Origin of the sequence: Variovorax boronicumulans, from assembly GCF_019352895.1 — a bacterium.
GTDB classification, from domain to species: Bacteria; Pseudomonadota; Gammaproteobacteria; order Burkholderiales; family Burkholderiaceae_C; genus Variovorax; species Variovorax boronicumulans_A.
In genome coordinates, this window is the sequence record NZ_JAAAFX010000004.1 from 1,848,245 (window position 1) to 1,901,641 (window position 53,397).

The following is a 53,397-nucleotide window of genomic DNA, read 5'->3' on the forward strand; positions in this document are numbered from 1 at the left end:
AGTGAAGGTGGCGCTCAAGGACCCGGACTTCATCAAGAAGGAAGAGGGCCTGGGTGCGGTGGTGGTGACGGACAAGCGCGTGGAACCGGCCGAGCACAAGAAGTTCGTGCAGGCGGAAGTCGCGCGCTTCGGCCCGGTGATCAAGGCTGCAGGCGTGTACGCGGATTGAGGCGGGCATGCCCGGGACTGCGGTTGGTGGCGAGGGTAAGTCCGTGGCGCCGCGCGCCGGTGCGGTGACTAGGATCGACTCCCTTCGCCGCCGTCGCGCGGACCCTCGCTCCACGCTGCTCCCGTGTCACTGCTCCTGTCCGTCGGCCGTGCCGTGCTGAACATCTCCGTGCCCCGCCGGCCCGGCTTCGCGGGCGCGCCCGACGGTTTGCTGGCCGGCCTACAGGCCGACACCCCTGGTGCGTCCGAACGCCGGGGTGCGGTGCACCGATGGCGCTGGATCGCCATCGGCGCCTGGCTCTGCCTGATCGCCTCGGGGGGCATGCTGGCCTATACGCTCGGCGAGCGCGCCGGCATCCATTCGCTGCAGCAGGGCACGACGCATCGGCTCGACATCTACTCGGCGAGCCTGCGCAGCGAACTCAACCGCTACGAGTACCTGCCGCAGGTGCTGTCGCTGAGTCCGGACGTGCTGGACTTGCTGCGCAAGCCCTCCGACAGGAACCTGCAGCTCGACGCCAACGTCTACCTCGAAACGGTCAATGCGCACGCGCTGGCCTCGGCCATCTACGTGATGGACGCGCAGGGCCTCACGCTGGCCGCCAGCAACTGGAACCAGCGTGGCAGCTTCGTCGACATCAACTTTTCCTACCGGCCCTATTTCCAGGATGCTCTGCGCGGGCAGCCCGGGCGCTTCTACGGCATCGGAACGGTGAGTCGCGAGCCCGGCTACTACTTTTCCTTCGGCATTCCGGGCGAGGGTGACATGCTCGGCGTCGCCACCGTCAAGGTCAGCCTCGACAAGCTCGACGAGGCCTGGTCGCACTCCACCGAGAAGGTGCTGGCGGTCGATGGCAACGGCGTGGTCTTCCTGTCGTCCGATTCGGCCTGGAAATTCCGCGCGCTGCGCCCACTGTCCAGCGAGACGCTGATTGAGCTCGCGAAGACACGCCAGTACGCAGAGGCCGGCGAGCTGACGCCGATCGAGATGCGCGAGAAGAAGCGGCTCTCGGGCGGCGACAGCACGGTGGTGCAGCTGAGTGCGAACGAAGCCCGCCGCCAGACCGGCGGCGAACCCTTCGGCCCCGACTACCTGCTCGACAGCCGTCCCGTGGACGGCACCGACTGGAAGCTCATCATGCTGTCGGACATGAAGCCCGCGCATGCGCTGGCCCGCACCAGCGCGCTCGCGACCATGTTCGCGCTGGTCTTCCTCACCCTGCTGGTGCTGTTCTTCCAGCAGCGCCGGCGCATCGTCCACCAGCGGCTGGCGGCGCGCGAGGCGCTGCAGCAGGCCTACGACGAACTCGAGCACATGGTGGGGCTGCGTACCGAGGCGCTCAGCGCGGCCAACCATCACCTGCAGAGCGAGATCACCGAACGCAAGCGCGCTGAGGAGATACTGAAGACCACGCTCGACGACCTGGTGCAGACCGGCAAGATGGCCGTGCTGGGCCAGATGTCCGCAGGCATCACGCACGAGCTCAACCAGCCGCTGGCCGCCTTGCGCACGCTGTCGGCCAATGCGATGGTGTATCTGGAGCGCGGGCAGGGCGCTCAGGTCGACTTCAATCTGCGCACCATCTGCCAGCTTACTGACCGGATGGGCCAGATCACGGCGCAGCTCAAGAAGTTCGCGCGCCGTTCGGCCGTGGAACTGCAGCCGGTGGTCCTGGGCGACGTGATCGCCGACGCGCTGTTCCTGCTGAACCAGCGCATCCGCCACGACCAGATCCGGATCGAGCAGGCCATCGAGCCGGGCCTGCTGGCGCTGTGCGAGGGCAACCGGCTCGAGCAAGTGGTGGTCAACCTGCTGACCAATGCCTTCGACGCGACCCTGACCGCGACCGACGGCGCCCCGGCGATCCCGCGCCGAGTGCGCATCGTGGCACGCAGCGGCCCCGAGGGTGCGCGGCTGGAGATGCACGACAACGGCACGGGCATCGCGCCCGAGATCATGCCGCGCCTGTTCGAGCCCTTTTTCACCACCAAGGAGCAGGGCGTCGGCCTGGGCCTGGGCCTCGCCATATCGGCTGGCATCGTGCGCGACTTCGGCGGCCTGTTGCGCGCCGGCCAAAGCGAGCTCGGCGGTGCGGTCTTCATCGTCATCTTGCGCAACGGACAGCGCGCGGAAACCCCCTCTCATGCCTGAACAACTCGAAGTGCTGTTTGTCGAAGACGATCCATCGGTGCGCTTGGGCAGCACGCAGGCGCTGGAGCTCGCCGGGCTGCGCGTGTCGGGCTTCGTCTCGGCCGAGCAGGTGCGGCCGCACGTGGTGCCGGGCTTCGCCGGCGTGCTGGTCACCGACGTCAAGCTGCCGGGCGCCGACGGGTTGGCCTTGCTGGCCCATGCGCTGGAGGTCGACCCGACGCTGCCGGTGATCCTGGTGACCGGGCATGGCGACATCACGATGGCGGTACAGGCGATGCGCCTGGGCGCCTACGATTTCATCGAGAAGCCCTTCTCGCCGGAGCAACTCACCGAGGTGGTGGTGCGTGCGCTCGAGAAGCGGGCGCTGAGCCTCGAGGTGGAGCGGCTGCGCCGCAAGCTCGAGGGCTACGAGGCGATCGAGGCCAAGCTGATCGGGCGTTCGTCGGCGATGCAGCGCCTGCGCCGCATGGTGCTCGACCTGGCCGGCACCGATGCCGACGTGCTGATCCTGGGCGAAACCGGCACCGGCAAGGAGCTGGTCGCGCGCTGCCTGCACGACTATGGACGCCGCCGCGCCGGACACTTCGCCGCCATCAACTGCGGGGGCATGCCCGAGGCCCTGTTCGAGAGCGAGATGTTCGGCCACGAGGCGGGCGCCTTCACCGGGGCCTCGAAGCGGCGCATTGGCAAGGTCGAGCATGCGCGCGCGGGCACGCTGTTCCTCGACGAAATCGAGACCATGCCGATGAGCCTGCAGGTCAAGATGCTGCGCATGCTGCAGGAGCGCAAGTTCGAGCGCCTGGGCTCGAACGAGCTATTGCCCATGGATTCGCGCGTGATCGCCGCGACCAAGGCCGACCTGCTCGAGGCCGCGGGCGAGCAGAAATTCCGGGCCGACCTCTACTACCGCCTGAGCGTGGTGGTGCTGACACTTCCGCCCCTGCGCGAACGGCGCGAGGACATCCCGTTGCTGTTCACCCATTTTGCGATGCAGGCCGCGTTGCGCTACGAGCGCGAGCTGCCGAACGTGTCGCCGCGCCATCTTCAGGCCCTGATGACGCACGCCTGGCCCGGCAACGTGCGCGAGCTGTGCAACATGGCCGACCGCTTCGTGCTCGGGCTGTGGGACGGGGCGCCCGGCTTCAGCAGCGAGGCGCAGGGCACGCGGTCGCTGGACGAGCAGATGGTGCATTTCGAGCGCTACCTGATCCAGGAAGCCTTGGAGGCCTGCGGCGGCAGCGCGACTGCGGCGGCCGAGCGGCTGGGCGTGCCGCGCAAGACGCTCTACGACAAGATGCGTCGCCTCGGGCCGCTCGAGGCCGCAGCCGGCGACGCAGCCTCGCGCCGCGCGCTACGCAGCGCCTGAGTCCGCGGACGCCGGATGGCGGGCATCGTCCTACGCCGCCGTCGCCGCGAAACTGACACCATGGGCTTTTGCATCGCGGCCAGCATGGTGTCATGAACAGATCCTTCTCTCTTTGCCTTTTCCTGGGTGCCTGCGCATTCGGGGCCGGCGCCGGCGCCGAAGAGGTCAAGGTACCCATCGACAGCAACGACAAGCGCATCGTCTACGTCACGCCCAACGTGGTGTCGACTGAAAACACCGTGGTTACCAACGGTGCCACGGTCGGCGTGCAGAAGCCCGACGGCAGCACGGCCTATGGCGGCATGAACACCGCGGGCGAGCGGCCCACCTATTCGGTGGGCGCGAGCACGGGCGGCGACGTGTCCTTCTCCGCGGGCGTGCAGTCCGACGGGCGCAAGGAAAGCGCCGCGGTCAAGGCGGGCGTGACGATCAAGTACTGATCGCCTGCTGCCGCATCCTCAGGCCGGCACGCCCGATGTCGGCCTGCGCATGGCTTCCACGCGGCGGCGTACCGTCGCGATGTTGCGCCGCAGGGCATAGAGCTCGTCTGCATAGGACAGCGGTACCGCCACCTTGTTGACGCGGTCGTCGAGGTCGTCGAGCTCCTTGAGCAGCTTGTCCTTCGCATCGGTGCCGCCTTCGAGCCGGCTCTCGACATCGCGCAGCCGCGCATACCAGCGGAACACCCGCGAGCGCACGCGGAACTGGTAGAGCGGCGGCACCACGCGCGACAGCGGCAGCATCAGCACCACCAGGCCGCCGAGCACCAGCCACATCCGTTCGACCAGGTTGCTGGCCCAGAAGGGCAGGTAGCGCTGCCAGAAGGGCGGCGTGCCGTTGATGGCGCGGTCGCCTTCGGGGCTGACCGGCAGTTCGCTGGTGCGCGTGTTGGGGAAGTCGCGTGCGCGGTTGAACCAGCCGGCCTCGCCGTGCAGCGTCTGCGCGCTCTGCGCGAACAGCTGCTGCAGCGCCGGGTGGGTCTGCTCGCGCGACAGCAGCGAGGTGGTGGCGGCGAGCATCGACACGTCGGCGGGCGGCAGGTCCTTGGCGAGGTCCACCACGCCGCGCGGCAACGACACGGCCGACAGGAAGGCGAAGCGGCGCGAGTAGGCGTCGCTCTGGCCGAAGTCCATCAGCGCGATACCGGGGGTGCGCAGGAGGTGCTGCACCTGCGGCGATTGCGGTGCCGAGGCCAGCACGATCACGTCGAGCAGGCCGGCCTGCAACGCTTCGGAGGCCGACTTCTGCTCCAGGTGCGACAGCTGCATCTGCGCCGGGTCGAGGTGGTTGGCGCGGAACATCTTGTCCATGATCTCGGGCACGCCGCTGCCCAGCTTGTCGACGTTGACGCGCAGGCCGTGCAGTTGGGCCAGCGATGTCAGCGTGCCGGTCTTGCGGTCGATGCGCCGCGCGGTGTCGCTGCGGTAGAAGACCCACAGCGGTTCGTAGAACAGGCTGCCCAGCGAGCGCAGGCCGGCTTCCTCGTCGGCCACCACGTCGGCGCTGCCGCCGCGCACGAAGGCCACGTCGACGTCGCCGTTGCGCAGCATTTGCAGGTTGTCGGAGGAGCCGTCGCTGGGCCGAAGCTCGACCTGGATGCCGCTGGTGGCCAGCGCCTGTGCGTAGCGCTTGCCGAATTCGGCGTAGGCGCTGCCGGCCGGGCCGGTGGCCAGCGTCACGCGCTGGGGCGGCTGTGGCTGCAGCCACCAGTAGGCTGCGACCAGCATCGCGATGACCAGGAACACCACCGGCCCGGCCGAGGCGATCAGGTCGCGGATCGAGAGCAGGAAGAGCTTGAGGGGTTTGGGCATCGACATGGCGGGTCTCGTGATCAGCGGGGGGCGGGCGCCGCGCCGGCCAGTTCGGCCGCGCAGGGGAAGTGCTGGCCGTCGACGTCGAGCGAGCGCGCGGCCTGCACCGCGCGCAGCGTGGCGCGCGCCACCACTTCGGCGGCCATCGCGCTGAGCACCGTCATGCCGGGGGCATCGCCTTCGAGCGGCACGCGGCAGGTGGCGAGCGCGAACAGCGTGTCGCCGTCGCTCATGGTGTGGACCGGGTTGATGCTGCGCGCCAGCCCGTCGTGCGAGACCATGGCCAGGCGGTTGGCCTGTACCTTGGTCAGCACCGCGTCGGTGGCGATCACGCCGATGGTGGTGTTGGTGCCGGCCAGGAGCGGCCTGGGCGCCTCGCCGCGCATCAGCGCGCGCCGGATGTCGAGCAGCGCGCGGCCGTCGACCGTGCGCGCGCCGGCCACCACCTGTGCGGTGTCGGGGTCGATCACGTCGCCCAGCGCGTTGCAGGCGATCAGTGCGCCCACGGTGACGCCGCCGACCGTGACCGAGGCGCAGCCGATGCCGCCCTTCATCGCGCGGTCGACGCCGAACAGCTTGCCGACCAGCGCGCCGCTGCCCGCGCCCACGTTGCCTTCGGCCGGCGGCTGCGTCGACGCGGCCTCGCAGGCTGCATAGCCCGCGGCCGCGTCGGGGCGGATGCGCGCATCGCCCACGGGCAGGTCGAACAGCACGGCCGAGGGAATGATGGGCAGCGTGCCGAAGCGCACGTCCATGCCGACGCCGCGTTCCTCGAGCCAGCGCATCGCGCCGTCGGTGGCGGCCAGGCCCCAGGCGCTGCCGCCGGCCAGCATCACGCCATGCACCTGCTGCACCAGGTTGCCGGGCGAGAGCAGGTCGGTCTCGCGCGTGCCGGGCGCGGCGCCGCGCACGTCGACGCCACCGACCGCGCCCTCGCGCGTGAGGATGATGGTGCAGCCGGTGGGCCGGCGCGGGTCGCTGAAATGGCCGACTTCGATGCCGGCGACATCGGTGATCGACCCTGCAGAGGGAGGAAGAAGAGAAGAGGGTGCGGACATGGCGGCCGATTATGGGACTGTGCCTCTACGATAGGCCCATGACAGTTGAAGCAAATGGTGTCGCCCAGCGCGGCGACGCAAGGCGCCACGTGGTGGTGATCGGCGCGGGCGCGGTGGGCAGTGCGACCGCGATCGAGGCCCTGCGCGCCGGGCTGCGCGTGACCGTGGTCGAGCCTGAGGTGCCTGGCAGCCCGCATGGTGCGAGCTACGGCAATGCGGGCTGGTTGTCTTCGCACTCGGTGGTGCCGCCCGCGTTGCCGGGTGCCTGGCGCAAGGTGCCGGGCTGGCTGGCCGATCCGCTGGGGCCGCTCGCGCTGCGCTGGCGCTACCTGCCGCGCGCGCTGCCCTGGCTGCTGCGCTACCTGGCCTCGGGCTGGACCGAGGCGCGCGTGCAGCGCACGGCCGAGGCGTTGCGCAGCCTGCTCGCGGATGCGCCCGCGCTGCATGCGCAGCTCGCGGCCGAGGCCGGCGTGCCGCAGCTCATCGCGCAACGCGGCCTGCTGCATGCCTACCGTTCGCGTGACGAGTTCGAGGGCGATGCACTGGGCTGGCGCGTGCGCGCGCGGGTGGGCGTGCGCTGGGAGGAATGGTCGGCCGAGGAACTGCATCGCCGCGAACCGGACCTCGATGCGCGCTACACGCTGGGTGTCTTCGTGCCCGAGGCCGGCCATTGCCGCAACCCGGGCGCCTATGTGGCGGCGCTGGCGCAGCATGCGGCGGCCCAGGGCGCGCGCTGGGTGGCGTCGCGCGCCACGGGCTTCCGCATCGAAGCCGGCCGCCTGCGCGCGGTGCACACCGAGGGCGGCGACATCGCCTGCGATGCGGCCGTGATCTGCGCGGGCGCCTATTCGCGCCCGCTGGCCGCGGCCGCGGGCTCGCCGGTGCCGCTCGACACCGAGCGTGGCTACCACGTGGTGGTCGAAGGCGCGCGTGTCGGGCCGCGCACGCCGGTGATGGTGGCCGACGGCAAGCTGATCGCGCACTGGATGGACGGCGGCCTGCGCGCCGCCGGGCAGGTCGAGATCGGCGGGCTCGATGCCGCGCCCGACTGGCGCCGCGCGGACATCCTGCTGCGCCACCTGCGCTCGATGTTCCCGGCCCTGGCCGAGGACGATGCAGCGACGGTCAGGCACTGGCTGGGCCGCCGCCCCAGCATGCCCGACGGTCTGCCCTGCATCGGCCCGTCGGCGGCCAGCAAGGATGTGGTGCTGGCCTTCGGCCATGGCCATGTGGGCCTGGGCGGCTCGGCCCGCACGGGCCGATGGGTGGCGCAACTGCTCACGGGCGTCGCGCCCGAGAATTCGCTCGCGCCCTTCGATCCGAAGCGCTTCGGCTGAGAACGCCTGCGTTCAGCGCAGCGGCTCGATCGACAGCACGGTGAGCGCGCCGTCGACCTTGTCGGCGGTGAAGCGCACCTTGTCGCCTTCCTTGAGCTGCGCCAGCAGCGCGGGGTCGCGCACGCGGAACACCATGGTCATCGGGCTCATCTCGATGTTCGGGATCTCCTGGTGCCGCAGCGTGATCTTCTGGGCCTGGGGATCGACCTTGCGCACCTCGCCCTCGACCGAGGGCAGGGCGCCTTGCGCGAAGACGTGGACCGTCACGGCGGCCAGCATGGCAGCCAGCGCTGCATTCCATTGCTTTTTCATGGGTGTTCCTTGGGGTGGTTTCAACGATAGCTTTGGTAGACACGCGTGCTGCCGTCGGCCAGCACCAGCAGCACGTCGTAGGCGTCGCGCTGGTTGCCATAGGCGGGGCCGTCCATGCCGGGCGAGCCGATCGGCATGCCGGGCACCGCGAGGCCGACGGCCTTGGGCTTTTCTTTGAGCAGCCGGTGCACCTCGCGTGCCGGCACATGGCCTTCGATGGCATAGCCGCCGACCAGGCCGGTGTGGCAGGAGCCCAGCTTGGCCGGGATGCCCAGCCGCGCGCGGGCGGCGTTGTTGCCTTCGTCGTGCACGCGCGTGGCCAGGCCGTTCTTGTGGAGGTGCAGCACCCAGTCCTGGCAGCAGCCGCAGTTCGGGTCCTTCCATATCTCGACCATGGGCGCGGCCGCCAGGGCGGCCAGCGGCAGGGTGCCGGAGGCCAATGCCAGCAGCGGGCCCGCGCGTTGGAGCAATGTGCGTCGTTGCATCGTTTTCTTTCCTTTCGTGTCGCGAAGCTTCAAGGTTTGGCGGTAGCGGCCAGCACGCGGATGCGGCCGGCCATGCCCAGTTCGTAGTGGTCGTCGACCAGGCAGGCGAAGTCGAAATCGCCGGCGCGGTTGAAGGTCCAGACCATGGCGCCGGTCTTGCCCGCGGGCACGTGGGCCATCCAGGGATCGTCGTGTTCCATGCCCGGGAACTTCCGCATCATGGCGGCATGGGCCTCGATCTCGGCCTTGGTGCCGAGCACGAGCTCGTGCAGTTCCTGGCCGCGGTTCTTCAACTGGAGCCGGACCGTCTCGCCTTCGCGCACCTCGATCATCGAGGGGGTGAAGCTCATGTCGTCGGCCATCGCGATGTCGATGGTGCGGGTCACGGCGCGGGCCTCGCCGGCGATGCCCCAGGGCTTCTGCTCGGGCGCGAGCGTGGCCGCGCCCTGGGGCTTGGCACCGTGGTTCTCGTGCGCCAGCGTGGTGCCGGTGGCCGCCACAAGCACGAGGCCGGCGGCGAGGGATGCGAGTGTCTTGTGCATGGTGATGTGAATGTCGTGAAGGGGTTCAGTGGTCGTGTGCGCCGTGGCCCGAGGGCTTGCGCACGGTGGCGTCGGGCGTGCCTGCCGCCGGGGCGGCCTGCGTCGGTGGCGGCGCATCGACGTTCGGCACCTCGCGGGCCACGGTGCCGGCGGGGTGCCTGAACCAGCCCGGGTCGCTGTAGTCGCCGGGCTTCTGGTCGCGCCGCACCTTGAGCAAGGTGAACATGCCGCCCATCTCGGCCGCGCCGAAGGGGCCGCTGCCGGTCATCATCGGCACCGTGTTGTCGGGAATGGGCATCTCCATGCTGCCCATGTCGGCCATGCCCTTGTCGCCCATCACCATGTAGTCGGGCACCAGCTTGCGGATCTTCTCGGCCACGCCCCGGTGGTCGACGCCGATCATGGTCGGCACCTCGTGGCCCATGGGTCCCATCGTGTGGTGGCTCTTGTGGCAGTGCAGGGCCCAGTCGCCTTCCTCGTCGGCGATGAATTCCATCTGCCGCATCTGGCCCACCGCCACGTCGACCGACACCTCGGGCCAGCGCGCGCTCTTGGGCACCGGGCCGCCGTCGGTGCCCGTGACCTCGAACTCGTGGCCGTGGATGTGCACCGGGTGGTTGGTCATCGTGAGGTTGCCGACACGGATGCGCACCCTGTCGCCCTGGCGCACGTTGAGCGTGTCGATGGCCGGGAACACGCGGCTGTTGAAGCTCCAGATGTTGAAGTCGGTCATGGTGTTGACCTTGGGCGTGGCCGCGCCGGGCTCGACGTCGAAGCTGCCCAGCAGGAAGCAGAAGTCGCGCTGCACCGGCGCGATCAGCGGATGCCGCGCCTTCGGGTGCGTGACCCAGAAGCCCATCATCCCCATCGCCATCTGCACCATCTCGTCGGCATGCGGGTGGTACATGAAGGTGCCGGGCCGGCGCGCGGTGAACTCGTAGACGAAGGTCTTGCCCGGCGGGATGTGCGGCTGCGTGATGCCGCCGATGCCGTCCATGCCGTTGGGCAGGCGCTGGCCATGCCAGTGCACGGTGGTGTGCTCGGGCAGGCGGTTGGTGACGAAGATGCGCACGCGGTCGCCCTCGACCACCTCAAGGGTCGGGCCCGGCGACTGGCCGTTGTAGCCCCACATGTTGACCTTGAAGCCGGGCGCCATCTCGCGCACCACGGGCTCGGCCACCAGGTGGAATTCCTTGACGCCCTGGTTCATGCGCCAGGGCAGCGTCCAGCCGTTGAGGGTGACGACCGGGTCGTAGGGGCGGCCGTCGGGCGGCAGCAGCGGCGCGGCGGTGTCGGTCGAGGCCTGGGTGTGGGCCTCGGGCAGCGCGGCCAGCGCGGCGCGGCCCACGCCGGCCGCGGCGATGGCGGTGGCGGCGCCGGTGAAGAAGTGGCGGCGGTCCATCAGTGGGCTCCTGCGGTGGAAGGGAGGGCGGCGCTGTCGCCCGGTGATTGCAGCGCGTTCACGCCGGCCGGCGAGCTGCCGGTGAGCGCGAACTGCAGGTCGGTGTCGGCCAGCCAGAAGTCGCGCTGCGCGTCCATCGCGGCATTGACGGCCAGCATGCTGGCGCGGGTCTCGGCCAGCAGCTCCCACACGCTGGCCAGCATGCCGTTGTAGCGCAGCACCATCTGCTCGTTGACCTGCTGGCGCAGCGGCAGCACCTCGGTCTGGTAGCGCTGCGCGATGTCCCAGGCGCTGCGCCAGCCGCCGTAGGCTTCGCGCGCCTCGCTCGCGGCCAGCAGGCCGGTGGCACGCACGCGGGCCGCCGACTGGCGATAGAGCGCCTCGGCCCGCGCGCTGCGGGCCTGGCCCCAGTCGAACAGCGGGATCGGCAGCGAGAGTTCGAAACCTTGCTGCGTGCGGCGGCTGCCGTCTGCGTCGTTCTCGAATTTGGTGTTGCGCACGCCGCCGATCTCCAGCGCATCGACGAAGCGGGTCGCATGGGTGAGGCCCAGCGAATCGGCGGTGGCCGCGGTCTGGGCCTGGGCGGCGCGCACGTCGAGCCGGTCGCGCAGCGCGCTGGCCTGCACATCGGCGAGCGCGGGCATCGACACGGGCAGCGGTGGCAGGCGATCGGGCAGCCGGTAGCCGGCCTGCGCCGCGCTCAAGCCCAGCAGGCGCGTGAGCTGCTCGCGCGCGGACAGCGCAGCCTGCTCGGCGCGCGCCAGCTGGGCTGCGGCATCGGCATGCAGCAACTGCTCGCGCGTGCGCTGCAGCGCGCTCCAGTTGCCGACCTTGGCCATGCGCTCGGCCAGTTCGGCACCGGCCTCGGTGGCCGACTTCGCGTCACGCAGGTAGACCACGGCCTGCTGCGCGGCCACCGCGCGCACCCAGGCGCGGCGCGTGTCGGCCGCCAACTGCAGCACGCTCTGCGCGGCCTGCAGCTTGGCGACCTCGTGGCGCTGGCCGGCCCAGCGCGCCTGCCAGGGCAGGGTGAGCAGGCCCAGCACGTTGAAGTTGATCGCGCGCTCGAGTTCGAGCTCGCGGCCTTCGCGCAGCCGGCCGAAGGCGAACACGGGGTTGGGCAGCGAAGCGGCCTGCACGCGGTCGGCATCGCTGAGCTGCAGGGTGGCGAAGGCCTCCTGCATGCGCGGGCTGTTGGCCAGCGCGATGCGCACCGCAGCCTGTGCGTCGAGCGGTTGTGCGAGCAGCGCGTCGACGGCCTCGCGGCTGGCCGCGTCGGAGGTGGCGCGCGGCGTGGCGTCGCCGAGGATGGCGTTGCCACCGACCAGCGACTGCACGTCGTGCTCGCCGCCGTCGGGCGCGAGGCTGGCACAGCCGGCCAATGCGAGCGCGGCGGCCAGGGTCAGGGCACGGGGAACAAGGGAGGGGGGCGTCGCGCCGCGCTCAGGCACGCGCGGCGCAGCCCTCGAAGGGCGATGAAGAAAAAGGAACACAGTGGATCTCCACGAGCGAGGAAGCGGCCGCCTGGACCCCTCAAAAGGGACACGGCGGACGGACTGCGGGCAGGGAGATCAGGAAATGGGCGGCTTGAAGCCCTGGCCGGCGTCGGCGCTGGCGAACAGCACGGGCTCGGCGGCCGGCGCGTGGCGTGGCGCCTCGGCTGGCAGGGGGACCTCGGGCCAGGCCGTCACGGCGACGGAATGGCAGAACTGGCAGGTGTCGCAGGTGGCGTGGCCGGCATGGGCCGTGGGGGCATCGCCGCGATCCATGGCGTGGCCCGCATCGGCGGAGGCATGCGCCATGTGCATCGCGTGCCCCTCGCCGGGCATCTCGTGCGACATCCCGTGCATCGCCTGTGCCGCGGCCACCGGCTGCGCCGGCGCCATCATCATGGCGTCGCCCATCCAGCCGCGCAGGGGCAGCAGGACGATGGCCAGGAGGAGCACGAGGATGCGCATGGGGCCCGATTCTAAAGTCGGGCGCGCAGCAGCCTCAAGCCATTCCCCACCACCAGCAGGCTCGCCCCCATGTCGGCGAACACCGCCATCCACATGGTCGCGCTGCCGAATACCGCCAGCGCGAAGAACACGAGCTTGATGCCCAGGGCCAGCGCGATGTTCTGCCAGAGCACCGCGTGCGTGCGGCGCGACAGCCGGATGGTTTCGGCGATGCGGCCCAGGTCGTCGTTCATGATCACCACGTCGGCGGTTTCCATCGCGATGTCGGTGCCGGCGGCGCCCATGGCAAAGCCGATGTCGGCCTGGGCCAGCGCGGGCGCGTCGTTGATGCCGTCGCCGGTCATGCCGGTCGCGCCGTAGCGCTGCTGCATCTCTCGTATCGCGCCCAGCTTGTCTTCGGGCAGCAGGCTGCCGCGGGCATCGGCGATGCCGGCTTCGCGGGCCACGGCCTGCGCGGTGGTCTCGTTGTCGCCGGTGAGCATCACGGGCGTGACGCCCAGCGCGAGCAGCGCGGCCACGGCCGCGCGCGAGCCGGGCTTGACGGTGTCGGCCACCGCGAAGAGGCCGAGCACGGCGCGCGCGTCGGCCAGCAGCGTGACGGTGCGGCCCTGCTGCTCGTGCACCGCGAGCGCGGCCTCGAGCTCGGGACTGCACAGGCCGCGCTCCTCGATGAGCCGGTGGTTGCCCAGCACCAGGGCGCGGTCGGCGATGCGGCCCTCGGTGCCGCGGCCGACCAGCGCGCGGAAGTCCTCGACCGGCGCGTGCGCGCCGTCGAGTCCCGCGGCCAGTGCCTTCGACACCGGATGGTCGGAGCGCCCGGCCAGGCTGGCGGCGGCCTCGCGCACCAGCGCCTTGTCGGCCGCGCCCCAGACCTGCCAGTCGACCAGCTTCGGCTTGCCTTCGGTCAGCGTGCCGGTCTTGTCGAGCGCCACGGCGCGCAGCTTGCGCGCGGCCTCGAGGTGGGTGCCGCCCTTGATCAGAATGCCGCGCCGCGCGGCCGCCGTGAGGCCGCTCACCACCGTGACCGGCGTCGAGATCACCAGCGCGCAGGGGCAGGCGATGACCAGCAGCACCAGGGCCTTGTAGATCGCATCGAGCCACAGCCAGTCGAGCAGCAGCGGCGGCAGCACGGCCACCGCGATGGCGAGCACGAACACGGTGGGCGTGTAGACCGCGGCGAAGCGTTCGACGAAACGCTGGGTCGGGGCGCGCGAGGCCTGCGCCTGCTCGACCGACTCGATGATGCGGTCGAGCGTGGTCTGGCCGGCGATGGCCGTCACGCGCACCTGCAGTTCGCCGCTCTGGTTGACGGTGGCGGCGAAGACCGTGTCGCCCACGGCCTTGTCGACCGGGATGCTCTCGCCCGTGACGCTGGCTTGGTCGATGGCGCTGTTGCCGGCCGTGACCACGCCGTCGAGCGGCACGCGCTCGCCAGGGCGGATGCGCACCACCGCGTCGAGCGCGACCTCGCGCGCGGCCACGCGGCGCCAGCTGCCGTCGGCCTCGCGCACCTCGGCCTCGTCGGGCGCCAGCGCCATCAGGCCGCCGATGGCGTTGCGTGCGCGGTCGGCCGCCTTGTGCTCGATGAATTCGGCCAGCGCATAAAGCGCCATCACCATCGCGGCCTCGGGCCATTGGCCGATCAGGAAGGCGCCGGTCACGGCGACCGCCATCAGCGCATCGATGCCCAGCTTGCCGCGCAGCAGCGACTTCATGCCGCTGCGGTAGATGCCGGTGCCGGCCAGCGCGATCGCCACGGCCGCCAGCGCCATGCCGGCGATGCGCCAGGCGGTGGTCTCGGGCAGCAGCAGGTGGCTCAGCTCGGCCACCACGGCCACGACCAGCGCCCCGGCGATGCGGGGCCAGCCGGGCAGGGGGCCATGGTCGTGGCCGTCGCCTACTTCTGCGTGCTCATGGTCGTGATCGTGGGCATGGCCTTCGTGGCCGGCATGGGGCGCATGGGCATGGGCCGCACGCGGCTTGTCGCGCAAGCGCATGGGCGCGCCGCAGCAGCCGTCGCTGGCGCAGCCGGAGGCGCTGTCCGGCTGGATCAGCGGCGTCACCGGCGTAGCGGTGGAAGAAGTGCGGTCTGGGGACATCGGTCGTCGCTTCCTGTGTTTTTCGAAGATGTGCCACGATTGGAAAGGTTGAAGTCACTTTAAGGTCAAGCCATGTCCCTTCCAAAGCCGCACGCCACCCAGGGTTACCGCATCGGAGAAGCCGCCGCGGCCAGCGGCGTGAGCGCCGCGAACATCCGCTATTACGAGAAGCAGGGCCTGATCGCGCCGCCGGGCCGGGGCGACAACAGCTACCGTTTCTACAGCGACGCCGACGTGCACGCCTTGCGCTTCGTCAGGCTGTGCCGCGCGATGGACATGTCACTGGACGAGGTGCGCACCCTGCTGGGCCTGGACCTGCGCAGCAAGGCCGATTGCGACGCGGCCTGCGTCGCGCTCGACGCCCACCTGGGCCATGTGCGCGAGCGGCTGGACGAACTGCGGACGCTCGAAAAGGACCTGCTCGCGTTGCGCAACAGTTGCGACGGCAGCGACGCGCAGTGCCACATCATCGAGTCGCTGCACGAGCGCGCCGACGCGCAGGCCTTGCAGGGCGACGAGCGTGGCACCTCGGCCACGCGGCACGTCTAGACGATCAGTTCACGGGTCCCGTGGGCAGCGGCATCGGCAGCCCCTGCGCCCGCACCGCCGTGCGCAGCCGGTCGGGGTAGTCGCTGATCAGGCCGTCGACGCCCATGTCCAGCAGGGACTTGATGTCGGCCGGCTTGTTGACGGTCCAGGGCACGACCTTGAGGCCGAGCGCCTGCGCTTCCTTGACCGCCGCGGGCGTCACGTCGTTGCCGGCGGGCGACCACAGCACCGGCGCCGCGCCGTCGCCGGCCGCGGCCTTGACCAGCTTGGGCGTCGAGCTGAAATCGGCCGCGTTCAGGCCGGCGGTCCAGCGCGGGTCCTTCAGGGTGCGTGCGGTCGTGAGGTAGGCCCGCGGCATCGACGGCGCGAGTGTCCCCACGAGCTCGAGCGTGCGCCAGTCGAAGCTCTGGAGGGTCACGCGAGCGGCCATGCCGGCCCGGTCGATCTCGGCCAGCAGCGCGCGCACCATCGCCTCGGGCGCGGCGCTGCTGCCGGGCTGCGTGGGGTCGATCTTGGTCTCGATGTTGAAGCGCACCGCATGCGCGCGGCGCGCCTGCACCAGCGCGAACACCGAGGCCAGCGTCGGGATGCGCTCGCCGTCATGGGCGGTCTGGCTGGCGAACTGCTCGGCGTACTTGCTGCCGGGCTGCAGCCGGCCCACGTCGTAGGCCTGCAGCTGCGCCAGCGTGAGCGCGTGGATCAACGGCCCGGCCGCGGGCAGCCACTGGCCCTGCGCATCGCGCGTGTGCGCCGGGTTGAGCGCCATGTCGTGCGAGACCACGACCACGCCGTCGGCCGTGAGCCCGATGTCGAGCTCGAGCGTGCTCACGCCCATGGTCACGGCCTGGTCGAAGGCATGCAGCGTGTTCTCGGGCCAGAGCCCGCGGCCGCCGCGGTGGGCCTGGATGTCGAAGGCCTGGGCGGCGAAGGTCGCGAGCGCCAGCAGCGCGGTGGCGATCAAGGGGCGTGCACGTGGCATTTCAGATCTCCAGGGTGTAGGCGCCCGCAGCGCATGAAACCGACGCGACCCGAGGACAGGGCACCCGCGGAACTGGCTCCGCCAGGCCGCTGGGTGCGCCCCCTGGGGGGAGGCGCCGCAGGCGCTTCGGGGGGGTCATATCAACGCCACTTTGATGTCGTCCTGTTGCACCGTGATGTCGCCGATCTGGTAGGTCTTGCGGCCCACGGTCAGCTCCTCGGGCTTGAAGGTGCGCAGCGGGTAATCGCGCAGCAGCTCCTGCGCCACCAGCCCGCCGATCTTCTGCAGCCGCTCGGCGTCGCGGCCGTCCAGGCCCTGCAGCTCGATGCGCTCGGCGCGCGGTTCGTGCAGCCGCAGCGCGAGCGCGGCGACGTCGTACTTCAGCGCGCTGCTGACCGACACGATGCCCTCGACGCTCGAGGGCTGCAGCAGCGGGCTGCCGATGGTCATGTTCGCCGTGATGCTGGCGCGGTTGGTGGCCGGGTCGAGCGTGAGCTGCGGGTCGCGCAGGCTCACCGAGAACAGCTCGGCATAGCGCTGGCGCACCGGGAAGCGCTTGGCGATCTGCGCCTGCAGCTCGTCGCGGCCGATGGTGTATTCGCTGGTGAAGAAGTTGAAGCCGGCCAGCGCGGCCAGGGGCGTGCCGGCCGCCGCGGCACCGAGCAGGCGCAGCAGCTGGCGGCGTGGATGCAGATCGGACAAGGGGGGCGTGCGGTGGCGTGAAGGCATGGTGGTGTGAGCTTGCCACGCTTCGTCGCGTTCCCCGAACGACGGCCCGCAGCTCAATCTTTCAGCAGCGCCTCGGGCAGGCCGCTCACGAACTCCGCGAAGTCGCGCCCGCCGATCGAGATGTGGTCGAGCATCGCGGCCTGGGCCTCGGCCGGGTCGCCGCGCTGCAGCGCCTCGGCGATGCGTGTGTGCTCCACCACCGACAGCTGCATGCGGCCCGGCGATTCGAAGCGGTCGGCGGTGTAGCCGGCGCTGCGGGTGCGCAGGTTGCGGATCTGGGCCACCAGCGCTTCGTTGCGCGCCGCGGCGTAGATCAGCTCGTGGAAGCGGTCGTTGGCCACCTGGTAGGCCGCAGGGTCGTCGGCCTGCGCCGCGGTGCCGCACAGCGCCAGGCTGGCCGCGAGCTCCTGCTTCTCGGCCGGGCGCAGCCGCTTGGCCGCGAACTTGGCGGCGGTGGCCTCCAGCTCGCCCAGCAGTTCCAGCAGCTCGCGCAGCATGTGGATCGAGAGCTTGGGCACCGAGGCGCCGGTGCGCGGGCCCACCACCACGAAGCCCTGCGCGGCGAGCTGCAGGATCGCCTCGCGGATGGGGGTGCGCGAGACGTTGAAGCGCTCGCTCAGCGCGCGCTCGTCGATCGGTTGCCCGGGGCGCATCGCGCCGCTCGACAGGTCCCGAATGATCGTGAGACGGATGGATTCGGCGAGCGTCGTGCCCACCTCAGGGTTTTGACTGGGTTGCATACTGAGATTGACTGAAAGTATATTTATAACTCTTATAAATATTTAAACGGAGACTTTCCATGCGCAGAGCCGGCGGTTTACGAGGCGTTCTAGGTGCCTTCCTCATTTTGACGGGGGTTGGCGCATCCTCCCATGCCCAGGAACCCTGGTCGCCCACGCGGCCGATCCGGCTGGTGCTGGGCTACACGCCCGGCGGCGCGGCCGATGCCGTGGCCCGCGACCTGGCGCCGTTGATGGAGAAGTCGCTGGGCCAGCCGGTGATCGTCGACTACAAGCCCGGCGCGGGCGGCGCCATCGCCGCGGAGATGGTGGCCACGGCCGCGCCGGACGGCTACACGATCGGCCTGGTCGACGGGGCGCCGCTGAGCATCATTCCGCATGCGCGCAAGGTGAGCTACGACCCGACGACCAGCTTCAGCTACCTGGGGGTGGTGTCGAAGGCGCCGCTTGTGGTGCTGGTCCACCCCTCGGTCCAGGCGAACAACCTGCAGGAGCTGCTGGCGCTGGCGCGCGCCCAGCCCGGCGCCGTGAGCTACAGCACCTCGGGCCTGGGATCGATCCACCAGATGGCCGCCGAACTGCTGTCGGCCAACACGCAGACCTCGCTGCTGCACGTGCCGTACAAGGGCGCGGCACCGGCGCTGAACGACCTGATGGCGGGCTCGGTCAAGGTGTCTTTCGCCACCATCGCCCCGGCGGTGCCGCTGGTGCAGTCGGGCCGGGTCCGGGCCATCGCCGTGACCTCGGCGCGGCCGGTGCCGGCCTTCCCGGGCGTCAAGCCGATCGGCGAGCAGGGCGTGGCGGGCTACGACGCGCAAGGCTGGTTCGTGCTGGCCGGCCCGAAGGGCATGCCGGCGGAAATCACCCGAAAGATCAATGCGGCGCTGAACACCGCGCTGCAGACGCCCGCCTTGCGCGACAAGTTCATCTCGCAGGGCAACGACGTGGCGCCGGGCACACCCGAAGCGGCCACGGAACTGGTCAACGTCGACTTCAGGAAATGGGGCCGCGTGATCCGCGACCAGAACCTGCGCTTCGACTGAGTCCTCTCTTCCATTCTTTCCTTCACTTTCATCCATTGCCATGAGCCTCTCTCTCGAACCCACCGCCGCGGCCAGCGCCGAAGCCCCCGCCGCCGCCGCCGCGCCGCCCCTGCTGTCGATCGACGGCGCGATCGCCACCATCACCTTGCGCCGCCCGGCCACCCACAACCGCATCGAGCCCGACGACGTCGGCGTGCTGCGCGGCTACCTGCAGCAGCTGAATGCCGATGCCAGCGTGCGCGTGATCGTGTTCGCCAGCAGCGGCAAGAGCTTCAGCTCCGGCTTCGACCTCACGCGCCTGGGCGGCGCGGCCAGCGCCCACGAGAACACCTTCGAGATGCTCACCGACGAGATCGAGAACGCGCGCGCCATCACCATCGCGCGGCTGCATGCGCCGGTCTACGGCGGCTCGACCGACCTGGTGCTGGCCTGCGATTTCCGCCTCGGTGTGCGCGGCATGCGCATGTTCATGCCGGCCGCGCGGCTCGGCCTGCACTACTACCCGCACGGCATCCGCCGCTGGGTGTCGCGGCTGGGGCTGGGCGCGGCCAAGCGGCTGTTCCTCACCTCGCGGCCGATCCAGGACGAGGAGATGCTGCGCATCGGCTACCTCGATGCGCTGGTCGAGCCGGCGCAGCTCGATGGCGAACTCGCGCAATGGACCGCCGAACTGCTGGCGCAGGCGCCGGTGCCGCTGGTGTCGATGAAGAAGACGCTCAACGAGGTGGCGCGCGGCCAGTACGACGAGGCCACGGCAACGGCCGCCTACGGCGCGAGCCTGGGCACGCGCGACATCCAGGAGGCGCTGGCGGCCTTCGCCGAGAACCGCAAGCCCGTCTTCGCGGGCCACTGAGCAGCGCATGACGACGAACCCCAAGGACCTGCCGCTGGCTGGCGTGCGCGTGCTCGAACTCTCGCAGATCATGGCCGGCCCGATCTGCGGCCTGATGCTCGCCGACATGGGCGCCGAGGTGATCAAGATCGAGAAGTTTCCCGCGGGCGACGACTCGCGCGGCTATGCGCGGCCCGGCGATCCGGGCCTGGCGCCCAGCTTCCTGATGCTCAACCGCGGCAAGCGCTCGGTGGCGGTCGACATCCGGCAGCCCGCCGGACAGGCCGTGATCCGCCGCCTGGTCGGCAACTGCGACATCGTGACCGAGAACTACCGGCGCGGAAAGCTCGAGGCGCTGGGCCTGGGCTACGAGCAGCTGCGCGCCATCAACCCGCAGCTGGTGTATTGCTCGATCACCGGTTACGGCCCCAACGGCCCGCTGAGCGACAAGGGCGGTTTCGACCTGGTGCTGCAGGCCTTCTCCGGCCTGATCAGCGTGACCGGCTCGATCGACGGCGAACTGGCCAAGCCCGGCAACTCGGTGGCCGACATCAATGCCGGCATCCTGGCCGCGATGGGTTGTCTGGCGGCCTACATCAAGCGCTTGCGCACGGGGCAGGGCGCCAAGGTCGAGACCTCGCTGCTGCAGGCCTCGCTGCAGCAGATGTACTGGTTCGCGGCCGCCTACTTCTCCGACGGCTCGATCGCCAAGCCGATGGGCACGGCGCATCCGCTGATTGCGCCCTACCAGACCTTCCGCTGCGGCGAAGGCGCGATCGCGCTGGGCGGCGGCAACCAGGCCAACTGGCAGCGCATCACCGAGGTGCTGGGCCATCCCGAATGGCTGCAGGAGGCGCGCTTTCGCACCGGCCGCGACCGCCTGGGCGCGCAGCGTGCGCTCGAGGCGATGATCACCGAGGCGCTGGCCGCACATTCGGCGGCCTACTGGATCGAGCGCTTCGACCAGGCCGGCGTGCCGGTCGGCCCGGTGCACGACGTGGGGCAGGCGCTCGAGCATGCGCAGTCGCGCGCCATCGGCATGGTGGTCGAGGTCGACCATGCGGAAGGCGGCCGCACGCGCTCGCTGGGCCTGCCGATCCACTTCGACGGCGAGGCGCCATTCGCGCGCTCGGCCGCGCCGCGCATCGGCGAGCAGACACGCGAGGTGCTGGCCGAGTTCGGCTTCGATGCCGGCGAGATCGCCGCGCTCGAGGCGGCCAGGGCGGTCTGCCAGTACCAGCCCGAGGCGGGCTGAGCGATGACCGTCAGTCGTGCAGCGAGGACAGGAACTGCTGGAGTTCCGGCGTCTGCGGATTGGCGAACAGCTCGGCCGGCGGCCCCATCTCGTGCACGCGGCCCTGGTGCATGAAGATCACGCGGTCGCCGACCTTGCGCGCGAAGCTCATCTCGTGCGTGACCATCAGCAAGGTCATGCCCTCGTCGGCCAGCGACTCGACCACGCGCAGCACCTCGCCCACCAGTTCGGGGTCGAGGGCCGAGGTGATCTCGTCGCACAGCAGCACGGCCGGCTCCATCGCCAGCGCGCGGGCGATGGCCACGCGCTGCTGCTGGCCGCCCGAGAGCTGGTCGGGCATGGCGTCGAACTTCTCGGCCAGGCCCACGCGCGTGAGCAGCTTGCGCGCCTGCGAAGCGGTCTCGAGCGTGCTGCGCTTCTTCACCAGCGTGGGCGCGAGCATCACGTTCTTTCCCACCGTGAGGTGCGGGAACAGGTTGAAGCCCTGGAAGATCATGCCCACGCGCTGGCGCAGCTCGCGCATCGCCATCGCGCTCTCATGGAGCAGCGGCTTGCCGTCAACGCTCAGCGAACCCTGCTGGAACACCTCGAGCCCGTTGATGCAACGCAGCAGCGTGCTCTTGCCCGAGCCGCTCTTGCCGATGATGGCGATCACCTCGCCGCGCTTGACCGTGAGGTCGATGCCCTTGAGCACTTCGTTGCTGCCGTAGGACTTGCGCAGCGCCGTGATCTGCACGATGGGCGCGCCGGCCGCCACATGGGCGGCGTGCACGGGGGCTTCAGCGACGATGGACATGGATCTTCCTTTCGAGGTGCCGCGCATAGAGGCTGATCGGGAAACAGAGGGCGAAGTACATCAGCGCCACGCAGCTGAACACCACGAAGGGCTGGAAGGTGGCGTTGGAAATCATGCTGCCGGCCTTGGTGAGTTCGACGAAGCCGATCACCGAGGCCAGCGCCGTGCCCTTGACCACCTGCACCAGGAAGCCGACCGTCGGCGCGGTCGCGATCTTCATGGCCTGCGGCAGGATCACGTGGCGCATCTGCTCGCCAAAGCCGAGCGCGAGGCTGCCCGAGGCTTCCCACTGGCCCTTGGGGATCGAGGCCACGCAGCCGCGCCAGATCTCGGTGAGGTAAGCGCTGGTGTAGAGCGTGAGCGCGACCGTGGCCGCGGTCCAGGCCGAGACGTCGACGCCCATCAGTGCAATGCCGAAGTAGGCCAGGAACAGCTGCATCAGCAGCGGCGTGCCCTGGAACAGCTGCACATAGGTGCCGATCGCGCGGTCGAGCGCCTTGCCGGCGCGCAGCCGCAGGAACAGCAGCAGTGCACCCACCACGCCGCCGCCCACGAAGGCGATCACCGACAGCGCGACGGTCCAGCGCAGCGCCATCAGCAGGTTGCGCAGGATGTCCCAGAGGGAGAAGTCGTTCATGGTCTTTCTCCTGCGTTCAGCGGCCGAAGAAGTACTTCGGGCCGGCCCAGTTGAGCAGGCGGCGCAGGCCGACCGACAGCGCCAGGTACAGCACGGTGGCGATGATGAAGGCCTCGAAGGCGCGGAAGTTGCGGCTCTGGATCAGGTTGGCGGCGTAGCTCAGGTCCTCGACCGAGATCTGGCTGCACACGGCCGAGCCCAGCATCACGATGATGATCTGGCTCACCATCGCGGGCCACACCTTCTTCAACGCCGGTGGCAGCACCACGCGCGTGAACACCTGCACCTTGTTGAGCGCCAGGCTCACGGCCGCCTCGATCTGCCCGCGCGGCGTGGCCTCGATGCCGGCGCGGATGATCTCGGTGGCGTAGGCGCCGAGGTTGGCAACCATCGCGATGACCGCGGCCGTCTCGGGCGTGAGCTTCACCCCCGCGGCCGGCAGCCCGAAGAAGATGAAGAACAGCTGCACGATGAAGGGCGTGTTGCGGATCAGCTCCACGTAGGTGCCCACCCCCCAGCGCAGCCAGGCCGGCCCGCTGGACCGCGCCCAGGCGCAGGCCACGCCCACCACCATGCCGATCAGCGTGGCGATGGCCGTCAGGCCCACGGTCCAGCCGATGCCCTTGGCCAGCAGCCGCCAGTCGACGAGGACGGCGCCGAAGTCGAATTCCATATCAAAGGCTCCTTGGTGCCAGGCACATCAACAGCAATCGCACTTGTTCTTCAGTCGTGGGACACCGCGGAACCGGCTTCGCCGGGCCGCTGGTGTCGCCCCCTGGAGGGGGAGGCGGCTACACGAAGTGAGCCGCGTCGGGGGGTGGCCTACACAGGAAGGTCGCCGGCGGCCTTGCCGAGCCACTTCTTCGACATGGCGTCGAGGGTGCCGTCCTTCTTCGCGGCCGCGATGATCTCGTTGACCCTGGCCTTGAGCGCGGTCTCGTTCTTGGCGATGCCCACGAAGCAGGGGCTGTCCTTGAGCAGCAGCTTGAACTCGGCGCTGACCTTGGGGTTCTTGGCCAGCATGTCGCCCGCCACCGCGGCGCTGGTGGCGAGGGTCTGGGTCTGGCCGGCCACGAAGGCGGCGATGGTCGCGTTGTTGTCCTCGAAGCGGCGGTAGTCGACGTTGGGCGGCGCCACCTTGTTGAGCTCCTGGTCCTCCATCGCGCCGCGCGTCACGGCCACGGTCTTGCCGGCCATGTCGGCGAAGCTCGCGAGCTTCATGCTCTTGGCCGCGTACACGGCCTGGAAGAAGGGCGCATAGGCGGAGGAGAAGTCGATCACCTTCTCGCGCTCGGCGTTCTTGCCCAAGGTCGAGATCACCAGGTCGGCCTTCTTTGTCTGCAGGTAGGGGATGCGGTTGGCGCTGGTCACGGGCACCAGCTCGACCTTCACGCCCAGCTTGGACGCGATGAGCTGCGCCATCTCGACGTCGAGGCCGATCGGCGTCATGGTGCGGTCGACCGAGCCGTAGGGCGGGTAGTCGGTGGGCACCGCGACCTTGAGCGTCTTCGACTTGAGGATGTTGTCCAGCGCGGCCTGGGCCTGCGCGGCACCGGCGGCGAACAGGGCGGAGGAAGCCAGCGCGAGCAGGGCGACGCGGCGCGTCGAGAGGGTGGCGGAGAGGAAGGACTTCACAGCAGGGCTCCTAGGTAGGTCGATGAATCGTCGGGAGAGGAAGAAGGGGGCGCCGACTTGCGCGTCGCCTTCGTCTTGCGGGGACTTGTATGCAAGACGTGTGCCTTGTTCTTGTCGTTCAGTTCGCCGCCCCGAACCGGTGCGAGCGCATCGCGCAGGTGCGCCAGCGGGTCGCTGCGGGCCTGCAGGCGCAGGGCCGACTGCACCGTTCCGATGTGTTCGGCCATCAAGGCCTCGGCCTGTGCCGCGTCGCCCCGCGCCAGTGCATCGACGATGCGCACGTGGTCGCCGCACGATTGCGCGGCATCGTGCGTGGATTGGTAGAGCATCGCGATCAGGGTGGTGCGCGCGGTGAAGTCGCGCAGCGTGTCGGCCAGCAGGCTGTTGCCCAGGCATTCGGCCAGGCAGACGTGGAAGTCGCCCAGGAGGAAGCTGCGCGTGCCCACGTCGGTGCCCTGCACGGCGGCCTGCTCGCGCTGCAGGTGCAGCTTGAGCCGGCGCAGCGCGGGTTTCTCGATGCGGCCGGCGCTGCGGATCAGGCCGACCTCGATCACGCGGCGGGCCTCGAAGGCCTCGCGCGCCTCGTCCTCGGAGGGCTCGATGACAAACCAGCCGCGGCGCGAGGACACGGTCACGATGCCGCGGGCGGCCAGGCGCGTGAGCGCCTCCCGCACGATGGTGCGGCTGCAGTCGAAGAGCATCGCGAGCTGCTGCTCGCCCAGGCGCGAACCTGGTGCGAGCTTGCCCGCCATCACCGCTTCGACGATGCGGGCACTGATTTCGGAGGCGGAGATGGACATGGCAAAGGCATCAGCAGGTTCCGTGCCTGCTGGTATGCAAGCGCTGTGCGCACGGCCGTCGCAGCACCTTCGCGCCGGGAGCGCCGGCTTCGCAGGCAGAATCCACCGCAAAACAAAGACTGCACCAGCCCAGAACACCGCGAGGAGACCTTCAGATGAGCGCTCAAGAGTTGCCGGTTCACGGCGGCCCGGAGGCCGCCGCCCTGCTGAGGCCGGTGGCGGACGCGCTCGACGGGCTGGGGGTCGCGGTCTGCCTGTTCGACGAGGGCGACACCGTGCTGCTCTGGAACCGCAGCTTCCTGCGCTTCTTTCCCCAGCATGCGGGCCATGTCCAGGTCGGCGAGCCCTATGCCGCCAATCTGCGCCGCTTCTACGAAGGGCGGCTCGACGCCCGCGAGATGCCGGCCATCGAGCGCTACATCGCCGAAGGCCTGGCGCGGCACCATGCGCAGCAACGCCCCTTCGTCTTCGAGCACGAGGGCCGCTCGCTGTGCGTCGCGTCGCTGCCCTTGCCCGGCGTGGGGCGGATCCGGCTCTGGAAGGAGCAGGAGACGGCCGAGCGCGGCGGCGAGGTGATCTCGGCCTTCGGCAGCCTCTCGGGCGGGCCCGAGTTCGACGGCACGGTGCTGTTCGACCACGTGGCCGACGGCGTCATGGTGACCGGCAGCGACGACCGCATCCTCTGGGTCAACGAGCCCTTCGTCGCGATGTACGGCCTGCCGCACCGGCGCGCCGCGCACGGGCTGCGCTTCGAGCAGGCCTATCGCCAGGCCTGGGCCGAGCACCGCGGCGACGAGCGGGCGCTGTTCGACGAGGGCATCGCCATCCTCGAGGAGAACATGCGCTTTGCCGGCGCCCCCTTCGAGCTGCCGCTGCCAGGTGCCCGCTGGAGCCGCGTGATCGCGCAGCGCAGCCCGGACGGCAAGGGCTTCCACGCGCATGTCGACATCACGATGCTCAAGCGCCAGCAGCAACTGCTGCGGGCCGCCGAGCGGCGCGCGCGCGCGAGCGAGGCGCTGCTGCGCCAGAAGTCGGCGGTGTTGGAGGCCACGCTCGAGCGCATGGAGCAGGGCATCATGATGGTGAATGCCGAGCGGGTGGTCGAGGTGTGCAACCGGCGCGCCATGCAGCTGCTCGATCTGCCCGAGGCCCTGATGGCCTCGCGCCCCAGCTTCCAGCAGGTGCTGGACCACCAGATGGCCAAAGGCGAGTTCTCCAGCACGCCCGCGGACGTGATGGACTTCATCCGTTCCGGCGGCATCCTCGACACCGTGCAGCGCTACGAGCGGCAACGCCCCGACGGCAGCGTGATCGAGATCTTCAGCGTGCCGATCGAGGGCGGCGGCGTGGTCCGGACCTACACCGACATCACCGAGCGGCGCCGCAGCGAAGAGCGCATCCGCCACCTGGCGCGCCATGACGGCCTGACCTCGCTGGTCAACCGCGAGGTGTTCCTCGAGCACCTGCGCACGGCGAGCACTGCGGCCGCGCAGGGCGGCGAGGCCTTCGCGGTGCACTACATCGACATCGACCATTTCAAGCCGATCAACGACCGCTTCGGCCATGCCGTGGGCGACCAGGTGCTGATCGCGGTGGCCCAGCGGATGCGGCAGGTGAGCGGCCCGGGCGAGGTGCTGGCCCGGCTCGGCGGCGACGAGTTCGCGGTGCTGCAGCACCAGGTGCGCGATGCCGCCCCTGCGCGGCGCCTGGCCGAGCGCATCCTGTCGGCGCTGGCCGAGCCGTTGCGGGTCGAGGGCCACGCCCTGACCGTGGCGGCCTCGATCGGCATCGCCCTCTACCCGCACGCCGGGCGCGACCCGGACCTGCTGCTGCGCCATGCCGACAGCGCCATGTATGCCGCCAAGGCGCAGGGCGTGGCGGGCGTCCGGGTCTTCGGCGAATGCCTGAACGGCGCCGACCCGGACCCTGCCGCGTGGATCAGCCCTTGAGCACGGCCTTGAGCGTGACTTCGGGCACGCCGGTCAGGGCCTTCGACAGCGGGCAACCTGCCTTGGCGGCCGCCGCGATGGCCTGGAACTTCGCCTCGTCGAGGCCGGGCACGGTGGCGTCGAGTTCCAGCGCGATGCGGTCGATCTTGAAGCCCGCGCCATCCTTGGCCAGCCGCACCGCCGCGCGCGTGTCGATGGTCGTCGCGGCCAGGCCTTCGGCTTCGAGCGCGAAGGCGAAGGCCATGGTGAAGCAGGCCGCATGCGCCGCGCCCACGATCTCCTCGGGATTGGTGCCCTTGCGGTCGTCGCCGAAGCGGCTCGCGAAGCCGTAGGGGTAGTCCTTGAGGGCGCCGGTCTCGGTGCTGACCTGGCCCTGGCCGGTCTTGCCGGCGCCTTCCCAGTGAACGCTTGCCTTCTTGTCTGCTGCCATGGGAGTTCCTCGGGTGGTGAATGAAGAATCCCTTTTAGAACCCTGGGCCGCGGCCGTCTGTCGGCGCGCAGGCCATCGTCGCGCGCTTTTCCGGAACGAAGTCGCTGCCGATGCGTCGCACAGGTGACCCGCGTCGGGGCTTCCCCGATGCAAACGCGACGCGCCGCGTCGTAGGCTCTTGCCCTCAAATGGGAGACTTCATGGACCGTCCGCATCACAAGTTCTGGCCGCAGCGCCTTCCCCACGCCATCACCGTGCCCGCCACCTCGCTGTGGCACAACCTCGCCGTCTCGGCCGCGCGCTATCCCGACAAGGCGGCGCTGGTCTTCTTCGGCCGCGAGCTCAGCTACCGCGAACTGGTGGACCAGGCCGAGCGCCTGGCGGGCACCCTGCACGCGCTGGGTGTGCGGCGCGGCGACCGCGTGGTGCTCGACATGCAGAACTGCCCGCAACTCGTGATCGCGCATTTCGCGATCCTGCGCGCCAATGCGGTGGTGGTGCCGGTCAACCCGATGAACCGGGCCGAGGAGCTCAAGCACTACATCACCGACCCCGACGCCAAGGTGGCGATCACCACCGGCGACCTGGCGCCCGAACTGGCCAAGGCCAGCGACGCGCTCGAGCCCGCGCAGCGCCTGGCGCATCTCATCGTCACGCAGTTCACCGACGCCTTCGATGCCGATGTCAGCGGCGACGAGGCCCCCGCGCCGGCCTGGCGCGACTGGCTGCTGGCGCGCCATCCGCTGCCCGCGCTGGCCGGCGGCAGCGCGATGCACTGGCAGGACGCGCTCGAAGCGGGCCATCCGGTGCCTGAACACGTGGTCGGCGCCAACGACATGGCGCTGCTGCCCTACACCAGCGGCACCACCGGCCTGCCCAAGGGCTGTGTGCACCACCATTCGAGCCTGATGCACAACGCGGTCGCCAGCCAGCTCTGGGGCTCGGTGTCGGGAGAGGCGACGGTGCTGGCCGTGATCCCGATGTTTCACATCACGGGCGTGGTGAGCATGCTGCACACCGCCATCTTCTCGGGTGGCACGCTGGTCATCATGCCGCGCTGGGACCGTGAGGTGGCGGGCCGGCTGATCTCGTTGCGCAAGATCACCAGCTGGACCAACATCCCGACCATGGTCATCGACCTGATGGGCAGTCCCAACTTCGCGAGCTTCGACCTGCGAAGCCTGAACTACATCGGCGGCGGCGGCGCGGCGATGCCGCAGGCGGTGGCGCAGCGACTGTTCGAGCAGTACGGGCTCAAGTACCAGGAGGGCTACGGCCTGACGGAGACCGCGGCGCCCTCGCACGCTCAGCCGGCCGACAACCCCAAGCAGCAGTGCCTGGGCATCCCCTTCATGAGCAGCGATTCGCGCGTGGTCGACCCGGACACCTTCAAGGAACTGCCGGTCGGCGAGTCCGGCGAGATCATCACCTGCGGCCCCGAGGTGTTCCAGGGCTACTGGAAGCGGCCCGACGCGACGGCCGCGGCCTTCATCGAGTTCGAGGGCAAGCGCTACTTCCGCACGGGCGACATGGGCCGGGTCGACGAGGACGGCTACTTCTTCATCACCGACCGGCTCAAGCGGATGATCAACGCCAGCGGCTTCAAGGTCTGGCCGGCCGAGGTCGAACTGCTGATGTTCAAGCATCCGGCGATCCAGGAAGCCTGCGTGATCGCCATGAAGGACGCCTACCGCGGCGAGTCGGTCAAGGCCGTGGTGGTGCTGCGCGCCACCCACAAGGACACGACCGAGCAGCAGATCATCGACTGGTGCCGCGAGAACATGGCGGTCTACAAGATCCCGCGCCGGGTGGAATTCGTCGACGCGCTGCCCAAGAGCGGCGCGGGCAAGGTCATGTGGCGGCTGCTGCAGGAGAAGGAGCCGGCCGCGGCGACCTGATCGCCTGGCTTGGCTGCGCCTGTTTCCACTCGCGCGGCGACAGCCCGCACTGCGCCTTGAAGGCGCGTGACAGCGCGGCCTCGCTGCCGTAGCCGACCTCGCCGGCGATCAGCTTGAGCGATCGCCCCTGGCGCAACGCCTGCTGCGCCAGGCCCACGCGCCAGCGCTGCAGGTAGGCGCCCGGCGTGCACCCCACCGTGTCCCGGAACTGCGTGGCGAACACGCTGCGCGACATGCCGGCGCGCTCGGCCAGCGTGTCGAGCGTCCACTCGCGGTCGGCCCCTTCGTGCATCGCCACGATCGCGTTGCGCAGCCGCGCGTGCGACAGCCCCGACAGCATGCCGGCGCGCGTCTCGCCCTTTTCCATCAGGTGCCGCAGCACCTGGATCAGCACCACTTCGAACAGGCGGTCGAGCAGGGCCCGCCGGCCGCAGCGCTGTTCGAAGGCCTCCTCGAACAGCAGCGTCAGGACCTGCTGCGCGCCGCCGATCTCGGCCAGCGGCACGCACACGAAGGGCGGCAGCGCGGCGCAGATCGGGTTGTTCGCACCGCCCTCGAACGCCAGTTGCGCGCAGACGAAATCGGCCCCGCGCGTGGGGTCGGTGAGGAAGCGGTGCGCCATCGGCTGCGGATAGAGCAGCAGGCTGGGCTGCGTGATGCGCAGCACCTCCGCGCCGCCATGGCTCACGCCGACCTCGCCGCTGCGCACCAGGTGCAGATGGCCGCAGCTTCCCCGGTCCGAGAGGTCGCTGATGCCGCACAGCGCGCCGGTCTGGAAGACGTTCGCCGTCACGCTGAAGTGCGCGAGCAGTGCCTCGAGTCGATCGACCATGAATACTCCAAGTCAAGTTATCAGGACGTTTTATCACCAATCGTTTTTCGAGGCGCCTAAAGTTGCTGCTGTCGCTTCAACACACCCCCGTCAAAGGAAAACGCCATGAAAACCATCCCCCGTCTTGCCGTCCTCGCCGCCGTGGCCCTCGCATGCGGCGCCGCGCTGGCGGCCGAGCCGACGCCGGCACGCCCCGTGGCGGGCGTTGTGCAGAGCACCAGCTACATCACCACGAAGGACGGCGTCCAGCTCTACTACAAGGACTGGGGCCCGCGCAGCGGGCCTGTCGTGACCTTCAGCCACGGCTGGCCGCTGGACTCGGACAGCTGGGAGTCGCAGATGCTGTTCCTGGCCTCGAAAGGCTACCGCGTCGTCGCGCACGACCGCCGCGGCCATGGCCGCTCGAGCCAGCCCTGGGACGGCAACGACATGGACCACTACGCCGATGACCTGGCCGCGGTGATCGACGGGCTCCAGCTCAAGGACGTCACGCTGGTGGGCTTCTCCACCGGCGGCGGCGAGGTGGCGCGCTACATCGGCCGCCACGGCACGGCCAAGGTGAAGAAGGCGGTGCTCGTGAGTTCGGTGCCGCCGCTGATGCTGAAGACCGCGGCCAACCCGGGCGGCCTGCCGATCGAGGTGTTCGACGGCCTGCGCCAGGCTTCGCTGGCCGACCGTTCGCAGCTGTACCTGGACATCGCCTCGGGCCCGTTCTTCGGCTTCAACCGGCCCGGTGCCAAGCCCTCGCAAGGCGCGATCCAGTCCTTCCGGGCGCAGGGCATGCTGGGCGGCCACAAGAACACCTACGACTCGATCGCGGCCTTCTCGGCCACCGACTTCACCGAGGACCTCAAGCGCTTCGACGTGCCCACCCTGGTGATCCACGGCGACGACGACCAGATCGTGCCGATCGACGCCGCGGGCCGTGCCTCGGCCCGGCTGATCAAGAACGCCAAGCTGATCGTCTACGAAGGCGCGCCGCACGGGTTGACCGACACCCACAAGGACCGCCTCAACAACGACCTGCTGAACTTCCTCCAGCAGTAAGGCCCGCCGCGCCGCCGGCCGGTGGCGCCTCTCTTTTTTTGTTAACCCAAGGAATATCCATCATGAAGACCACCCAAGTTCTAGGCGCCATCGTTCTTTCCATCCTGGGCGTCGCCACCGGCGCACAGGCGGAGAGCTACCCGGGCGTGCAGCGCATCGACGCGGTCCGTTCGCGTGCCGACGTCGCTGTCGATGCGCGCGCCGCAGCCCGCGTGCCGGTGTTCGGCGAAGCCTCGGTGGCGCAGACCCGCGCCGTGGCGGTGAACCAGGCCGACCGTGGCGCCGTGCGCAGCGGCGCCGTGGCCGCGAGCCGGGCCGGCAACCTCTATGGCGACGCGGCCTCGGCCGGCGTGTTGAGCCTGGGGCAGGGCGCCATCCCACGCGATACGGTGCGTGCGCAGGCGCGGCAGGCCGCGCGCGACGGCAACGCCACGCTCTGAAGCAAGCGCGCGGCGGTCGGGCTACGACTCGCCCTTGCCCGCCACGTCCACGTCGGCCACCACGCGCGCATAGCGCCGGAAGCTCCAGTAGGCGCTGGCCCAGTCCATCAGCACGACCAGGCGGTTGCGGAAACCGATCAGGAAGTAGACGTGCGCGAACAGCCAGAACAGCCAGGCGAGCTTGCCGCTGAAGCGCAGCGGGCCGAAGGGCGTCCCGAGGTCGACCACGGCCGAGTTGCGGCCGATGGTTGCGAGGTTGCCGTAGTCGCGGTAGCGGAAGGCCTCGGTCGGCTCGCCGGCCAGCCGGTGCAGCACGTTGGCCGCGGCGGTGCGGCCCATCTGCTTGGCGCCGGGCGAGACGCCGGGCACGGGCTTCGGGTCCTTGCCCGGTGCGTGGCTCATGGCGGCCGCGAGGTCACCGACCACGCTGATCTCCGGATGGCCTGCCAGGCTCAGGTCGGGCTCGACGCGGATGCGGCCCGCGCGGTCGACCTCGGCGCCGACCGCCGTCGCCAGCAGCCGGCCCAGCGGCGAGGCCGCCACGCCCGCGGCCCAGACCACGCAGTGGGTGTCGATGCGCTCGGTGGCGCCTTCGGCGCCTACGGCGATGTCGAGGCCGGTGGCGTCGATCGAGGTGACCCGTGCGTTCAACCGCACCTTCACGCCCAACCGCTCGAGCTGCTCCCTGGCCTTCTGGCTCAGGCCCTCGGGCATGGCCTGCAGCACCCGCGGCCCGCCCTCGATCAGCAGCACCTCGGCGCTGGCCGGGTCGATGCGGCGGAACTCGCCGGCCAGCGTGTGGCGCGCGATCTCGGCCAGCGTGCCGGCCATCTCGACACCGGTCGGGCCGGCGCCGATGACGGCGAAGGTCAGCAGCGCGCGCTGGCGCACCGGGTCGCTTTCCTTCTCCGCCGCCTCGAAGGACATCAGCACATGGCGCCGGATCTCGAAGGCATCGGCCAGTGTCTTGAGGCCCGGCGCGAAGCGGGCCCAGTGGTCGTTGCCGAAGTAGCTGTGGGTGGCACCGGCCGCGACGATCAGGTGGTCGTAGCCGATGCGCTGGCCGTCGCGCAGTTGCACGCTGCGCTCGGCGGGCCGGATGTCGATCACCTCGCCCAGCAGGGTGGTGATGCTCGGCTGCCCGCGGAACAGCAGGCGGGTCGGCGCCGCGATCGAGGGCGCTGCCAGGCCGGCGGTGGCGACCTGGTAGAGCAGGGGCTGGAACAGGTGGTGGTTGGTTTTTTCGATCACCGTCACGTCGACCGCTTCGCGCTGCAACCGGCGCGCGGCCTCGAGTCCGCCGAAACCACAGCCGACGATGAGGACATGGGGGCGGCGCGCAGGGGCAATGGAATTCATGCAGGCATTATGGGCAACGGAAAGCTGCTGTTACGTCGGGTCGCACGAGCGCGTGCTTGTCCTACGGACGCACGTCACCGTCATCGACTACAACGCCCGATGCGATATCTGGAGTTCTTCCCATGAAGCTTTCCCGGCCGAGCACGCAGGCGCCCGACGCCCTGCGTGAGATCTTCCGTTCGGTGCGAACCGCCAGCCTCGACCTGGCGGCCCCCTTGTCCGCAGAGGACCAGTGCATCCAGTCGATGCCCGACGCCAGCCCGACCAAATGGCACCTGGCCCACACCACCTGGTTCTTCGAGACGGTGCTGCTGCAGCCGCAGGCGAGCGGCTACCGGCCCTTCGACCCGCGCTTCCAGTATCTGTTCAATTCCTACTACGAAGCCCTGGGGCCGCGGCACCCGCGCCCACAGCGCGGCCTGCTCACGCGGCCCTCGGTCGACGAGGTCCATGCCTACCGGGCGCATGTCGATGCCGGTGTCGAGCGGCTGCTCGACACGGTCGATGCGGCGGCCTGGGACACGGTGGCGTCGGTCCTCACGCTGGGCCTGCACCACGAGCAGCAGCACCAGGAGCTGCTGCTCACCGACATCCTGCATGCGCTGTCCTGCAACCCCTTGTTGCCGGCCTACCGTGCCGCGGGCGGTCCGGCCCTGCGCCTGGCCACCGTCGCACCCGAGATGCATTGGCGCGCCCAGCCCGGCGGCCACCTCGAGATCGGGCACGAGGGCCAGGACTTCGCCTTCGACAACGAGACGCCGCGCCACCGCGTGCTGCTGCGGCCCTACGCCATTGCCGACCGGCTGGTGAACTGCGGCGACTACGCGCAGTTCATCGCCGACGGCGGCTACCAGCGGCCCGAGCTGTGGCTGTCCGATGGCTGGGCTGCAGTGCAGTCGCAGGGTTGGCGCGCGCCGGCCTATTGGCTCGCGCCCGACGATCCACGGCTGGGCCTGGCCGGCGGCGCGCCCGCGGCCGTGGGCTGGCAGATCTTCGGCCTGCACGGCGTGCGGCCCCTGGCGCACGAGGCGCCGGTGTCGCAGCTGAGTTTCTACGAGGCCGCCGCTTATGCCGAATGGGCCGGCGCGCGCCTGCCCACCGAGTTCGAGTGGGAGGCTGCCTGCGCCGACGCCGGCATGAACGAGATGACCGGCCATGTCTGGCAATGGACGCGCTCTTCCTACGACCCTTACCCGGGCTTTCGCCCGCTGCCCGGCGTGGCGGCCGAATACAACGGCAAGTTCATGGTCGGCCAACTGGTGCTGCGCGGCGGCAGCGTGGCGACGCCGGCGGGCCATACGCGGCCCAGCTACCGCAATTTCTTCCCGCCGGCCGCGCGCTGGCAGTTCTCGGGCCTGCGGCTCGCAAAGGATCTCTGATGCGCAATCCCGCTTCGCTTCCCGTCGATGTGCCGCGCAGCCCGTCCCCCGGCCCTGCGCCCTTGTCCGAATTCGGCCGCGAGATGCAGGCCGGCCTGTCGCGCCGCGCGCGCAGCGTGTCGCCCAAGTTCTTCTACGACGTCGAGGGTTCGGCGCTGTTCGACCGCATCTGCGACCTGCCGGAGTACTACCCGACGCGCACCGAGCTGGGCATCCTGACCGACCGCGCGGCCGAGATCGCACAGCAGATCGGGCCGAACGCCGAGATCATCGAATTCGGTGCCGGCTCGCTGACCAAGGTGCGCCTGCTGCTCGATGCGCTGGAGACGCCGCGGCGCTACCTGCCCATCGACATCTCGGGCGAGCACCTCGAAGCCGCGGCCGAGCGCCTGCGCGCGGACTACCCGCAGCTCGTGGTGCAGCCCGTGGCGGCCGACTACACGATGCCGCTGGTGCTGCCTGCGCCGGGCGAAGGGGCAGGGCGGCGCGTGGGCTTCTTCCCGGGGTCGACCCTGGGGAACTTCACGCCGGACGAGGCGCTGAGCTTCCTGCAGCTGGCGGCCCGGTTGCTGCGCGGTGGCGGCCTGCTGCTGGGCGTGGACCTGGTCAAGGACCCGGCGCTTCTGCACGCGGCCTACAACGATGCGCAAGGCGTGACGGCGGCCTTCAACCTGAACCTGCTGCGGCGCGCGAATGCCGAGCTGGGCGCCGACTTCGACCTCGAGGCCTTCGGTCATGCGGCCTTTTACAACGCGCCCTTGCAGCGGATCGAGATGCATCTCGTCAGCCGGTGTGCGCAGAGCGTTGTGTTGAACGGTGAGACCTTCGAGTTTGCTGAAGGGGAGACCTTGCATACCGAGCATTCGCACAAGTTCACGGTGGAAGGGTTGCGTGCCCTGGCTGTGCGGGCGGGGTTTCGGCCGGTGGCGGTTTGGACGGATCCGGAGAGGTTGTTCAGCGTGCATTGGCTTGCTGCCTAGCTAGGGGTAGGGGCGAGACCCGGCCCCAGCCTCCGCAAAGGCTGAGCCGTCGAAAAGGGTTGATCCGTCGAACAAGCAAGACCCCGGCGCCACAGCGTCACAATATCAACCGCCCCGTACGCAGCGCAACGGCCAGCGCCCGCAACCCCTCCCATAGAGACCAAGACCATGAAAGCAACCTGGAACGGCGTCACCATCGCCGAGAGCGACGACACCGTGCTCGTCGAAGGCAACCACTATTTCCCGATGAGCGCGCTCAATCGCGACTACGTGACCTTCAGCAACCACAAGACCACCTGCCCCTGGAAGGGCTCGGCGAGCTATCTTTCGCTGCTGGTCAATGGCGAACTGCATGCCGATGCCGCCTGGTACTACGCCGATCCCAAGCCCGAAGCCGAAGAGATCAAGGACCGTGTCGCCTTCTGGAAGGGCGTGAAGGTCGAAGCATGAAGACGACGACGGTGCGCAGCAGCGCGGAGACCGTTCGGTGAGCGCCGCCAGTTTCCGCCCCCTCGCCACCCCGCCCGCCGAACTCGCCACCGCCCTGCGCACGCAGGGCTATGGAGTGCTGAGCCCTGAAGGCGTGGCCGAATGGCTGGGCCTGCCATTGTCGGCACTCGATGCACTGCAGGCCGACTGGAACGCGTTGCCGCCCGACGAGTACCTCAAGGACGGCGGCCGCTACCGTCAGCGGCGTCATGCCTGCTTCGCGGTGGAGGGCCGGTCGCTGACCCCGGTGCCGCACCGCGCCCACTGGCAGCCAGTCGAATACAACGCGCTGCATGGCGGCATGCAGCGCTGGTTCGCGCCTATGGTGGCCGAGACCGTCGAGAGCCCGACCTGGCAGCGACTGATGCTGCGCATCGCCGCTGCCGCGAGCGACCTGCGCGGTGCGCAGCGCTGGTTCGTCGAGGCGCACCAGTTCCGCATCGACACCGCCGACGGCATCGGCCGGCCCACGCCCGAAGGTGCGCACCGCGACGGTGTCGACCTGGTGGCCGTGATGCTGGTCGGGCGCGAGGGCATCAAGGGCGGCGAGACCCGCGTGTTCGAGGCCGACGGCCGGCGCGGCGAACGCTTCACCATGACCGAGCCCTGGACCCTGCTGCTGCTCGACGACGCGCGTGTGATCCACGAATCGACGCCGATCCAGCCGCTGGCCGAAGGCGAGGGCGGGCATCGCGACACGCTGGTCGTGACCTGCCGCGCGGGCGCCTTCCAGGGCGACTGAGCGCGACACGGGCAGGGCGCGGCCGGTCGCCGCGCCCGTCCTACAAGCCCGACCACCGCACTCGGGTTAAATTGCAACCCCGGCTCCGCGCGAGCCAAGAACGCAGCGAGGGCATGCCATGTTCAATCACATCCTGGTTCCGATCGACGGTTCCGAAACATCGATGTACGCGGTCAGCAAGGCCAGCGGACTGGCGCTCGCCTTCGGCAGTCGCATCACGCTGATCCATGTGATCGACAACTACCCCTTCATCGGCGTCGGCGCGGACTATGCGCTGGGCCAGAACGAATACCTGGCCGCCGCCACTTCCAGTGCCAATGCGGCGCTGGCCCGCGGCGTGGCCGCGCTCGCGGCCGAAGGCCTGCACAGCGACCAGCGCGTGATCGACGGCCATGTGGTGCACGAAGGCATCGTCGACACCGCCAACGCCCTGGGCGTCGACCTGATCGTGATGGGCTCGCACGGCCGCACCGGCATCGAGAAGCTGCTGCTGGGCAGCGTGACGCAGCGCGTGCTGCAGGATTCGCGCGTGCCGGTGCTGGTGGTCAAGGGCACCTGACCACCAGGCCCGGGCCGTCAAAAAGGCGCCGGGCTCTCGAAACGCAGCGCCTGCCCGTCCACCGGGTGGCGAAACTGCAGCACGCTGGCGTGCAGCATCAGCCGTGAGGCGCGGGCCTGCACCGCCGCGTCGGCATACAACGCATCCCCCAGGATCGGATGGCCGATCGACGCCAGGTGCACGCGCAGCTGGTGCGTGCGGCCGGTGCGGGGCTCGAGCAGCAGCCGGCTGGCACCCAGCGCAGGCAGCGCTTCCAGCACCCTCCACCGCGTGACGCTGGGCTTGCCTTCGGGGTCGATCTTCTGCAACGGGCGCCGCGGCCAGTCGGCCATCAGCGGGGCGTCGATCACCGACCAGTGCGGGTCCTCGGCCAGCACGCCGTCGACGACGGCCTCGTAGCGCTTCCAGACCGCCTGCTCGGCAAACGCATCGCTCAACGCGCGCTGCACGGCCGGGCTGCGCGCCATCAGCACCAGGCCGCTGGTCGCCATGTCGAGCCGGTGCACCACCAGCGCCTCGGGCCAGCGCGCCTGGACGCGTGCGCTCAGGCAGTCCTGCTTGTCCTCGCCGCGGCCGGGCACGCACAGCAGGCCCGACGGCTTGTCGAGCACCAGCAGGTGCGGGTCTTCATGGACCGGCGTCAGATCGGAGGGCAGGTTGAGCGGCAGCGAAGGTTTCATGGGCTGGGCTATTCTCGAACGAATGTCCGCCACCGCTCCCGCCGCTGATTCAGCCTCCGATCCCGCGATTTCCCCGACCTTTTCCGACCTGACGCGCGAGCGGCCCTTCATGCGGCTGTGGGTGGCACGGCTGTTCGGCACCGCCGCCAGCCAGATGCTGCTGGTCGCGATCGGCTGGCACATGTACGACCTGACCGGCAGCGCCTGGGACCTGGGGCTGGTCGGCCTCTACCAGTTCGTGCCCGCGCTGGTGCTGGCGCTCTATGCCGGCCATGTGGTCGATCGCCACCACCGGGGCCGCATCGTCGCGGCCTGTTTCGCGCTGCAGGGCCTGGTCGGCGCATCGCTGCTGGGCGCGCACCTGTGGCACCACGATTCACGCGCGCTGCTGCTGGGCCTGTCGGTGGTGCTGGGGGCGGTGCGCGCCTTCCAGATGCCGGCCCAGCAGGCGCTCACGCCGATGCTGGTGCCGCCGCTGATGCTGCCGCGCGCCATGGCCTTCAGCTCGGCCGGCATGCAGGGCGCGATCATCGGCGGCCCGGCGCTGGGCGGCCTGCTGTTCGCGGCCGGCACCGGCGTGGTCTACGGCGCGAGCGTGCTGCTGTTTGCGGTCGGCTGCGTGCTGGTGGCGCGTTTGCGCTATGTACAGCCGGTGCGGGTGCGCGAACCGGTCACGCTGGCCACCGTGTTCGCGGGTGTCGACTTTATCTGGCGCCGCAAGCCGGTGCTGGGCGCGATCTCGCTCGACCTGTTCGCCGTGCTGCTGGGCGGCGCGGTGGCGCTGCTGCCGATCTACGCCAAGGACATCCTGCACACGGGGCCCTGGGGCATGGGCCTGCTGCGCAGCGCGCCCGCGGTCGGCGCCTTGCTGACCTCGATCGTGCTCACGCGCCGGCCGATCGAGCGCCACATCGGCCGCACGCTGCTGATCGCCGTGGCCGCGTTCGGCCTGTGCATGGTGGTGTTCGGCCTGTCGCGCAGCTTCACCCTCTCGCTGATCGCGCTGGCGATCTCCGGCGGTGCCGACATGGTGAATGTGGTGATCCGCCAGACGCTGGTGCAGCTGGAGACGCCCGACGACATGCGCGGGCGCGTGAGCGCCGTGAGCTCGATCTTCATCGGCGCGAGCAACCAGCTGGGCGAGTTCGAATCGGGCGCCACGGCCGCGCTGCTCGGGCCGGTGGGCTCGGTGGTGCTGGGCGGGGCCGGCACGATGGTGGTGGCGCTGGCCTGGTTCCGGCTGTTCCCGTCGCTGGCGAAGCGGGACCGGATGGTGGCCGCACCCGTGCCCTGATCTTCGGGCAACGGTGAGGTCGCGGTGGCCAGAAGCGCAGGCCGGCACAGGCCGATGAGGCGGCACACGGGGCAGGTTTGATCTGTTTGAGCTGAAGGCGTAAAATCTCATCAATCAGATCAAAGGAGCCGACGCCATGGCCAAAGCCGCATCCGCCACGCTGCAGGGCGATCTGCTCTCCGTGGAACCCTACCGCGACGCCTCGGGCCGGCGCACGCCGGGCCGGACCTTCCTGCTCGAGGTCAAGGACGCCGCCAGTTCCAGCATGTTGCTGGCCTCGCTGTCGATGCTCGATCGGCTGCTGGTCGAGAAGATGACGACGGTGCGCGAGCGCCAGATGGCGGAGGTCGTCGACTTCATGGCCGAGCGCATGCTGGTGCCCAGCGGGGTCGAGCTCGACATGGCCCGGCGGCTCGCGACCCGCCACGCGCGGGTGCTCAACGAGTTCGGCCACTTCACGGCCGAGCAGCTCGCGGATGCCAACGGCTCCCAGGCCGGCAACCGCTCCGCGCTGGCCGACAACTGGCGCAAGCGCCGGCAGGTGTTCACGGTGCCGCATCCGGACAAGACGGCGCGCGAGCGCGATGTCTACCCGGCCTTCCAGTTCGAGGCGCACAAGCCGATCAAGGCGGTGCACGAGGTGCTCGAGGCCTTCGGCGCGCACAAGGCGGGCTGGAAGCTGGCGCTGTGGTTCACCTCGAACAACGGCGGCCTGCCCGGCAGCGCGCGGCCGGTCGACCTGCTGGGCACCAATCCGCAGGCCGTGGTCGCCGCGGCGAAGCGCGACGCCGAGGAGAGCGCGGCTTGAGCTGCCGCGCGCCGGTCGCACCGCTGGCGCCCCTGTTCGAGGACTGGCCCGCGGGCGAGGTGATCCACGTCATCCACGACACGGCTTTCGCGCCCGAGAGCTTCAACCCGGGCGCCGACGCCGCCGGGGTGCCGCGCAAGCCGACGCGCTTCGCACCGATCCGCGACAGCAGGGGCAAGCGGGTGCCCTACCTGTATGGCGGGGCGACGCTGGACTGCGCCATCTTCGAGACCGTGTTCCACGACGTGCCCGTCGATGCGCCCGACAAGTATGTCGACCTCGACTTCTTCGCGGCGCGTGGGCACGGCGAGCTGGTACCGGACCGGGCGCTGCGGCTGGTGGACCTCACGAGCGAAGGGCTGCACCGCCTGAAGGTGCCGAAGGACGAACTCATCGCCAGCCCCTCGCGTGACTACCTCGCCACGGCCGCCTGGGCGCAGGCGCTGCACCACCAGTTCGCGGACATCGATGGATTGGTGTGGATGTCGCGCCAGCGGGACCGCGACCGTTCGGTGATGCTGTTCGGCGACCGCGTCAAGGGCGTGTTGGCGGGCACGCGCATCGGCGGGCCGCTCGCGCGCAACGATGCTTTGCGTCAGGCGATCCTGGCCGCGGGCCTGCGCGCGGGCATCGACGCCTCCTGAACCGCGCAGGCGGTCAGGCGTCGCCGAACACCGAGAAGGCCTGCGGCACCTCGAGCGTCACGTCCGACAGCGGCTGCGCCACGCAGGGCAGGATCCAGCCTTCGGTCTTTTCCTCGGCGCTCAGGCCGGGCCAGTCGATGGTGTGACGCACCTGGCCTTCGCGCAGCAGGCAGATGCAGGTGCGGCAGGTGCCGTTGCGGCAGGAACTGGGCAGCTCGATGCCGGCGGCATCGGCGGCGCGCAGCAAGGTCTGCTCGGGCGCCGTGTCGAAGGCGAAGCCGCCGGGCGCGATGCGCACTTTCATGGAATTCAGCGCGGCGCCGCGCCTTGCTGCTGCCGGCGCTGGTCGCGCAGCATGAACAGGTACAGGCTCTCGACCTTCTCGCGCGCCCAGGGGGTCTTGCGCAGGAACTTGAGGCTGGAGGAGACGCTGGGGTCGCTCTCGAAGCAGCGCAGCGGAATGCGCTCGTTCAGGCCGGGCCACCCGTATTCCGCCTGCAGCGCCAGCACGATGGCCTCGAGCGTGAGGCCGTGCAAGGGGTTGCGCGGCTGGGCTGCCGGCGCCGGCGGTACGGCGTCGTCGCTCACTTGTTCTTGAGCTTGCCGCGCGGGATGACCGCGGTGGTCACGGTGCGGATGGGCTCGCTGGTGGCCGAGGAGATCGGCTTCGGTGGCGAGGTGTCTTTCTTGGGCTTCTTGGCTTCTTTGTTGGCGCGTTGCTGACCTTTGGCCATGGTGGACTCTCCGAGATGAATGGTGGATATGGCGGGGAGTTTAGCGGCGCGGCGACAATAGGCGGTTCCATCGAAGAACTCTGCATTCATGTCCCACTACGAAGTCCGCCCCGCCACGATGCGCGATGCCAAAGCCATCGCCGAAGTCCACGCTGCCGCCGCCAAGGTCGCCTACACGGACATCCTGCCCGAAGACGAGTTGCGCGCGCTCGCGCCAGCCACCCGCGAAGCCAAATGGCGCGAAGCCATCGAGTTCGCCGAGCCGCAGGTGCAGGTCGCGGTGCTGGGCGACCAGGTCGTCGGCTTCGTCGGCTACGACCGCTCGCGCGACCCCAAGACGCCGTCGACCACCGGTGAGATCTGGGCCATCTACGTGCTGCCCGAACACTGGGACAAGGGCGTCGGCGTCGCGCTGTGGGACGCCGCCCGTGAAGGCCTCGAGGAAGAGGGCTGCACCGTCGTCACCATCTGGGTGCCGCTGCGCAACGAGCGCGCCATGCGCTTCCATGAACTGGCCGGCTTCAAGCGCGAGATGAAGACCGCCAAGACCACCGCGCTCGGCACGGTGAAGATCGAAGAAATCCGCCTCAAGCGCTCGGTCGCCTGATGCATCCCCTGTCCGCCCCCGGCTTGCCGGACGGGCGCGACAGCGCGTAGGCCGGCGACGTCTTTTCGCGGGCCCGCCGCGGCGGCAGGCTAAGCTCCGGCGCTTCATCCGCTCCGTCCCTCCGCCATGGCCGCCAGTCTCTTCCTGCTGCTCGACGATATCGCCACGGTGCTCGACGACGTGGCCCTGCTCACCAAGGTGGCGGCCAAGAAGACGGCCGGCGTGCTGGGCGATGACCTGGCGCTCAACGCGCAGCAGGTGGCCGGCGTCAAGGCCGACCGCGAACTGCCCGTGGTGTGGGCCGTGTGCAAGGGCTCCTTCGTCAACAAGGCGATCCTGGTGCCGGCCGCGCTGCTCATCGGCAGCTTCCTGCCCTGGGCCATCACGCCGCTGCTGATGATCGGCGGCGCCTTCCTGTGCTTCGAGGGCGTCGAGAAGCTGGCCCACAAGTTCCTGCACAAGGACGACCATGCCGACGAGGCTGCAAGCCCCGCGCAGGGCACGGCCGATCCCGCGGTCGACGTGGCGGCGGCCGAGAAGGCCAAGGTCAAGGGCGCGATCCGCACCGACTTCATCCTGTCGGCCGAGATCATCGTGATCACGCTGGGCACGGTGGCGGGCCAGCCCTTCGGCACCCAACTCAGCGTGCTGGTCGGCATAGCGCTGCTGATGACCGTCGGCGTCTACGGCCTGGTCGCGGGCATCGTCAAGCTCGACGACGCGGGCCTCTACCTGAGCCGGCGCGCGGGCGCGGCCTCGCAGGCGCTGGGCCGCGGCATCCTGGCCTTCGCGCCCTGGCTCATGCGCGCGCTGTCGGTGGCCGGCACGGCCGCGATGTTCCTGGTCGGGGGCGGCATCCTGGTGCACGGCGTGCCCGCGCTCGGCCATGCGGTCGAGGCCTGGGCTGCCGCCCACGGGACCCTGGGCACGGTCGGCGGCATGCTGGCCAACGCGGGCGTCGGCATCGTCATCGGCGCGCTGGTGCTGGCGGTGGTCGAGGGCGCGAAGAAGGTCTTCGCGCGACGCTGAAAAGGCTCAGCCGCCGCGACCCTTGGCGCGTTGCACCAGCGCGACCACGGTGAGCGCCGCACCCAGCACGACGGCGAACCAGCCGACCACGACGGCCCCGGCGATCATGTCGCGCGTGCCCGAGGGCGGAAGAAAATAGGGAGCGACGATCACGGCCACGCCGATCAGCAGGCAGAGGATGCCGCGTTCGACCATGCGGGGTTGACGGGAGGGTTTGGAAGCCATGGGGCGAGTGTAGGCGGCGCTCGGCCGCCCACGCCGCCGCTCCGTTTCAACGGGTCTGCTTCGGCAGTTGCAGCAGGTCCTCGAGCACCAGGCCCTTTTCCTTCAGGATGGCTTCCAGCAGCGGCTGCAGCTTGCCCAGGCTTTCCTGCACTGCTTCGCGCACCGTGTCGACCACCACCTGCGTGCCGCGCTCGATCTCGATGTTGAGGCGGTCGCCGGCCTGCTTCTGCTCGAACACCGTCATACGGCGCGTTTCGGGGATCAGCCACACCTCGAACCAGCCCTCCGCGCGGTTCACCTCGGCCACCGTCAGGCTGGCGCCGTTGATCGCGATGTAGCCCTTGGCGAAGACGTACTTGCGGAAGTCGCTCGGGATGGCGACACGCATCACGCGGTTGGTGTCGGAGCTGCGCACCGCTTCGATGGCCGCGGAGAAATCGATGTGGCCCGACAGCGGGTGCCCGCCGATCTCGGCGCCGTCCTTGGCGGCCCGCTCGACGTTGACGACGGCGCCGACCGCGTACGCGCTCAGGGTCGTCACGTTGAGGCTCTGGAGGATCACGTCGAAGGAGGCCGTGTCGGTCGACAGCAGCGCGGTCACCGTGAGGCAGACCCCGTCGACCGAGACGCTGGCGCCGATGGCCAGGTCGGTGCAGAAGCCGGGCGGAAAGGCCAGCGTGAAGGTGCGCATGCCCTCGTGATCGAGGATGTGCGTGAGGGTGGCGGTGCCTTGGATGATGCCGGTGAACATGGGTCTCGCTGCAGGTCAAAGGCTACAGCGTAGCCGCGCGCGCGGCATGGCTTCGTGCGGCGCCGATTTCCCCTTGTTCGGCAGGCGAGAATCAACGCCATGACACGAGCCGATACGCCCCTGATCCGACCCCTTGCGCGGCTGATGCTGGCCCTCTCGACCGCGCTGGCCTGTGCCGGCGCCGCGGCCCAGTCGGATCCCGCGCAGTACCCGGCGGCCGCGACGGGTTTCCTCGACGAGGAGCTTCCGAAGATGGCGACCGCGGTGGCCGAGCGCGACCGCGACTACTTCGAGGCGGCCATGGGCCGCATCGTCGCGTTCTCCGAGGACTGGGGTTTCAAGTCGCACGCCAATCCGGCGCTGGCCGGCTACCGGATGTGCACCGACGCGGTGTCCGACTTCGTGATCGTCGGGCTCTGCAAGCTGATGCCCAACGGCAGCGAATGCGAGCCCGGGCTGGCGCCGCGCTTCGAGGCCAACCGGCAGCAGTGCCGGCAGGCCGCGCGCCGCTGAACCTCAGGCCTTCTGCAGACCTTGCAGGCTCTGCAGCATGACCGCGCGGGCCTGGCCCAGCACCATGCCCTTCCACTCGTCGTTGTCGCAGTAGAAGGCGTCGCGCACGTCGCGCCGGATCGCGCGCTGCTGCGCTTCGGGCGCCTCGGGATGGCGGCGCAGCCAGGTGTCGGCGCGCAGGCGGTCCAGCACCTCCAGGTCGGGCAGGGTGCCGAACTCCAGGCCCATCAGCGCGGTGTTGGCCTGCGGGCATTCGTCGTAGACGATCGAGACCACCGGGCCGGTCACGTCGGCCGAGGCCGAGGTGCCGTCGAAGGGCGCGAACACGTCCGCGCCCCACCAGGCCAGGGCCCGCGGCAGGCCGGCCGGACGGCCCGGGTAGATCTTCTCGCCGTGGCCGTAGGGGCCCAGGCCGGTGTGCACGTCGATCCAGGCGATGTGCCCGGCCGCGGCGCCGTGCTTGCGCAGGATCGCGCGCATGGTGCGGTTGCTCCACGAGGGGCCGGTGCCGCCGTAGAACACGCCGTCGGGCGAGGTGTACTGGCCGGTGGTCACGGCGGCGCGGTAGGCGCGGATGCCGTGCTTCTCGATGTAGGCCGCGACGGCGGCTTCGTCGGCGGCGGTCGGCGGCCATTGGGCCGGCAGGATCAGCGGCTCGACCTCGGCATAGGCCGCGTTCACCGGCAGCGGCTGCGTGAAGTCGATGTGGTTGCGGTTGAGGTCGATGTTGTCCTCGTTGGTGCGGTGCAGGTGCGAGAAGCCGTGCGGGTTCACCGCATGCACCAGCAGCAGCGCCACGCCGGCGCGTTCCAACCGGCCCAGCAGGTCGGTGTCGTGCAGCATCGCGACCTGGCAGCCCGAGCCGCAGAAGCCCTCGGGGCCGTGCGTGCCGGAGCTCACCAGCAGCAGCTTTTCGGCGCCGGGCTGGCCGATGTAGGCGGTATCGGTGGACAAGGTTTCGCCCAGGGCGCCGGTGTGGCCCTCCAGCGGGAAGGATTCGACGCTCGCCTGGCGTTCGGCCGCGGCCTCGAGGAACTTGCGGCGTGCCTCGACATAGGTGCCGGAGAAGTGGCGGGTGGCTTGGGTGCTGTGCATGGATTTTTCCTTGTCGCGGGAAGAGGAAGGGGGCGGGGCGTGGGGCTCAGCCGGCGTTGCCAGGCTTGTCGATGTCGCGGCCGGTGTGGTCCTTGAGGCTGTACAGGCCGATCAGCGAGACCAGCGTCATGGCGAGCAAATACCAGGCCGGCGCCAGCTTGTTGCCGGTGGCGTTGACCAGCCAGGTGCTGATGAAGGGGGAGAAGCCGCCGAACAGCGCCACGCCCACGCTGTAGACCAGCGACATGCCGCTGGCGCGCACGTGCTTGGGGAACATCTCGGGCAGCATGGTGATGCCGGGCACGCTCTGGATCACCAGCGTGATGCTCAGCAGCCCGACCACGGTGAACAGCACGGCCGGCGTGGGCGAGGCGTTGAGCCAGTAGAAGCCGGGGTAGATCATCACGGCCAGCGCAATGCGGCTCCAGAGGATCAGCGGCTTGCGCCCGACCTTGTCGGCCCACAGGCCCACGAAGGGCGCGCAGGCGAAGGACAGCAGCCCGGTGATCGCCGCGCCGAACAGCGCCACCGGCGGCGCCATGCCGAGCTCGCGGATCGCATAGGTCGGCATGTAGAAGCTCACGACGTAGGCGGCCGCGGTGCCGCCGACCATGGTCAGGATGGCGTTGAGCACCTTGCGGCCGTGCAGGCGGCAGACTTCGCTGATGCTGCTCTCGCGCCGGGTGCCGGCGGGCGGCGGCGGCGCGATCTCCAGCGACTCTTCCAGGTGGCGGCGGATGTACATGCCGACCGGCGCGATCGCCAGGCCGATCACGAAGGGCACGCGCCAGCCCCAGCTTTCCATCGCCTGCGGCGTGAGCGTGTACGACAGCAGGCCCACCACCACCGCGCCCAGCAGGATGCCCAGGCCCTGGCTCGCGAACTGCCAGCTCGCCATGTAGCCGCGGTTCTGCGGCGTGGCGTGCTCGACCAGCAGCGTGGTGGAGGCGCCGACTTCACCGCCGGCCGAGAAGCCCTGGATCAGCCGGGCCAGCACGATCAGCAGCGGCGCGGCCACGCCGATCTGGGCGTAGGTGGGCGCGGCGGCGATCAGCAGGCAGCCCAGCGCCATCAGGAAGATGGTCAGCGTCATGGCCTTCTTGCGCCCGGCGCGGTCGGCATAGGCGCCGATCACGATGCCGCCCAGCGGCCGCATGATGAAGCCGACGCCGAAGCTGGCCACCGTCAGCAGCAGCTGGCCGTAGGAGTTGAAGGTCGGGAAGAAGAGCTTGCCGATGGTCAGGGCCAGGAAGCCGTAGACCGTGAAGTCGAAGAATTCGAGGGCGTTGCCGATGGTGGTGGCGACGATCGTCTTGCGACGGCCGGGCCGGGTGTGCGTGGGCGAGGAAGACATTTGACTCCGTGTGTTGTTGGGCGCGGATGCTAGAGAGCACGGGCGCTCATGAAAAGACAATAATCGGGGCGACACGATAACTTTTCGTTGTCATTGCCGGACATCTCCCCCTTGAAACCCAACCAGCTTCATGCCTTCGTGGCCGTGATCGAGCAGATGAGCATTCGCGGCGCGGCCCGCGTGCTGGGCCTGTCGCAGCCCGCCGTGACCAAGATCGTGCGCGAGCTCGAGCGCGAGGTCGGCGCGCCGCTGGTCGAGCGCAGCGTGAAGGGCGTGCGGCTCACGCAGTTCGGCGAGGCCTTCGCGCCGCGGGCCCGGCTGCTGCTGGCCGACATGCGCCGCGCGCGCGACGAGATCGCGCAGATCCGCGACGGCGCGACCGGCACGGTGTCGGTGGCAGTCAGCACCTCCTTCGCGCTGACCGTGCTGCCCGCGGCCTTCAAGACCTTTCACGCGCAACTGCCGGCGGTCGAGGTGCGCTTCAGCGAGGCGGTGCTGCCCTCGATGCTCGACGGCCTGCGCGACGGCCGGCTCGACTTTGCGGTGGCGCACGTGGTGCCGGGCACGCTCGACCCGCAGTTCGAGAGCTTCGAGCTCTTCGCGGTGCGGCTTTTCGTCGGCGTGCGAAAACGCCATCCGCTGCGCCATGCGCGCACGCTCAAGGCGCTGCACGACGCCGAATGGGTGCTGCCGGGCGATGGCGATGTGGGCCGCAATTCGGTGCTGCCCTTGTTCACCCCGCATGGGCTGGAGGCGCCGCGGCGCGTGATCCAGGGCCAGTCGGTGACCGTCGCGCTGGCGCTGGTCGGGCACATGGACCTGGTGGGCCTGTTCGTCGAACCGCTGGCGCAACTGGCCTTCTCGCAGCACGGCATCTGCCGCATCGAGGTCGAGGACGCACTGCCCACGCTGCGCGTCTGCGTGCTGCAGCGCCGCGGCCGGGCCCAGACACCCGCCGCCCAGTGCTTCGTGGAATGCATCGCACAGGCTGCGGCGGCGCTCGACCTGCGGCCCTCCGAAGCCGCCTGAACCGGCCGTGCGGCCTCAGGGCGTCGCGAGCTGGTAGCTCAGCTGCACGCTCAGGCGCAGCTTGCGCTCGGGGTTGTCCACGGCCGGGTCGCCGGTCGGCTTGGCCACCGCGAGGTCGAGGTTGTAGTGCTTCGCATCGGTCAGCCGCACGCCGAGCGCCACCGAGCGCAGGCTCCGGGGCACGGGCTGCCCGAGCTTCGTCGACACGTGCGCGGCCTCGAGCAGCAGGTAGGGCTCGACTTGCCGCAGCCAGACCATGTCGAGCGGGAAGGCACGGTTGAGCTCGGCCGACAGCCCCCAGCCCGAATCGCCCGCGCCGTCGCCCGCCGCATAGCCGCGGCCGAAGCGTGCGCCGCCGTAGGCGATGCGCTCCGAGGCCGCCAGCGAATCCGGGCTGTACTGGGCGCCCAGGCCGAAGGCCGTGCCCCAGCGGTTGGCGAAGCGGTCGCGCTGGCTCGCATCGAGCGTGAGCCGCGTGAAGTCGAGCTGGCTGCTGCCGGGGCCCGACAGGCCGGGTACGTTGCTGCGCAGTTCGGTCGAGGCGCCCAGGCCGTCGATGCCGCGGGCCAGCAGCAGGCTGGCGCTGCGGCTGCGATCGGGCTGCGCGTCGGCGTAGGCCAGCTGGGCGAACAGGGCGCGCACACGGGTCCGGTCGACCAGCGTGGCGCCGGTGGCGCTCACGCGGTAGTCGTCGGTGTTGTCGACGCCGTAGAAGCCGCCGTTGAGCGTGAGGCTGCTGCGCGCGTCGAGCATCAGCGGATAGCTGGCCGACAGCTCGACGCGGCGGTTGGTGTTGTAGCGTTCGAGCGGCGCGCCCTCCTGCGCCCGCTTGTCGGGGTAGCCGTTGTAGGCGGTGGCCTGGGCCTTGAGCGTCAGGCCGTCGGTGCCCACCAGCTGGCTGTAGCCCAGCGTGAGCAGCTTCTCGCGCCGCAGGTCGCCCAGCAGGGTCGAGGCATTGATCTGGCTGCCCGGCAGCAGCGGATCGTTCCACACGCCGCTCAACACGGCGCGCGAGGTCGGCTGGCGCAGGTCGGCGCCCACCGAGACGTTGTAGGGCTCGCGTCGCACCTTGAGCACCAGCGCGGTGGCGCCGTCGGTGCTGCCGGGCATCGAGGCCTCGGCACTCACGCGCAGCCCCGGCAGGCGGGCCAGCAACTGCGTGACGCGCTCGAAGGTCGCGATGCGCAGCGGCCGCTCCTGGGTCAGGCGCTCGGCCATGGCGCGCAGCTTGGGCGTGGCCGGGCCGGCATCGCCCTCGATGCGCACGCTGGCGATGTAGCCCTCGACCGCCACGATGCGCACCACGCCGCCCTCGAAGCGCTGGTCGGGCACGTAGACGAAGGACAGCGGCAGGCCGCTGTCCTTGTAGAGGGTGCTGAGTTCGCCCGCGATGGCGACCAGCTGGCCCACCGTCGTCGGGCGGCCCACCAGCGGGGTGAAGCGGCGCGCCACGTCGGCGAAGGCCAGCGCGTCGACGCCCTCGATGTCGAAGCGCGTGGGCGTGAGCGCCCGGTCGAGCGCGCTGCCGCTCGGCCCGGCCGGCGCGCGCAGCTCGACCTGCGGCGCGACGGCCGCCGGCTGCGGGATGGGCGCCGGCGCCGGCAGCTGGCTCAGCGGGTTGCCGGCCGAGGGCGTCTGCGCATGCAGCAGCGGCGCCGCACCGGCCAGCGCAAGGGCCATGCCGGCCATGGCGCTCATTCCGACAGCGTGAGGGCGCATCCGCATCGGCCTCAGTTCTTCTTCTGGCCCAGGCCGCCGACGACGCCGAGCACGCCGCCCGCGACGTTCTGGACCACGCCGCCGACGGTGCTGCCGGCAGAAGGCGTCGTGCTGCCGCCGGTCAGCGGGGCCGTGACCGCGCCGGTCAGGGGCGCGACCGCCGCCAGCACGGGTGCGGTCAAGGGCGCCGTGGCCTGCAGCACCGGCGTCGTCAGGGGCGCTGCCGCCTGCAGCACCGGGGTGGTGAGCGGGGCGACGGCGTTGAGCGTCGGGCTCAACACCGTGGTGCCCACCGCCAGCCCGGCGCCCACGCCGGCGCCGGCCGAGATGCCGGTGCCCTGGCCGTTGCTGGCCAACGCCACGCCGCCGCCCAGGCCCACACCCGCGGTCAGGCCACCGATGCCGCCCAGGCCGGTGCCGGTGCCACCGTTGCCCGCGGTCACCAGGCCACCGACCGAGCCCACCGTGCCGCCCAGCGGCTGCGTGACCGCCGCCAGCGGGGTGTTGGCGCCGGCCTGCTGCACGCCCATGCCCACCTGGTTGGCCAGGCCGGCCACGGGTTGGCCGAGGCCGGTGCCGTCGCCGACCTTCTGGGTCAGCGTGATCAGCTTGTCGTCGATGCGGTCGACCGCCTGCGTCGCGCCGCCGGTGACCTTGCGCACCGTGCCGTTGTTGGTCACGCCGGCCAGCGGCACGGCGAGGCCGCTGACGCCGTCACCGACCTTGTCGACCAGGCCGCCGGCCGCGTTCGTCACCGGCTGCAGCGGGGTGGTCTTGCCGATGCTGCTGACCAGTTCGCCAGCGCTCGACACCGTCTTGCCGGTGTTGTCCACCACCAGCGGCAGGCCGCCCAGGGTGTTGCCCAGCGCGTCCTTGCCGGTGCCCAGCTGGCCCAGGCCGCCGCTGACCGCGGTGCCGGCGCTGCCGACCGTGTTGCCGGCATTGGCCAGCACACCGGCGGCCGGCGTGGTCTGGCCCAGGCCCGAGACCACGGTGCCCGCGCCGGTCACGGTCTGGCCGACGCCGCCGAGCACCTGGCCGGTGGCCGAGGAAGCGACGGTGCCGCCGCCGTTGCCGCCCCCCCCGCCGCCATTGTTGCCGCCGCCGCCGCCGTTACCCCCACCGGCACCGCCGCCGCCTGCGTTGGCGCTGTCACCGCCGCCGGAGCCGCTGCCGACCCCGCCGGGCTGGGCGGAGCCGGAGGCGCCGCCGGCATCGAAACCCATGCGACCGCTGGAAGAGCAGCCGCCGAGCAGGGCCAGCGCCGCGGCCACCGCCGCAACGCCCACGAGCGATTGAAATCGCGGTTGGAAAGAAACAGTCATGTGTGACTCCTGAAGTGGACGTGAAACCGGCCTGCCGCGGATGTGCGGCGAAGGCGCCTCGACGTGTGCCGGGGCCCACAACGGGGGGTTCGACACACAGGCTTCACTGTGCGCTGGAGTCGGCCCGCTGTGACATTCAGGAGCAACTTGTGTCTTTTTGTAGACGGCTTTTTATGTGAAGGAACGCACACCGCGCGGGGCAGTCGCTGGCCGTTAGAACCAAGGGACTACAGGCCTGGGACGGCCTGCCTGCGTTTCAGCCCGCCGCGGCGTCGTCGCGCAATCGCTGCGCCACCGCGTCGACGTCGCGCCGCTTGCGCACCGCGGCCAGCAGCATCGGCGAACCGTTGGCGCAGGCGGCCACGGCGGTCGCCTTCTTCGGGCACAGGCCCAGGCAACTGCACTCGATCACGCGCCAGCGTACCGGCGTGTGGCCCACGGCTTTCCGGAGTTCGCTGCGCAGTTCCTTGGCCGTGTGGCGCGTCGGGCCGCTGCTGCGTCGCTGGCAATCGCTGCAGACCATCAGCAGGCCGCCAAACTTGGCCTTGACGAAGGGGGCGGCGTCGGCCACCGGGGGCAGGGAAGAGGGGGCATCGGACATGGGTGGCTTTCTGGATCGTGGGGCTTGCGCACAGGGTAGGCCGCTTGCGTGCGCTATCGTGTCGGCCTGTCACTCATTCCGAACCCCGTCATGTCGCTCGCGCCCATCGAAATCGAAACCGCCCCCGAACCCACCGCCACCGTCATCGTGATGCACGGGCTGGGCGCCGACGGCAACGACTTCGTGCCGATCGCGCGCGAGCTCGACCTGTCGGCCGTGGGCCCGGTGCGCTTCGTGTTCCCCAATGCGCCGGTGATGCCGGTGACGGTCAACGGCGGCTATCCGATGCCGGCCTGGTACGACATTTTCCAGCCTGACCTGGTGCGCCGCGAGGACGAGCCCGGCCTGCGCCGCTCGCGCGACAGCATCGAGGCGCTGATCGCCCACGAGAAGGCGCGCGGCATTCCCGCCAGCCGGATCGTGCTGGCCGGCTTCTCGCAGGGCTGCGCGATGGCGCTCATGGTCGGCCTGCGCCACGGCGAGCGCCTGGCCGGCATCGTCGGCCTCTCGGGCTACCTGCCGCTGGCCTCGACGCTGGCCGCCGAGCGCGCGCCGGCCAACCAGCACACGCCGGTGTTCCTGGCGCACGGCACGCAGGACGGCGTGGTGGTGCTGCCGCGGGCCGCCGAGACGCGCGAGGCGCTCAAGGACCTGGGTTACGCGGTGGAATGGCATGACTATCCGATGGCCCATTCGGTCTGCATGGAGGAGATCGCCGACCTCAACACCTTCCTGCTGCGCGTGCTCGGCCCGCAGGCCTAGCAAAATTTCCGGCAGCGTGGGGGACGACGGCCGAATGCCCGGCGGATTCCCCGTGCGAGCAGCCTGTACCGAGAAGTGCTACCTTCCAGCCCCACCAAAGACGGATGAGTGATAAGAACATGAGCAAATTGCAGGAGCGACTGGACGCGCTCTCGCCCGCGCGGCTCAAGGGCATGCGGCGCGGCATCGAGAAGGAAAGCCTGCGCGCGCGCGCGGATGGACAGCTGGCGCTCACGCCGCACCCCTCCGCGTTGGGGTCGGCGCTCACGCATCCGCACATCACCACCGATTTCAGCGAATCGCAGCTCGAGCTCATCACCGGCGTGCACGCCGGCGTCGAGGCCGCGCTGGAGGAGCTCACGCAGGTGCATCAGTTCACCTACCGGGTGCTCAACGAGCTCGGCGACGAACGCATGTGGGTCTCGAGCATGCCCTGCGGCCTGCCGACCGACGAGACCATCCCGATCGGGCGCTACGGCAGCTCGAACGTCGGGCGTGCCAAGAGCGTCTACCGCATGGGCCTGAGCCACCGATACGGCCGGCGCATGCAGACCATCTCGGGCATCCACTACAACTGGTCGCTGCCCGAGGTGTCGAGCGAGCAGTACTTCGGCCTGATCCGCAACTTCCGCCGCCACGCCTTCCTGCTGCTGTACCTGTTCGGCGCCTCGCCCGCGCTGTGTTCGACCTTCGTGGCCAACCGGCCGCACGAACTCAGGCCGCTGGGCGACGGCAGCATGCACATGCCCTTCGGCACCTCGCTGCGCATGGGCCGGCTCGGCTACCAGAGCGAGGCGCAGGCCTCGCTGCAGGTGAGCTACAACAGCCTCGAAGGCTACGGCGCCTCGCTGCAGGACGCGCTCACGCGCCCCTGGCCGGCCTACGAGGCCATCGGCATCCAGAACCCCGGCGGCGACTACAACCAGCTGGGCACCACGCTGCTGCAGATCGAGAACGAGTTCTACGGCACGATCCGGCCCAAGCGCGTGATCTACCCGGGCGAGCGCCCGCTGCATGCGCTGCGCGAGCGCGGCGTCGAGTACGTCGAAGTGCGGCTGATGGACCTCGACCCCTTCGTGCCGGTCGGCATCACGGCCCAGACCATCCGCTTCCTCGACGTGTTCCTGATGCACTGCCTGCTGTCCGACAGCCCCGACGACACGCCCCAGGAGATCGCCGAGCTCGCGCACAACCAGCAGCTCACGGCGGCCCGCGGCCGCGAGCCCGGCCTGCAGCTGCTGCGCGGCGGCCAGGAAGTGGCGCTGACCGAATGGGGCGCCGAGCTGGTGGCGCAGTGCGCGCCCATCGCCGCGGCGCTCGACGCGGCGCACGGCGGCTCGGCCTATGCCGAGGCGGTGCATGCCGCGCTCAACGGCCTGCGCGACACCCACAGCCTGCCCTCGGCGCGCGTGCTCGCGGCGATGGCGGCCGAGCATGG

57 protein-coding genes and 1 pseudogene (1 of these 58 running past the window's edge) are annotated in these 53,397 nt (G+C 70.2%); 27 read left to right on the forward strand and 31 right to left on the reverse strand.

Annotated features, from left to right (window positions below):
- From K0H49_RS30545 to K0H49_RS10090, 4 genes and pseudogenes are all read left to right on the forward strand, one after another.
- A pseudogene (locus K0H49_RS30545) lies at nt 1-169 on the forward strand (tripartite tricarboxylate transporter substrate binding protein BugD); the annotation flags it as partial.
- A gap of 123 nt (nt 170-292) precedes the next feature.
- A complete protein-coding gene (locus tag K0H49_RS10080; RefSeq protein WP_219211684.1) occupies nt 293-2,320 on the forward strand; it encodes a sensor histidine kinase in 2,028 nt (675 codons plus the stop codon).
- Entirely contained in the window at nt 2,313-3,686 is a 1,374-nt protein-coding gene (locus K0H49_RS10085) for a sigma-54-dependent transcriptional regulator (RefSeq protein WP_219211686.1), read from the forward strand. The genes K0H49_RS10080 and K0H49_RS10085 overlap by 8 nt, the downstream gene beginning before the upstream one ends.
- Before the next feature lie 92 nt (nt 3,687-3,778).
- A complete protein-coding gene (locus K0H49_RS10090) occupies nt 3,779-4,126 on the forward strand; it encodes a hypothetical protein (RefSeq protein ID WP_219211687.1) in 348 nt (115 codons plus the stop codon).
- A gap of 18 nt (nt 4,127-4,144) precedes the next feature.
- Here K0H49_RS10090 and K0H49_RS10095 read toward each other — a convergent pair whose 3' ends face one another.
- Together K0H49_RS10095 and K0H49_RS10100 are read right to left on the reverse strand one after the other, a co-directional pair.
- Entirely contained in the window at nt 4,145-5,503 is a 1,359-nt protein-coding gene (locus K0H49_RS10095; protein WP_219211689.1) for a TAXI family TRAP transporter solute-binding subunit, read from the reverse strand.
- Between the two features lie 14 nt (nt 5,504-5,517).
- A complete protein-coding gene (locus K0H49_RS10100; RefSeq protein WP_219211691.1) occupies nt 5,518-6,555 on the reverse strand; it encodes a P1 family peptidase in 1,038 nt (345 codons plus the stop codon).
- A 38-nt stretch (nt 6,556-6,593) separates the two neighbouring features.
- On the opposite strand from K0H49_RS10100, the gene K0H49_RS10105 reads away from it, so the two are divergent.
- Nucleotides 6,594-7,892, forward strand: coding sequence for an NAD(P)/FAD-dependent oxidoreductase (locus tag K0H49_RS10105; RefSeq protein ID WP_219211693.1), 1,299 nt, complete (start codon nt 6,594-6,596; stop codon nt 7,890-7,892).
- A 12-nt stretch (nt 7,893-7,904) separates the two neighbouring features.
- On the opposite strand, the gene K0H49_RS10110 is transcribed toward K0H49_RS10105, so the two are convergent.
- The 7 genes from K0H49_RS10110 to K0H49_RS10140 form a co-directional block, all read right to left on the reverse strand.
- Nucleotides 7,905-8,204, reverse strand: coding sequence for a copper-binding protein (locus tag K0H49_RS10110; protein ID WP_219211694.1), 300 nt, complete (start codon nt 8,202-8,204; stop codon nt 7,905-7,907).
- Nucleotides 8,205-8,224: 20 nt separating this feature from the next.
- Nucleotides 8,225-8,689, reverse strand: coding sequence for a DUF411 domain-containing protein (locus K0H49_RS10115; RefSeq protein WP_219211696.1), 465 nt, complete (start codon nt 8,687-8,689; stop codon nt 8,225-8,227).
- 29 nt (nt 8,690-8,718) lie between these two features.
- Nucleotides 8,719-9,231 carry a cupredoxin domain-containing protein gene (locus K0H49_RS10120; protein ID WP_219211698.1) on the reverse strand — a complete coding sequence of 171 codons (513 nt, stop codon included), beginning with the start codon at nt 9,229-9,231 and terminating at the stop codon, nt 8,719-8,721.
- A gap of 25 nt (nt 9,232-9,256) precedes the next feature.
- Nucleotides 9,257-10,633 carry a multicopper oxidase family protein gene (locus K0H49_RS10125; protein ID WP_219211700.1) on the reverse strand — a complete coding sequence of 459 codons (1,377 nt, stop codon included), beginning with the start codon at nt 10,631-10,633 and terminating at the stop codon, nt 9,257-9,259.
- Complete coding sequence (locus K0H49_RS10130) at nt 10,633-12,084, reverse strand: TolC family protein (protein WP_219211702.1); 1,452 nt, start codon at nt 12,082-12,084, stop codon at nt 10,633-10,635. The genes K0H49_RS10125 and K0H49_RS10130 overlap by 1 nt, the downstream gene beginning before the upstream one ends.
- A gap of 120 nt (nt 12,085-12,204) precedes the next feature.
- Nucleotides 12,205-12,591, reverse strand: a complete 387-nt coding sequence (locus tag K0H49_RS10135; RefSeq protein ID WP_219211704.1) for a DUF2946 family protein — start codon at nt 12,589-12,591, stop codon at nt 12,205-12,207.
- Between the two features lie 11 nt (nt 12,592-12,602).
- Nucleotides 12,603-14,690, reverse strand: coding sequence for a heavy metal translocating P-type ATPase (locus K0H49_RS10140; protein WP_219211705.1), 2,088 nt, complete (start codon nt 14,688-14,690; stop codon nt 12,603-12,605).
- Nucleotides 14,691-14,762: 72 nt separating this feature from the next.
- On the opposite strand from K0H49_RS10140, the gene K0H49_RS10145 reads away from it, so the two are divergent.
- Nucleotides 14,763-15,239 (forward strand): MerR family transcriptional regulator, encoded by a 477-nt coding sequence (locus tag K0H49_RS10145; RefSeq protein WP_219211707.1) that lies wholly within the window; start codon nt 14,763-14,765, stop codon nt 15,237-15,239.
- A gap of 4 nt (nt 15,240-15,243) precedes the next feature.
- Here K0H49_RS10145 and K0H49_RS10150 read toward each other — a convergent pair whose 3' ends face one another.
- The 3 genes from K0H49_RS10150 to K0H49_RS10160 all read right to left on the reverse strand — a co-directional run bounded on the left by K0H49_RS10150 (nt 15,244) and on the right by K0H49_RS10160 (nt 17,687).
- Entirely contained in the window at nt 15,244-16,218 is a 975-nt protein-coding gene (locus tag K0H49_RS10150) for a glycerophosphodiester phosphodiesterase (protein ID WP_219211709.1), read from the reverse strand.
- Nucleotides 16,219-16,353: 135 nt separating this feature from the next.
- Nucleotides 16,354-16,947, reverse strand: a complete 594-nt coding sequence (locus K0H49_RS10155) for a DUF1439 domain-containing protein (RefSeq protein ID WP_257624648.1) — start codon at nt 16,945-16,947, stop codon at nt 16,354-16,356.
- A 53-nt stretch (nt 16,948-17,000) separates the two neighbouring features.
- Entirely contained in the window at nt 17,001-17,687 is a 687-nt protein-coding gene (locus K0H49_RS10160; RefSeq protein ID WP_219211710.1) for a GntR family transcriptional regulator, read from the reverse strand.
- Between the two features lie 107 nt (nt 17,688-17,794).
- On the opposite strand from K0H49_RS10160, the gene K0H49_RS10165 reads away from it, so the two are divergent.
- Genes K0H49_RS10165 through K0H49_RS10175 form a run of 3 tightly spaced genes read left to right on the forward strand, consistent with a single transcriptional unit; the run spans nt 17,795 to nt 20,817 of the window.
- The gene (locus K0H49_RS10165; RefSeq protein ID WP_257624649.1) at nt 17,795-18,730 is read left to right on the forward strand and encodes a Bug family tripartite tricarboxylate transporter substrate binding protein; all 936 of its coding nucleotides are present in this window, start codon (nt 17,795-17,797) and stop codon (nt 18,728-18,730) included.
- Between the two features lie 40 nt (nt 18,731-18,770).
- Nucleotides 18,771-19,583 carry an enoyl-CoA hydratase/isomerase family protein gene (locus tag K0H49_RS10170; RefSeq protein ID WP_219211712.1) on the forward strand — a complete coding sequence of 271 codons (813 nt, stop codon included), beginning with the start codon at nt 18,771-18,773 and terminating at the stop codon, nt 19,581-19,583.
- Between the two features lie 7 nt (nt 19,584-19,590).
- Nucleotides 19,591-20,817, forward strand: coding sequence for a CaiB/BaiF CoA transferase family protein (locus K0H49_RS10175; protein ID WP_219211714.1), 1,227 nt, complete (start codon nt 19,591-19,593; stop codon nt 20,815-20,817).
- Nucleotides 20,818-20,827: 10 nt separating this feature from the next.
- On the opposite strand, the gene K0H49_RS10180 is transcribed toward K0H49_RS10175, so the two are convergent.
- The 5 genes from K0H49_RS10180 to K0H49_RS10200 all read right to left on the reverse strand — a co-directional run bounded on the left by K0H49_RS10180 (nt 20,828) and on the right by K0H49_RS10200 (nt 24,685).
- Nucleotides 20,828-21,613, reverse strand: a complete 786-nt coding sequence (locus K0H49_RS10180) for an amino acid ABC transporter ATP-binding protein (RefSeq protein ID WP_257624650.1) — start codon at nt 21,611-21,613, stop codon at nt 20,828-20,830.
- On the reverse strand, nt 21,597-22,250 hold the full coding sequence (locus K0H49_RS10185; RefSeq protein ID WP_219211717.1) for an amino acid ABC transporter permease: 654 nt from the start codon (nt 22,248-22,250) through the stop codon (nt 21,597-21,599). The genes K0H49_RS10180 and K0H49_RS10185 overlap by 17 nt, the downstream gene beginning before the upstream one ends.
- A 16-nt stretch (nt 22,251-22,266) precedes the next feature.
- A complete protein-coding gene (locus tag K0H49_RS10190; RefSeq protein ID WP_219211719.1) occupies nt 22,267-22,923 on the reverse strand; it encodes an amino acid ABC transporter permease in 657 nt (218 codons plus the stop codon).
- A gap of 149 nt (nt 22,924-23,072) precedes the next feature.
- Entirely contained in the window at nt 23,073-23,885 is an 813-nt protein-coding gene (locus tag K0H49_RS10195; RefSeq protein WP_219211721.1) for a transporter substrate-binding domain-containing protein, read from the reverse strand.
- Nucleotides 23,882-24,685, reverse strand: coding sequence for a GntR family transcriptional regulator (locus K0H49_RS10200; RefSeq protein ID WP_219211723.1), 804 nt, complete (start codon nt 24,683-24,685; stop codon nt 23,882-23,884). The genes K0H49_RS10195 and K0H49_RS10200 overlap by 4 nt, the downstream gene beginning before the upstream one ends.
- A gap of 155 nt (nt 24,686-24,840) precedes the next feature.
- Between K0H49_RS10200 and K0H49_RS10205 the strand changes: the two genes are divergently transcribed.
- Nucleotides 24,841-26,634: a PAS-domain containing protein gene (locus tag K0H49_RS10205; protein ID WP_219211724.1), complete on the forward strand. Its 1,794-nt coding sequence runs from the start codon at nt 24,841-24,843 to the stop codon at nt 26,632-26,634.
- Here the strand turns inward: K0H49_RS10205 and K0H49_RS10210 are convergent.
- Complete coding sequence (locus K0H49_RS10210) at nt 26,624-27,064, reverse strand: OsmC family peroxiredoxin (RefSeq protein WP_219211726.1); 441 nt, start codon at nt 27,062-27,064, stop codon at nt 26,624-26,626. The genes K0H49_RS10205 and K0H49_RS10210 overlap by 11 nt on opposite strands.
- 200 nt (nt 27,065-27,264) lie before the next feature.
- Here K0H49_RS10210 and K0H49_RS10215 point away from each other — a divergent pair, with 200 nt between their 5' ends.
- On the forward strand, nt 27,265-28,962 hold the full coding sequence (locus tag K0H49_RS10215; protein WP_219211728.1) for a long-chain fatty acid--CoA ligase: 1,698 nt from the start codon (nt 27,265-27,267) through the stop codon (nt 28,960-28,962).
- On the opposite strand, the gene K0H49_RS10220 is transcribed toward K0H49_RS10215, so the two are convergent.
- Nucleotides 28,916-29,794, reverse strand: coding sequence for an AraC family transcriptional regulator (locus K0H49_RS10220; protein WP_219211730.1), 879 nt, complete (start codon nt 29,792-29,794; stop codon nt 28,916-28,918). The two genes, K0H49_RS10215 and K0H49_RS10220, sit on opposite strands and share 47 nt — an antisense overlap.
- A 105-nt stretch (nt 29,795-29,899) precedes the next feature.
- Between K0H49_RS10220 and K0H49_RS10225 the strand changes: the two genes are divergently transcribed.
- A complete protein-coding gene (locus K0H49_RS10225; RefSeq protein WP_219211732.1) occupies nt 29,900-30,841 on the forward strand; it encodes an alpha/beta fold hydrolase in 942 nt (313 codons plus the stop codon).
- Between the two features lie 62 nt (nt 30,842-30,903).
- The gene (locus tag K0H49_RS10230; protein ID WP_219211735.1) at nt 30,904-31,281 is read left to right on the forward strand and encodes a helicase SNF2; all 378 of its coding nucleotides are present in this window, start codon (nt 30,904-30,906) and stop codon (nt 31,279-31,281) included.
- 21 nt (nt 31,282-31,302) lie between these two features.
- Here the strand turns inward: K0H49_RS10230 and K0H49_RS10235 are convergent, their stop codons facing one another.
- Nucleotides 31,303-32,640: an NAD(P)/FAD-dependent oxidoreductase gene (locus K0H49_RS10235; RefSeq protein ID WP_219211737.1), complete on the reverse strand. Its 1,338-nt coding sequence runs from the start codon at nt 32,638-32,640 to the stop codon at nt 31,303-31,305.
- Nucleotides 32,641-32,762: 122 nt separating this feature from the next.
- On the opposite strand from K0H49_RS10235, the gene egtB reads away from it, so the two are divergent.
- The 5 genes from egtB to K0H49_RS10260 all read left to right on the forward strand — a co-directional run bounded on the left by egtB (nt 32,763) and on the right by K0H49_RS10260 (nt 36,789).
- A complete protein-coding gene (gene egtB, locus K0H49_RS10240; protein WP_219211739.1) occupies nt 32,763-34,019 on the forward strand; it encodes an ergothioneine biosynthesis protein EgtB in 1,257 nt (418 codons plus the stop codon).
- Nucleotides 34,019-34,999, forward strand: a complete 981-nt coding sequence (gene egtD, locus K0H49_RS10245) for an L-histidine N(alpha)-methyltransferase (RefSeq protein WP_219211741.1) — start codon at nt 34,019-34,021, stop codon at nt 34,997-34,999. The genes egtB and egtD overlap by 1 nt, the downstream gene beginning before the upstream one ends.
- 168 nt (nt 35,000-35,167) lie before the next feature.
- On the forward strand, nt 35,168-35,449 hold the full coding sequence (locus tag K0H49_RS10250; protein WP_219211743.1) for a DUF427 domain-containing protein: 282 nt from the start codon (nt 35,168-35,170) through the stop codon (nt 35,447-35,449).
- A 37-nt stretch (nt 35,450-35,486) separates the two neighbouring features.
- A complete protein-coding gene (locus K0H49_RS10255; RefSeq protein WP_219211746.1) occupies nt 35,487-36,230 on the forward strand; it encodes a 2OG-Fe dioxygenase family protein in 744 nt (247 codons plus the stop codon).
- 118 nt (nt 36,231-36,348) lie between these two features.
- Complete coding sequence (locus tag K0H49_RS10260) at nt 36,349-36,789, forward strand: universal stress protein (protein WP_183023269.1); 441 nt, start codon at nt 36,349-36,351, stop codon at nt 36,787-36,789.
- A 17-nt stretch (nt 36,790-36,806) separates the two neighbouring features.
- On the opposite strand, the gene K0H49_RS10265 is transcribed toward K0H49_RS10260, so the two are convergent.
- A complete protein-coding gene (locus K0H49_RS10265; protein ID WP_219211748.1) occupies nt 36,807-37,469 on the reverse strand; it encodes an RluA family pseudouridine synthase in 663 nt (220 codons plus the stop codon).
- A gap of 22 nt (nt 37,470-37,491) precedes the next feature.
- On the opposite strand from K0H49_RS10265, the gene K0H49_RS10270 reads away from it, so the two are divergent.
- The 3 genes from K0H49_RS10270 to K0H49_RS10280 all read left to right on the forward strand — a co-directional run bounded on the left by K0H49_RS10270 (nt 37,492) and on the right by K0H49_RS10280 (nt 40,215).
- Complete coding sequence (locus K0H49_RS10270; protein WP_307886033.1) at nt 37,492-38,763, forward strand: MFS transporter; 1,272 nt, start codon at nt 37,492-37,494, stop codon at nt 38,761-38,763.
- Nucleotides 38,764-38,899: 136 nt separating this feature from the next.
- On the forward strand, nt 38,900-39,571 hold the full coding sequence (locus K0H49_RS10275; protein WP_219211750.1) for a hypothetical protein: 672 nt from the start codon (nt 38,900-38,902) through the stop codon (nt 39,569-39,571).
- Nucleotides 39,568-40,215 (forward strand): RES family NAD+ phosphorylase, encoded by a 648-nt coding sequence (locus K0H49_RS10280; RefSeq protein ID WP_219211752.1) that lies wholly within the window; start codon nt 39,568-39,570, stop codon nt 40,213-40,215. Before K0H49_RS10275 ends, K0H49_RS10280 begins: the two co-directional genes overlap by 4 nt.
- A gap of 13 nt (nt 40,216-40,228) precedes the next feature.
- Here the strand turns inward: K0H49_RS10280 and K0H49_RS10285 are convergent, their stop codons facing one another.
- The 3 genes from K0H49_RS10285 to K0H49_RS10295 are packed head-to-tail and all read right to left on the reverse strand — an operon-like array spanning nt 40,229 to nt 40,949.
- Entirely contained in the window at nt 40,229-40,519 is a 291-nt protein-coding gene (locus tag K0H49_RS10285) for a 2Fe-2S iron-sulfur cluster-binding protein (protein ID WP_219211754.1), read from the reverse strand.
- 5 nt (nt 40,520-40,524) lie between these two features.
- On the reverse strand, nt 40,525-40,803 hold the full coding sequence (locus K0H49_RS10290; protein WP_219211756.1) for a VF530 family protein: 279 nt from the start codon (nt 40,801-40,803) through the stop codon (nt 40,525-40,527).
- Nucleotides 40,800-40,949, reverse strand: a complete 150-nt coding sequence (locus K0H49_RS10295; RefSeq protein ID WP_219211758.1) for a hypothetical protein — start codon at nt 40,947-40,949, stop codon at nt 40,800-40,802. Before K0H49_RS10295 ends, K0H49_RS10290 begins: the two co-directional genes overlap by 4 nt.
- Before the next feature lie 88 nt (nt 40,950-41,037).
- Between K0H49_RS10295 and K0H49_RS10300 the strand changes: the two genes are divergently transcribed.
- Together K0H49_RS10300 and K0H49_RS10305 are read left to right on the forward strand one after the other, a co-directional pair.
- The gene (locus K0H49_RS10300) at nt 41,038-41,556 is read left to right on the forward strand and encodes a GNAT family N-acetyltransferase (RefSeq protein ID WP_219211760.1); all 519 of its coding nucleotides are present in this window, start codon (nt 41,038-41,040) and stop codon (nt 41,554-41,556) included.
- Nucleotides 41,557-41,682: 126 nt separating this feature from the next.
- A complete protein-coding gene (locus tag K0H49_RS10305) occupies nt 41,683-42,585 on the forward strand; it encodes a DUF808 domain-containing protein (RefSeq protein WP_219211762.1) in 903 nt (300 codons plus the stop codon).
- A 6-nt stretch (nt 42,586-42,591) separates the two neighbouring features.
- Here the strand turns inward: K0H49_RS10305 and K0H49_RS10310 are convergent, their stop codons facing one another.
- Both K0H49_RS10310 and K0H49_RS10315 read right to left on the reverse strand, forming a co-directional pair.
- Nucleotides 42,592-42,810 carry a hypothetical protein gene (locus K0H49_RS10310; RefSeq protein WP_183023278.1) on the reverse strand — a complete coding sequence of 73 codons (219 nt, stop codon included), beginning with the start codon at nt 42,808-42,810 and terminating at the stop codon, nt 42,592-42,594.
- Between the two features lie 46 nt (nt 42,811-42,856).
- Nucleotides 42,857-43,561, reverse strand: coding sequence for a riboflavin synthase subunit alpha (locus tag K0H49_RS10315; protein ID WP_219211764.1), 705 nt, complete (start codon nt 43,559-43,561; stop codon nt 42,857-42,859).
- 99 nt (nt 43,562-43,660) lie between these two features.
- On the opposite strand from K0H49_RS10315, the gene K0H49_RS10320 reads away from it, so the two are divergent.
- Nucleotides 43,661-44,074: a hypothetical protein gene (locus tag K0H49_RS10320; RefSeq protein WP_219211765.1), complete on the forward strand. Its 414-nt coding sequence runs from the start codon at nt 43,661-43,663 to the stop codon at nt 44,072-44,074.
- A gap of 3 nt (nt 44,075-44,077) precedes the next feature.
- On the opposite strand, the gene K0H49_RS10325 is transcribed toward K0H49_RS10320, so the two are convergent.
- Nucleotides 44,078-45,169, reverse strand: coding sequence for a M14 family metallopeptidase (locus tag K0H49_RS10325; RefSeq protein ID WP_219211766.1), 1,092 nt, complete (start codon nt 45,167-45,169; stop codon nt 44,078-44,080).
- Nucleotides 45,170-45,215: 46 nt separating this feature from the next.
- Nucleotides 45,216-46,523 (reverse strand): MFS transporter, encoded by a 1,308-nt coding sequence (locus tag K0H49_RS10330; protein ID WP_219211767.1) that lies wholly within the window; start codon nt 46,521-46,523, stop codon nt 45,216-45,218.
- Nucleotides 46,524-46,634: 111 nt separating this feature from the next.
- On the opposite strand from K0H49_RS10330, the gene K0H49_RS10335 reads away from it, so the two are divergent.
- Nucleotides 46,635-47,552, forward strand: a complete 918-nt coding sequence (locus K0H49_RS10335) for a LysR substrate-binding domain-containing protein (RefSeq protein ID WP_219211768.1) — start codon at nt 46,635-46,637, stop codon at nt 47,550-47,552.
- A gap of 15 nt (nt 47,553-47,567) precedes the next feature.
- On the opposite strand, the gene K0H49_RS10340 is transcribed toward K0H49_RS10335, so the two are convergent.
- The 3 genes from K0H49_RS10340 to K0H49_RS10350 form a co-directional block, all read right to left on the reverse strand.
- Nucleotides 47,568-49,250, reverse strand: a complete 1,683-nt coding sequence (locus tag K0H49_RS10340) for a ShlB/FhaC/HecB family hemolysin secretion/activation protein (protein WP_219211769.1) — start codon at nt 49,248-49,250, stop codon at nt 47,568-47,570.
- Between the two features lie 32 nt (nt 49,251-49,282).
- Nucleotides 49,283-50,596 carry a collagen-like triple helix repeat-containing protein gene (locus K0H49_RS10345; RefSeq protein ID WP_219211770.1) on the reverse strand — a complete coding sequence of 438 codons (1,314 nt, stop codon included), beginning with the start codon at nt 50,594-50,596 and terminating at the stop codon, nt 49,283-49,285.
- Nucleotides 50,597-50,852: 256 nt separating this feature from the next.
- Nucleotides 50,853-51,197: a hypothetical protein gene (locus K0H49_RS10350; protein WP_219211772.1), complete on the reverse strand. Its 345-nt coding sequence runs from the start codon at nt 51,195-51,197 to the stop codon at nt 50,853-50,855.
- A 90-nt stretch (nt 51,198-51,287) separates the two neighbouring features.
- Between K0H49_RS10350 and K0H49_RS10355 the strand changes: the two genes are divergently transcribed.
- A complete protein-coding gene (locus K0H49_RS10355) occupies nt 51,288-51,959 on the forward strand; it encodes an alpha/beta hydrolase (RefSeq protein ID WP_219211774.1) in 672 nt (223 codons plus the stop codon).
- A 119-nt stretch (nt 51,960-52,078) separates the two neighbouring features.
- Nucleotides 52,079-53,397, forward strand: the 5' portion of a protein-coding gene (gshA, locus tag K0H49_RS10360; protein ID WP_257624651.1) for a glutamate--cysteine ligase. 238 nt of this gene lie beyond the right edge of the window; 1,319 of the gene's 1,557 nt are visible here — the first part of the coding sequence; its start codon is at nt 52,079-52,081; its stop codon lies off the right edge, out of view.

What these genes read in the sequence shown, in the direction of transcription:
- K0H49_RS10275 (WP_219211750.1), top strand. Translation starts at nt 38,900, where the DNA reads ATGGCCAAAGCCGCATCCGCCACGCTGCAGGGCGATCTGCTCTCCGTG.
- K0H49_RS10120 (WP_219211698.1), bottom strand. Translation starts at nt 9,231, where the DNA reads ATGCACAAGACACTCGCATCCCTCGCCGCCGGCCTCGTGCTTGTGGCG.
- K0H49_RS10235 (WP_219211737.1), bottom strand. Translation starts at nt 32,640, where the DNA reads ATGAATTCCATTGCCCCTGCGCGCCGCCCCCATGTCCTCATCGTCGGC.
- K0H49_RS10155 (WP_257624648.1), bottom strand. Translation starts at nt 16,947, where the DNA reads ATGCCTTCACGCCACCGCACGCCCCCCTTGTCCGATCTGCATCCACGC.
- K0H49_RS10315 (WP_219211764.1), bottom strand. Translation starts at nt 43,561, where the DNA reads ATGTTCACCGGCATCATCCAAGGCACCGCCACCCTCACGCACATCCTC.
- K0H49_RS10340 (WP_219211769.1), bottom strand. Translation starts at nt 49,250, where the DNA reads ATGAGCGCCATGGCCGGCATGGCCCTTGCGCTGGCCGGTGCGGCGCCG.
- K0H49_RS10180 (WP_257624650.1), bottom strand. Translation starts at nt 21,613, where the DNA reads ATGTCCATCGTCGCTGAAGCCCCCGTGCACGCCGCCCATGTGGCGGCC.
- K0H49_RS10190 (WP_219211719.1), bottom strand. Translation starts at nt 22,923, where the DNA reads ATGGAATTCGACTTCGGCGCCGTCCTCGTCGACTGGCGGCTGCTGGCC.
- K0H49_RS10115 (WP_219211696.1), bottom strand. Translation starts at nt 8,689, where the DNA reads ATGCAACGACGCACATTGCTCCAACGCGCGGGCCCGCTGCTGGCATTG.
- egtD (WP_219211741.1), top strand. Translation starts at nt 34,019, where the DNA reads ATGCGCAATCCCGCTTCGCTTCCCGTCGATGTGCCGCGCAGCCCGTCC.
- K0H49_RS10105 (WP_219211693.1), top strand. Translation starts at nt 6,594, where the DNA reads ATGACAGTTGAAGCAAATGGTGTCGCCCAGCGCGGCGACGCAAGGCGC.
- K0H49_RS10150 (WP_219211709.1), bottom strand. Translation starts at nt 16,218, where the DNA reads ATGCCACGTGCACGCCCCTTGATCGCCACCGCGCTGCTGGCGCTCGCG.
- K0H49_RS10325 (WP_219211766.1), bottom strand. Translation starts at nt 45,169, where the DNA reads ATGCACAGCACCCAAGCCACCCGCCACTTCTCCGGCACCTATGTCGAG.
- egtB (WP_219211739.1), top strand. Translation starts at nt 32,763, where the DNA reads ATGAAGCTTTCCCGGCCGAGCACGCAGGCGCCCGACGCCCTGCGTGAG.
- K0H49_RS10085 (WP_219211686.1), top strand. Translation starts at nt 2,313, where the DNA reads ATGCCTGAACAACTCGAAGTGCTGTTTGTCGAAGACGATCCATCGGTG.
- K0H49_RS10300 (WP_219211760.1), top strand. Translation starts at nt 41,038, where the DNA reads ATGTCCCACTACGAAGTCCGCCCCGCCACGATGCGCGATGCCAAAGCC.
- K0H49_RS10265 (WP_219211748.1), bottom strand. Translation starts at nt 37,469, where the DNA reads ATGAAACCTTCGCTGCCGCTCAACCTGCCCTCCGATCTGACGCCGGTC.
- K0H49_RS10345 (WP_219211770.1), bottom strand. Translation starts at nt 50,596, where the DNA reads ATGACTGTTTCTTTCCAACCGCGATTTCAATCGCTCGTGGGCGTTGCG.
- K0H49_RS10135 (WP_219211704.1), bottom strand. Translation starts at nt 12,591, where the DNA reads ATGCGCATCCTCGTGCTCCTCCTGGCCATCGTCCTGCTGCCCCTGCGC.
- K0H49_RS10330 (WP_219211767.1), bottom strand. Translation starts at nt 46,523, where the DNA reads ATGTCTTCCTCGCCCACGCACACCCGGCCCGGCCGTCGCAAGACGATC.
- K0H49_RS10220 (WP_219211730.1), bottom strand. Translation starts at nt 29,794, where the DNA reads ATGGTCGATCGACTCGAGGCACTGCTCGCGCACTTCAGCGTGACGGCG.
- K0H49_RS10230 (WP_219211735.1), top strand. Translation starts at nt 30,904, where the DNA reads ATGAAGACCACCCAAGTTCTAGGCGCCATCGTTCTTTCCATCCTGGGC.
- K0H49_RS10145 (WP_219211707.1), top strand. Translation starts at nt 14,763, where the DNA reads ATGTCCCTTCCAAAGCCGCACGCCACCCAGGGTTACCGCATCGGAGAA.
- K0H49_RS10310 (WP_183023278.1), bottom strand. Translation starts at nt 42,810, where the DNA reads ATGGCTTCCAAACCCTCCCGTCAACCCCGCATGGTCGAACGCGGCATC.
- K0H49_RS10355 (WP_219211774.1), top strand. Translation starts at nt 51,288, where the DNA reads ATGTCGCTCGCGCCCATCGAAATCGAAACCGCCCCCGAACCCACCGCC.
- K0H49_RS10140 (WP_219211705.1), bottom strand. Translation starts at nt 14,690, where the DNA reads ATGTCCCCAGACCGCACTTCTTCCACCGCTACGCCGGTGACGCCGCTG.
- K0H49_RS10090 (WP_219211687.1), top strand. Translation starts at nt 3,779, where the DNA reads ATGAACAGATCCTTCTCTCTTTGCCTTTTCCTGGGTGCCTGCGCATTC.
- K0H49_RS10205 (WP_219211724.1), top strand. Translation starts at nt 24,841, where the DNA reads ATGAGCGCTCAAGAGTTGCCGGTTCACGGCGGCCCGGAGGCCGCCGCC.
- K0H49_RS10250 (WP_219211743.1), top strand. Translation starts at nt 35,168, where the DNA reads ATGAAAGCAACCTGGAACGGCGTCACCATCGCCGAGAGCGACGACACC.
- K0H49_RS10100 (WP_219211691.1), bottom strand. Translation starts at nt 6,555, where the DNA reads ATGTCCGCACCCTCTTCTCTTCTTCCTCCCTCTGCAGGGTCGATCACC.
- K0H49_RS10125 (WP_219211700.1), bottom strand. Translation starts at nt 10,633, where the DNA reads ATGGACCGCCGCCACTTCTTCACCGGCGCCGCCACCGCCATCGCCGCG.
- K0H49_RS10175 (WP_219211714.1), top strand. Translation starts at nt 19,591, where the DNA reads ATGACGACGAACCCCAAGGACCTGCCGCTGGCTGGCGTGCGCGTGCTC.
- K0H49_RS10200 (WP_219211723.1), bottom strand. Translation starts at nt 24,685, where the DNA reads ATGTCCATCTCCGCCTCCGAAATCAGTGCCCGCATCGTCGAAGCGGTG.
- K0H49_RS10110 (WP_219211694.1), bottom strand. Translation starts at nt 8,204, where the DNA reads ATGAAAAAGCAATGGAATGCAGCGCTGGCTGCCATGCTGGCCGCCGTG.
- K0H49_RS10305 (WP_219211762.1), top strand. Translation starts at nt 41,683, where the DNA reads ATGGCCGCCAGTCTCTTCCTGCTGCTCGACGATATCGCCACGGTGCTC.
- K0H49_RS10095 (WP_219211689.1), bottom strand. Translation starts at nt 5,503, where the DNA reads ATGTCGATGCCCAAACCCCTCAAGCTCTTCCTGCTCTCGATCCGCGAC.
- K0H49_RS10225 (WP_219211732.1), top strand. Translation starts at nt 29,900, where the DNA reads ATGAAAACCATCCCCCGTCTTGCCGTCCTCGCCGCCGTGGCCCTCGCA.
- K0H49_RS10210 (WP_219211726.1), bottom strand. Translation starts at nt 27,064, where the DNA reads ATGGCAGCAGACAAGAAGGCAAGCGTTCACTGGGAAGGCGCCGGCAAG.
- K0H49_RS10270 (WP_307886033.1), top strand. Translation starts at nt 37,492, where the DNA reads ATGTCCGCCACCGCTCCCGCCGCTGATTCAGCCTCCGATCCCGCGATT.
- K0H49_RS10160 (WP_219211710.1), bottom strand. Translation starts at nt 17,687, where the DNA reads ATGCAACCCAGTCAAAACCCTGAGGTGGGCACGACGCTCGCCGAATCC.
- K0H49_RS10170 (WP_219211712.1), top strand. Translation starts at nt 18,771, where the DNA reads ATGAGCCTCTCTCTCGAACCCACCGCCGCGGCCAGCGCCGAAGCCCCC.
- K0H49_RS10285 (WP_219211754.1), bottom strand. Translation starts at nt 40,519, where the DNA reads ATGAAAGTGCGCATCGCGCCCGGCGGCTTCGCCTTCGACACGGCGCCC.
- K0H49_RS10185 (WP_219211717.1), bottom strand. Translation starts at nt 22,250, where the DNA reads ATGAACGACTTCTCCCTCTGGGACATCCTGCGCAACCTGCTGATGGCG.
- K0H49_RS10350 (WP_219211772.1), bottom strand. Translation starts at nt 51,197, where the DNA reads ATGTCCGATGCCCCCTCTTCCCTGCCCCCGGTGGCCGACGCCGCCCCC.
- K0H49_RS10320 (WP_219211765.1), top strand. Translation starts at nt 43,661, where the DNA reads ATGACACGAGCCGATACGCCCCTGATCCGACCCCTTGCGCGGCTGATG.
- K0H49_RS10215 (WP_219211728.1), top strand. Translation starts at nt 27,265, where the DNA reads ATGGACCGTCCGCATCACAAGTTCTGGCCGCAGCGCCTTCCCCACGCC.
- K0H49_RS10295 (WP_219211758.1), bottom strand. Translation starts at nt 40,949, where the DNA reads ATGGCCAAAGGTCAGCAACGCGCCAACAAAGAAGCCAAGAAGCCCAAG.
- K0H49_RS10260 (WP_183023269.1), top strand. Translation starts at nt 36,349, where the DNA reads ATGTTCAATCACATCCTGGTTCCGATCGACGGTTCCGAAACATCGATG.